The 41,354-nt window shown below is 72.1% G+C and carries 28 protein-coding genes and 1 pseudogene (1 of these 29 only partly in view); 14 read left to right on the top strand and 15 right to left on the bottom strand.

From position 1 onward, the window contains the following. Positions 1 to 2,211: MMPL family transporter (locus tag ABZ564_RS10905; protein ID WP_360853003.1), on the bottom strand; the 2,211-nt coding region annotated here is incomplete at its 3' end. A 240-nt stretch (positions 2,212 to 2,451) separates the two neighbouring features. On the opposite strand from ABZ564_RS10905, the gene ABZ564_RS10900 reads away from it, so the two are divergent. The 5 genes and pseudogenes from ABZ564_RS10900 (at position 2,452) to ABZ564_RS10880 (ending at position 7,414) form a co-directional block, all read left to right on the top strand. Continuing rightward, complete coding sequence (locus ABZ564_RS10900) at positions 2,452 to 3,720, top strand: sensor domain-containing protein (protein ID WP_360853000.1); 1,269 nt, start codon at positions 2,452 to 2,454, stop codon at positions 3,718 to 3,720. Next, positions 3,705 to 4,352, top strand: coding sequence for a response regulator transcription factor (locus ABZ564_RS10895; RefSeq protein WP_360852997.1), 648 nt, complete (start codon positions 3,705 to 3,707; stop codon positions 4,350 to 4,352). The genes ABZ564_RS10900 and ABZ564_RS10895 overlap by 16 nt, the downstream gene beginning before the upstream one ends. A 39-nt stretch (positions 4,353 to 4,391) precedes the next feature. After that, positions 4,392 to 4,645 (top strand): annotated as a pseudogene (locus ABZ564_RS10890) (hypothetical protein); the annotation flags it as partial. A gap of 24 nt (positions 4,646 to 4,669) precedes the next feature. After that, positions 4,670 to 6,595 carry a hypothetical protein gene (locus ABZ564_RS10885; RefSeq protein WP_360852993.1) on the top strand — a complete coding sequence of 642 codons (1,926 nt, stop codon included), beginning with the start codon at positions 4,670 to 4,672 and terminating at the stop codon, positions 6,593 to 6,595. Positions 6,596 to 6,691: 96 nt separating this feature from the next. Then, on the top strand, positions 6,692 to 7,414 hold the full coding sequence (locus tag ABZ564_RS10880) for a TetR/AcrR family transcriptional regulator (protein ID WP_360852990.1): 723 nt from the start codon (positions 6,692 to 6,694) through the stop codon (positions 7,412 to 7,414). Positions 7,415 to 7,461: 47 nt separating this feature from the next. On the opposite strand, the gene ABZ564_RS10875 is transcribed toward ABZ564_RS10880, so the two are convergent. From ABZ564_RS10875 to ABZ564_RS10855, 5 genes are all read right to left on the bottom strand, one after another. Continuing rightward, a complete protein-coding gene (locus ABZ564_RS10875) occupies positions 7,462 to 8,736 on the bottom strand; it encodes a hypothetical protein (RefSeq protein WP_360852987.1) in 1,275 nt (424 codons plus the stop codon). Positions 8,737 to 8,809: 73 nt separating this feature from the next. After that, positions 8,810 to 9,160 carry a 5-carboxymethyl-2-hydroxymuconate Delta-isomerase gene (locus ABZ564_RS10870; RefSeq protein WP_360853035.1) on the bottom strand — a complete coding sequence of 117 codons (351 nt, stop codon included), beginning with the start codon at positions 9,158 to 9,160 and terminating at the stop codon, positions 8,810 to 8,812. Between the two features lie 107 nt (positions 9,161 to 9,267). Next, complete coding sequence (locus tag ABZ564_RS10865) at positions 9,268 to 11,304, bottom strand: NB-ARC domain-containing protein (protein WP_360852984.1); 2,037 nt, start codon at positions 11,302 to 11,304, stop codon at positions 9,268 to 9,270. A gap of 181 nt (positions 11,305 to 11,485) precedes the next feature. Next, entirely contained in the window at positions 11,486 to 16,810 is a 5,325-nt protein-coding gene (gene pulA / locus ABZ564_RS10860) for a pullulanase-type alpha-1,6-glucosidase (protein ID WP_360852981.1), read from the bottom strand. A gap of 87 nt (positions 16,811 to 16,897) precedes the next feature. Then, positions 16,898 to 18,619 (bottom strand): carbohydrate-binding module family 20 domain-containing protein, encoded by a 1,722-nt coding sequence (locus ABZ564_RS10855; RefSeq protein WP_360852978.1) that lies wholly within the window; start codon positions 18,617 to 18,619, stop codon positions 16,898 to 16,900. A 517-nt stretch (positions 18,620 to 19,136) separates the two neighbouring features. On the opposite strand from ABZ564_RS10855, the gene ABZ564_RS10850 reads away from it, so the two are divergent. Beyond that, positions 19,137 to 19,625 (top strand): hypothetical protein, encoded by a 489-nt coding sequence (locus ABZ564_RS10850; RefSeq protein WP_360852975.1) that lies wholly within the window; start codon positions 19,137 to 19,139, stop codon positions 19,623 to 19,625. A gap of 42 nt (positions 19,626 to 19,667) precedes the next feature. Here the strand turns inward: ABZ564_RS10850 and ABZ564_RS10845 are convergent, their stop codons facing one another. The 5 genes from ABZ564_RS10845 to ABZ564_RS10825 all read right to left on the bottom strand — a co-directional run bounded on the left by ABZ564_RS10845 (position 19,668) and on the right by ABZ564_RS10825 (position 25,723). Beyond that, positions 19,668 to 20,738 (bottom strand): LacI family DNA-binding transcriptional regulator, encoded by a 1,071-nt coding sequence (locus ABZ564_RS10845; protein ID WP_360852970.1) that lies wholly within the window; start codon positions 20,736 to 20,738, stop codon positions 19,668 to 19,670. Beyond that, a complete protein-coding gene (locus ABZ564_RS10840; RefSeq protein WP_360852967.1) occupies positions 20,723 to 22,399 on the bottom strand; it encodes an alpha-amylase family glycosyl hydrolase in 1,677 nt (558 codons plus the stop codon). The genes ABZ564_RS10845 and ABZ564_RS10840 overlap by 16 nt, the downstream gene beginning before the upstream one ends. 106 nt (positions 22,400 to 22,505) lie before the next feature. Further along, positions 22,506 to 23,312 carry a carbohydrate ABC transporter permease gene (locus ABZ564_RS10835; RefSeq protein ID WP_360853032.1) on the bottom strand — a complete coding sequence of 269 codons (807 nt, stop codon included), beginning with the start codon at positions 23,310 to 23,312 and terminating at the stop codon, positions 22,506 to 22,508. Between the two features lie 98 nt (positions 23,313 to 23,410). Beyond that, positions 23,411 to 24,427 (bottom strand): sugar ABC transporter permease, encoded by a 1,017-nt coding sequence (locus ABZ564_RS10830; protein WP_360852963.1) that lies wholly within the window; start codon positions 24,425 to 24,427, stop codon positions 23,411 to 23,413. Positions 24,428 to 24,448: 21 nt separating this feature from the next. Beyond that, positions 24,449 to 25,723, bottom strand: coding sequence for an extracellular solute-binding protein (locus ABZ564_RS10825; protein ID WP_360852960.1), 1,275 nt, complete (start codon positions 25,721 to 25,723; stop codon positions 24,449 to 24,451). Positions 25,724 to 26,090: 367 nt separating this feature from the next. Between ABZ564_RS10825 and ABZ564_RS10820 the strand changes: the two genes are divergently transcribed. Both ABZ564_RS10820 and ABZ564_RS10815 read left to right on the top strand, forming a co-directional pair. Next, positions 26,091 to 27,161, top strand: coding sequence for a LacI family DNA-binding transcriptional regulator (locus ABZ564_RS10820; RefSeq protein WP_360852957.1), 1,071 nt, complete (start codon positions 26,091 to 26,093; stop codon positions 27,159 to 27,161). Between the two features lie 225 nt (positions 27,162 to 27,386). Continuing rightward, positions 27,387 to 28,304 (top strand): phosphatase PAP2 family protein, encoded by a 918-nt coding sequence (locus ABZ564_RS10815; RefSeq protein WP_360853029.1) that lies wholly within the window; start codon positions 27,387 to 27,389, stop codon positions 28,302 to 28,304. Between the two features lie 48 nt (positions 28,305 to 28,352). On the opposite strand, the gene ABZ564_RS10810 is transcribed toward ABZ564_RS10815, so the two are convergent. Next, on the bottom strand, positions 28,353 to 31,343 hold the full coding sequence (locus tag ABZ564_RS10810; RefSeq protein WP_360852953.1) for a bifunctional [glutamine synthetase] adenylyltransferase/[glutamine synthetase]-adenylyl-L-tyrosine phosphorylase: 2,991 nt from the start codon (positions 31,341 to 31,343) through the stop codon (positions 28,353 to 28,355). 207 nt (positions 31,344 to 31,550) lie between these two features. Between ABZ564_RS10810 and ABZ564_RS10805 the strand changes: the two genes are divergently transcribed. Genes ABZ564_RS10805 through ABZ564_RS10790 form a run of 4 tightly spaced genes read left to right on the top strand, consistent with a single transcriptional unit; the run spans position 31,551 to position 37,742 of the window. Continuing rightward, entirely contained in the window at positions 31,551 to 31,964 is a 414-nt protein-coding gene (locus ABZ564_RS10805) for an SseB family protein (protein ID WP_360852944.1), read from the top strand. Further along, positions 31,961 to 32,617 (top strand): hypothetical protein, encoded by a 657-nt coding sequence (locus ABZ564_RS10800; RefSeq protein WP_360852941.1) that lies wholly within the window; start codon positions 31,961 to 31,963, stop codon positions 32,615 to 32,617. The genes ABZ564_RS10805 and ABZ564_RS10800 overlap by 4 nt, the downstream gene beginning before the upstream one ends. A gap of 2 nt (positions 32,618 to 32,619) precedes the next feature. Beyond that, a complete protein-coding gene (locus ABZ564_RS10795) occupies positions 32,620 to 37,383 on the top strand; it encodes a putative T7SS-secreted protein (protein ID WP_360852938.1) in 4,764 nt (1,587 codons plus the stop codon). 23 nt (positions 37,384 to 37,406) lie between these two features. Then, positions 37,407 to 37,742: a hypothetical protein gene (locus ABZ564_RS10790; protein WP_360852934.1), complete on the top strand. Its 336-nt coding sequence runs from the start codon at positions 37,407 to 37,409 to the stop codon at positions 37,740 to 37,742. Positions 37,743 to 37,832: 90 nt separating this feature from the next. Here ABZ564_RS10790 and ABZ564_RS10785 read toward each other — a convergent pair whose 3' ends face one another. Continuing rightward, positions 37,833 to 38,588 carry a transposase family protein gene (locus ABZ564_RS10785; protein ID WP_360852931.1) on the bottom strand — a complete coding sequence of 252 codons (756 nt, stop codon included), beginning with the start codon at positions 38,586 to 38,588 and terminating at the stop codon, positions 37,833 to 37,835. A 147-nt stretch (positions 38,589 to 38,735) separates the two neighbouring features. Between ABZ564_RS10785 and ABZ564_RS10780 the strand changes: the two genes are divergently transcribed. Continuing rightward, a complete protein-coding gene (locus tag ABZ564_RS10780) occupies positions 38,736 to 39,284 on the top strand; it encodes a hypothetical protein (protein WP_360852928.1) in 549 nt (182 codons plus the stop codon). 40 nt (positions 39,285 to 39,324) lie between these two features. Here the strand turns inward: ABZ564_RS10780 and ABZ564_RS10775 are convergent, their stop codons facing one another. Further along, entirely contained in the window at positions 39,325 to 40,539 is a 1,215-nt protein-coding gene (locus ABZ564_RS10775; RefSeq protein WP_360852925.1) for a transposase, read from the bottom strand. 51 nt (positions 40,540 to 40,590) lie between these two features. On the opposite strand from ABZ564_RS10775, the gene tnpA reads away from it, so the two are divergent. Continuing rightward, positions 40,591 to 41,019, top strand: a complete 429-nt coding sequence (gene tnpA / locus ABZ564_RS10770) for an IS200/IS605 family transposase (RefSeq protein ID WP_360852921.1) — start codon at positions 40,591 to 40,593, stop codon at positions 41,017 to 41,019. Between the two features lie 225 nt (positions 41,020 to 41,244). Here tnpA and ABZ564_RS10765 read toward each other — a convergent pair whose 3' ends face one another. After that, positions 41,245 to 41,354 carry the 3' portion of a putative protein N(5)-glutamine methyltransferase gene (locus ABZ564_RS10765; protein WP_360852918.1) on the bottom strand. 688 nt of this gene lie beyond the right edge of the window, so 110 of the gene's 798 nt are visible here — the last part of the coding sequence; its start codon lies off the right edge, out of view; its stop codon occupies positions 41,245 to 41,247.

Genomic DNA, 41,354 nt, shown 5'->3' with positions numbered 1-41,354 from the left:
TGCGCCGTCTGCACCAGGCCGACCGCGTCGGCCAGAATGGTCGCCTCGGCCGTCGGGGCGGCCTGAGCGGAGAGAAGGGGGCGAGGGCGGCCCCGGCCCGGCCGGGGTCGCGACGGCGACCGGCGCCGGCTCATCGTGGTCCGGGCTCGGCAGCCGGCCGGGGCCGCGCGGGGTGCGCCAGTTGCGCTCGCCGAGCAGCGCCATCACGGAGGGCAGCAGCACCATCCGTACGACCGTGGCGTCCAGCAGGACCGCGACGGCCAGGCCGACGCCCATCTGCTGCATGTCCTGCATGGACAGGGTCGCGAAGACCGAGAACACCGCCACCATGATGACGGCCGCGCCGGTCACCGCGCCGGCCGTGCGGCGGATGCCCTCGTCGATCGCGGCCCGGGTGGAGAGCCCCCGGCCGCGGGCCTCGCGGATCCGGGAGACCACGAAGACGTGGTAGTCCATCGACAGCCCGAACAGGACGACGAGGACGAACAGCGGCATCCAGGACTCGACCGCCCCGACGCCCTCCGAGCCGATGAGGCCGGCGCCCCAGCCGTGCTGGAAGACCGCGGTCATCACCCCGTAGGCGGCGGCCACGGAGACCAGGTTGAGCAGGACGGACGTCACGGCGATGACGTACGACCGGAAGCAGAACAGCATCAGCAGGAACGTCACCGCGGTGACGAAGAGGAAGACGGGGGCCATGCCGCGCTTCAGCTGGTCGTTGAAGTCGACGGACCCGGCCACCTCACCGGTGACGTAGGCGCGGGCGCCGCTGCCGTCGAAGGCGGCGGGCAGGCGTTCCTCGCGCAGTTCGGTCAGGCCCTTCTCGCCGCCGGGCAACGGGACCTCGAACTCGGCGACGTTCTGCGTCCGGTGGACGGTGACGTCGTCGAAGGCGGCGAGGGCGTCGCGTACGGCGGGGGTGGTGATGTCGTCGGCCTCGACGACGACCCGGGCCGGGGCGGGGCCGCCGGGGAAGGTCTCGCTGATGTGGCGGTAGGCGACGGACAGCGCGGAGTCGGAGCCGAACTGCTTCTCCAGGCCCAGGGATTCGGTCTTCATGCCGAGGGCGGGCACGGCCAGCACCAGCAGGACGGCGGCGGAGGCGGCGGCGAAGAGACCGGGCCGGTTCAGGACGGGGCGGAGCACCCGGCCGGCGACGGCGCCGCTCTGCCTCCCGCCCCGCTTGCCGCGCCGGTTCAGCAGCGGCACCCGGCCCGCGTCGATGCGGTCGCCGAGCCAGGACAGCAGGGCGGGCAGCACGGTGACGGAGCCGAGCACGGCGATGAACACGACGGTGATCGTGGCGAGGGCGAAGCCCTCGAAGAGCATCAGCCCGGACAGGAACATGCCGGCCATGGCGACCATGACGGTGAGCCCGGAGACGAGGACGGCGCGGCCGCTGGTGGCGGCGGCGATGCGCAGGGCGGTCTCGGCGTCGTGTCCGGCGGCCCGTTCGTCGCGTTCGCGGCGCAGGTAGAACAGGCAGTAGTCGACGCCGACGGCGAAGCCCATCAGGAACATCACGGAGTACGTGGTCTGGAAGAGGTGGAGCTGGTGGCTGGCGAGCGAGAGCAGTCCGAAGGCGGCCATGCACGCGGTGAGCGCGAGACCGACGGGCAGCAGGGCCGCGACGACGGCGCCGAAGGCGACCAGCAGGATGCCGAGGGCCAGGGGTACGGCGGTGAACTCGGCCTTCTTGAAGTCGTCGGAGAGCAGGTCGCCGAGCCACTTGCCGGCGCTGGCGTCGCCGAACTGGCTGACGGTGACGTCCGGTCGCCTCTCCTCCACCCCGGCGACGGCGTCCAGCACGGGCTGGACCCGGTCGGCCGCGGTGTCCGGGTCGCCCTTCATCTCGAAGGTGATCAGCGCGTCCTGGCGGTCCTTCGACACGACCGGGTCCGTGAGGCCGGTGACCTCGCCGGTGCCCTCGAGGGCGGCGGTCAGTTCGCGGGCGGCGGTCCGCCAGCCGTCCGGCTCGGCCGCCGAGACCATGACGAGTTCGCCGGCCCGGTGGCCGAGTCCGGCGTCGGAGAGGATCTGTTCGGCGCGGGCCGAGTCGCCGGCGCCGTTCTCCGCCTCGGTCATCTCGACCATGCCCGAGGCGCCGCCGATGCCCGCGGCGAGTACGACGAAGAGCAGCCAGCCGAGGATGGCCGTCTTGCGGTGGTGTGCGCTCCACACACCGATACGTGCCGCGAGGTTACGCCTCATGGCGGGTTCGCCCCCTGTGGGTGGAAGTCCGACGATGCCCCTCGAATCTAGGAACGGCCGGGCGGCGGCCCCAGCCGGTGGACCCCCCGTTCGCACGGCACGTAGGGCGAGGTGGCGGGGGTGGTGCTGGGTACACCCCTATCGGGTGGGAAACCGGCTGACGTACGGGGGGCGCGGCGGGTCAGACTGTGGGCGACACGGGGCCGGCACGAGGGCCCGGCGAGGGGAAGAGGGACCGGGATGAAAGCGGAACGGGGACGGATCGGGCCGGCGCTGCTGGCCGCGTGGCGCGGGCTGGTGCTGTCGTTCGTCGCCCTCGCGGGGTCGTGCACGCTGTTCGTGCTGGCGCTGGTCTCCATGGCCATGATCCCGCTGGGCATCGGCCTGGTCACCACGCCGTACGTCCTGGAGGCGGTCCGCAAGCACGCCAATCAGCGCCGGCTGCTGGCCGCCACCTGGTCGGACGTCCGCATCCCGGTCCCGTACCGGCCGTTCCCGAAGGATCCGCGCGGCGGGTTCACCGGACGGGTGGAGCGGACCACGCTGATGCTGAAGGACCCGGCGACGTGGCGGGACCTGCGGTGGACGCTGGTCGACATGACGGCCGGGTCCGTGGTGTCCCTGCTGGCGGCGGCGCTGCTGCTCTACCCGGTGGAGGGGTTCGTCCTGGCGGCGGGGTTGTGGCGGGTCTTCACGGACGACCGGTACTGGTACGCGTTCGTCCCGGTGGACAGCCAGGCGACGGGGCTGATGGCCGCCGCGCTCGGCGTGGTGGTCTTCGCGGTGGGGATGGTGCTGAGCGAGCGGCTGCTGCGGGCGCACTTCGTGCTCGCCCGGTCGATGCTGGCCCCCACCCAGGGGCAGGAACTGGCCCTGCGTGTCCACCGGTTGACCGAGACCCGGCACGAGGCGGTCGACACGGCCGCGTCCGAGCTGCGGCGCATCGAGCGGGATCTGCACGACGGGGCGCAGGCCCGGCTGGTGGCCATGGGGATGAACCTCGGCACCGTCGAGGCGCTGATCGAGAAGGACCCGGCGCAGGCGAAGAAGCTGCTGGCGATGGCCCGGGAGTCCTCGGCCGAGGCGCTGACGGAGCTGCGCGACCTGGTCCGGGGCATCCACCCGCCGGTGCTGGCCGAGCGCGGGCTCGGGGACGCGGTGAAGGCGCTGGCGCTGCGGCTGCCGGTGCCGTGCGAGGTGGACGTGGAGCTGGGCGGCCGGGCCGAGGCGCCGGTCGAATCGGCGGCGTACTTCGCGATCAGCGAGGCCCTGACGAACGCGGCGAAGCACTCGGGGGCGGAACGGATCCGGGTGGACCTGCACCACGGCGAGGGGGCGCTCAGGTTCTCGGTCACGGACGACGGGAAGGGCGGCGCCTCGGTCGGGGCGGGCTCGGGCCTGAGCGGTATCGAACGCCGGCTCGGTACATTCGACGGCATCATGGCCGTCAGCAGCCCCGCGGGCGGTCCCACCATGGTGAGCATGGAGATCCCTTGCGAGTTGTCCTAGCCGAAGATCTCTTCCTGCTGCGCGACGGCCTGGTCCGGATGCTGGAGGCGTACGACTTCGAGATCGCGGCGGCCGTCGAGACCGGCCCCGAACTGACCAGAGCGCTCGCGGAGTTGGAGCCGGACGTCGCCGTCGTCGACGTCCGGCTCCCGCCGTCCCACACGGACGAGGGGCTGCAGTGCGCCCTGGCGGCCCGGCGGGCGCGGCCCGGCCTGCCCGTCCTCGTGCTCTCCCAGCACGTCGAGCAGTTGTACGCGCGCGAGCTGCTGGCGGACGGCAACGGCGGGATCGGCTATCTGCTCAAGGACCGGGTCTTCGACGCGGACCAGTTCATCGACGCGGTACGCCGGGTGGCGGCGGGCGGGACGGCGATGGACCCGCAGGTCATCTCGCAGTTGCTGACACGGCGTTCGCGGGACGAGCCGATGGGTGCTCTGACACCGCGCGAGCGGGAGGTCATGGAGCTGATGGCCCAGGGCCGGTCGAACGCGGCGATCGCCGCGCAGATGGTGATCACGGAGCGGGCGGTGTCCAAGCACACCTCGAACATCTTCGGGAAGCTGGATCTGCCGCCGTCCGACGACGACAACCGCCGCGTTCTGGCCGTACTGGCGTATCTGGACCGGGGCTAGGGCGTCCTGCCGGCCGCCGCCGCCCGGATGGCCGCCTTCCCGAACGAACGGCTGGAAGCGATGCGGCGGTTCACTCCGGCCGTCCTCGCGGTGAACGGGGCGTCGACGACGAAACGCTCCGGGCGTTCATGGCGCACGGCTACACCGCGCGCAACGCGCTGGAGGTGACCCTCGGCATCGGCACCTACACCCTGACCACGCTCGCCGACCGGATGACGGGCGCGCTCGTGGACGGCCCTGCGGCCCGGTTCGCCCGAAGCTCCGGGGCACCCGGCGGACGTGCCCCGGAGTGACCATCGCACCATTCGCTCGTTCAGATGAATGTGCGCCCACCGTCAGAGCTACCGCCAGCCGCCACCCCGGTCCATGCGGAACAGGCCGAGGCCGCGCTCGTCGAGCACTACCCGCGCCTGGTACGGATCGGCTACCTCCTGCTGCCGCCCTCGCCGAGCCGTGGCCGGCGCGTGTTCGCCGCCCACGCCCTGGCCCAGCGCTCCCTCCAGGCGGCACACCGGGCCGGAGCCACCGTCCCGCTCCCCCGCCGGCCGGGCCGCACCGAGACCACCGACCCCGGCTACGCCTACGTGCGACGCCAGGTGCTGCGCCGGGCACTGGCACCGGGCCGTTTCGGGCGGCTGCGGCTCCGGCCGCGCCGGCTGCCCCCCGTCCTCCCGTCGGTCTGGGGCCTGCGCCTGCTCCCGCACCCGGGCGGGGCCGGTGAACTCGCCCTGGAACGGGAGCTGGCGGCGGTCGGCGCGCCCGCCCGGGCCGCGTTCGTGCTGCGCGGCCTGGAGGGGCTGGCGGACGGGGAGGTCCGGCGGGAACTGGCCGCCGCCGGGGTGGCCGATCCGCACGCGGCCCTGACGGAGGCCGACGGGGTGAGAGCCGGCTACGCGCTCCTGGCGTCACCGGAGTTCGACCCCTGCTCGCTCCAGGCCCGGCCGCCCGACCTGCCGCGCCGCCGCCGGCGGGCCCGGACCGCGCTCGCGGCCGGCGCCGCGCTGCTGGTGTGCGGGGCGCTGCTCGGGCTGCCCGGCGGCTGGGGGCGCGGGGCGCTGTCCGCCCCGCTGTACGCGCGCAATCCGGCGTCCGAAGCGGCCCTGGACCCGGGGGCGTTGCGCCGGGTGCCGGCGACGTTCTGGCGGCACTCGACGCGTACGGACTTCACCGCCTGGCCCACGCGCGGCGACCGCACCCAGGACACCCGGCTGCTGCGGCGGGCCCTGGAGGTGTGGGCCCGGCCGGGCGCCGGGGTGCGGACGTCGACGACACCGGGCACACCGGTGGGCCCGCCGATGGGGGCGCCGCAGCTGCTGTACGCGGGCGAGGTGGGCGACTGGGCGGTGGTGCTGTTCCACGACGGGCTGCGCGTCGTGCGGTACGCCGAGCCGCGCAACGCCGACCCGTCCGGCGGCGCCGCGCTCGACTTCGCCCGGGTGGACGGGGCGGACGAGACGTCGGCGGGCGCCCTGGTGGTGGCCCGCACCCGGGACGGGGTGCGCTATCTGACGGCACCCTGGGTGCGGGACGTCCGGGTGCGGGACCTGCTCGCGCCGGACCGGGCGCCGCGCCCGCTGCCCCGCTCCCCCGACGGGGTGACCGGCCCGCTGGCCGACCCTGCGGCAGGTTCCGGCTGCCGGTCCTGGGAGGCCGTCGAGCTGACCGGCGGCGCGGCGGTGCGGCTGGTCACGGACCTGGGTGAGCTGGCCCCGGCCCGGCTGACCTCGGGCGCCCCCGGTTCACCGCACGACGTCACCGGGCGGGCCGAGCGGGAGAGCTGGGCGCGGACCGCGTGTCTGCTGCCGGCGGTCCGGTCGCACGGCGTGCGGTCGGTCAACTCCTGGGCGTACGCCCGGCAGCCGCTGCCCGAGGGCGACGGCTCGGCGCAGTGGCTGTGCACCCGGGCGGAGACCTGGCGGGGCACCGGGAGCCGGGTCATCGCCCAGTTCCAGGCCCCGGCCGCGCGCCCGCCGGCCCCCGGCGCGGTCGCGGCGCGCGCCGAGGACTCGCCGGAGTGCGGGGCGCGAGCGCCCCGGGTGCTGGCGGGCGTGCTGTGGAAGTCGCCGGGCGGCCGGTGGTACGTACTGGCCGCGGGCAGCGAGCAGTTCGCATCGCTGGCCACGTCGGGCGGGGTGACGGGCAGCGCCCGGGGGCGGCTGCTCGCGGTGCCCGCCGCCGCGGGCGACCGGCCGCGGCTCGACGGGCGGCTGAAGGACGGCAGCCGGGTGGCCGCGCTGCACTGAACCGCAGGTCCGGGCCGTGCCCGTACACACCCGCCGCGCGCCCGACGGTCGCGGACCGGCGGCGTGCGCCGGAGCACCGGTCGGTACGCTGGGGGCATGACGACCGGGGTTCGGCGCAGGATGGGCGTCGAGGAGCGCAGGCAGCAGCTGATCGGCGTCGCGCTGGAGTTGTTCAGCCACCGGGCGCCCGACGAGGTGTCGATCGACGAGATCGCCGCCGCGGCCGGCATCTCCAGACCGCTGGTCTACCACTACTTCCCGGGCAAGCAGAGCCTGTACGAGGCGGCGTTGCGACGGGCGGCCGACGAGCTGGCGGCCAGGTTCCTGGAACCGCGCGAAGGTCCCCTGGGCGCACGGCTGCTGCGGGTGATGGGCCGGTTCTTCGACTTCGTCGACGAGCACGGCCCCGGGTTCGCCGCGCTGATGCGGGGCGGCCCGGCCGTGGGCTCCTCCACGGCGAACGCCATGATCGACGGGGTGCGCCGGGCCGCCTGCGCGCAGATCCTGGCCCATCTGGACACCGGAAAGCCCCCGGCCCGGCTGGAGCTGGTCGTACGGTCGTGGGTCTCGCTCGCCGAATCGACGGCGCTGCTCTGGCTGGACGGGCGGCGGGTGCCCCGGGCGGAGCTGGAGTTGCAGCTCGTGCACGACTTCGCCGCGCTGGCCGCCGTGAGCGCGGCGTACGACGAGGAGATGGCGGGGATCGTGCTGCGGGTGCTGGCGCAGGAGCCGGCGGACGGGCCGTTCGGGGACCTGCTGGCGCGGCTCTCCTCGCTGGCGCCCGCCCTGCCGGCGGTGCCCGCCCAGCGGTTGCCGTAGGAGTCCCGGCCTGGCGGTGCACGGGAAGCCCGTGCACCGCCCGGACCTCAGTTCCCGCGGGGCCGTACGGAGACGAACGGCTGGGGAAGCGCGCCCTCGGCGGTCGACGTGCCGACCACCGTGAGTCCCGCCTGACCGCCGGCCACACCACTCGCCACGTTCTCCACGGGGACCGAGGCGTCCGTCACCGCGGGCTGCGGAAGGGCCAGGTCCTTCCAGCGGCCCCCGGCCGCGCCGGTGGCGTCCGGGTCCAGCGGGCTCCAGGCCCAGGCCAGCGCCTCCCGCCGGTCACCGAGCGTCTGGCCCACGACGGCGATGCCGCCTCCGGGCCGTGCGGTGAGGCCGAAGAGGCGCGCGGGCACGTCGGGTACCGCGACCTTGTGCCAGCCCTTGCCGTCGTGGCGGGCGACCAGGGCCCGGGTGGATCTGTCCTCGGGGGACCAGTCCTCGCCGACCACCCACGCCTCGCCGTCCTCGGTGACGGCCAGCCTCTGGGCCTGGCCGGGGATGTCCGTGACCCCGGGGGCGTCGACACGCTGCCAGGAGGAGCCGTCGTAGTGCATCAGGAGCGGGCTGCCGCTGTCGCCGTCGTAACCGGCCGCCCAGACGTCGTCGTCGGAGACCGCCTGCACCGTGTTCAGGTACCAGTAGTCGCCGGGCAGTTCGGGGAGCGGCACGTCGTGCCAGGCCGTACCGTCGAAGTGCCGGACGATCCCGGCGGTCCGGGACTCGACGAACCAGCCGCCCTTCTCCGGGTTCCAAGTGCGGGAGACCTCGATCTGCGCGTAGCCCGCGGCCCAGGCGCCTCCCGGACGCGCGTCGACGCCCAGCAGGGACGCGGCCTCCGTCTTCTCCGCCACGTCCACCGGCACGACCTGCCAGTGCGTGCCGTCGAAGTGCTGCGTGTAGACCCGCCCGTCGAGGGCGGAGGCGTCGTCGCCCACGAGCCACACGTCGCGGGCGCCGTTCGCGTCCACGGCGTTGACCCGGCTGGTGACCCCGCCCGCCGCCGCGGTGGCCGACGCCAGCGGTGTCCACGCCGCACCGGGCGCGGAGCGTTCGGCCACGACCGGCTGGAAGCGGATCACCTTCCCCTCCATGCGCACGGTGAACCCGGCCGCCCAGGTCCTCCCCCGGCCCATGTTCACGACGTCGACGAGGTTGGCGTCGGTGAACGGCGCCGCCTCGCTCGCCCAGGCGGGCGCGGCGCCGGCCGGCCCGTCCAGCGCGGACGCGGGCAAGGGGGTGGACAGGGTGACGGTCAGGGCGGCCGTGGCCACGGCGGCGCGGAGCAGTGAGCGACGGCGGCTGGACTTCAGCACGGGTGGTTCCTTCCGGAGAGGGTCTCACCCGGTAAGTGCCGTGGACCGCCCCGGGGGTTGCAGCAGTGCCGTCTCAGGCCTTGCGGTAGGAGGCGTCGAGGTCGCGTGCCTCGACCGAGAGGTGCAGGGCGGGCCCGCTGACCGTACGGAGGTGGCCGGTCAGCAGCTCCAGGACGGATTCGGTGAGCCGGGCCTTGGTCTCCGGGGTGCGGCCGGGCAGCAGCGAGATGTCCACGTGCACGAGCGCGTCCCCGTCCGGCGCGTCCGCCACCACCGTCTCCTCGGCCCGCCGGAAGCGGGTCTTGCAGGCGGCGATCTTGGTGTTGACGGTCTCGGCGACCAGCGGGTGCAGCGCGAGGGCGAAGGCGGGCCGGTCGAAGGCCTCGTCGAGCTCGGCGGAGTAGTCGACGGTGATCTGCGGCATGGCGGGCTCCAGGGTGGTCGGGCGGTGGGCGGACACCGCCCACCCTTCCCCGTACCGGCGAGGACGCACAACAGCGATTCACTATGTGGGCCGGGTCCGGGGCGCTGTCACTTCAGCAACTCCCCGTGCAGCGCCAGCGCGAGGCCCGCCTCCGCGCTGTCCGCCCGGCCCTGTTCGAAGGCGCGCCGGTACGCCGCGTCGCCGACGGCCTCCCGGGCGCGCCGTTCGCAGGCCTCGCGGACCGGGCCCAGTTCGGGGGTGCCGCGCTGGGGGTGGCCGACCATGCGCCAGTAGACCTGTCCGGTGCCGTAGACGCGGGCGGCCCTGGCCCCTTCGCCCTGGGCGGCGATGGCGGCGGCCAGGATGTCCAGGCCGAGTGCGATCCCGAAGCGGTCGCGGAGCCGGTGCTTGCCGGCGAGCATGGCCCGGGCGTGCGCGGCGGCGGGGGCGGCACGGCCCTGGAGCAGGGCGATCAGGGCGAGTTGGTAGTCGACGTAGGAGCGGGTCCAGCACTCGTCCTGGGCGTCGCAGGCCGCGCGCAGCACGACGGCGGCCGACGCGGCCTCCTCCAGCCGGCCGAGGCCGGTGAGGGCGAAGACGGTGATGAGGTGGCAGCGCAGCCGGTAGGCCGCTTCGAGCCGGGTGCCGGAGGCGGTGGTGCGCAGTACCCGCTGCGATTCGCGCAGCCCCTTCTCGGGTTCGCCGGTCATCAGGTGGGTGAGGCCGCGCAGATAGGCGGCGGCGAGGATGCCCTCGTCGGTGCCGTCGGCGGCGGCCGCCCGAACGCACTCCGCGCCGATCCGTTCGGCGGCCGGGTAGTCGCCCTGGAGGAGCACGCAGATGCCGAGCACCCACAGGACCCGGGTGCGGTGGGGGCCGCGGTCCGGCCCGATGTCCAGGGCGCGCTGGGCGTACCCCCGGGTCTGGGGCAGATGGCCGCAGCAGCACCAGAAGAAGCCGATGCGGCCGGCCATCTCCTGGGCGGCGGTCGGGTCGTGGGCGAGGAGGTGGTCGAGCGCGGCGCACAGGTCGGCGTGCGCCTCGGCGATGCGGTGGTACCAGAGGATCTGGTCGTCGCCGGTCCAGCCGGCGTGGGCGTTGCGGGCGAGGCCGAGGAAGCAGGCGGCGTGGCGGTCGGCGGCGGCCCGTTCCTCGCCGAGTTCCGCGAGCCACATCCGGCCGTACTCGCGCAGGGTGTCCAGCATGCGGTGGCGGGTGCCGTCGCGGGTGACGACGGACTTGGCGACCAGGCCGCGCAGGGCGGTGCGGACGCCGTCGCCGGCGAGGGGGCCGCCGGCGCAGACGGTGACGGCGGTCTCCTCGTCGAACTCGCCGCGCAGCACGGTCAGCCGGGCCCACAGGAGCCGTTCGAGCGGGGTGCACAGTTCGTGGGACCAGCCGATGGCGGTGCGCAGGGTGCGGTGGCGGACCGGGCGGAGCGTGGCGTCGGCGAACACGTCGAGCCGGGAGCCGAGGCGCTGGGCGATGTCCTGGACGCTCTGCCGCCCGACCGCTGCGGCCGCGAGCTCGATGGCGAGCGGGATGCCCTGGAGCCGGCGGCAGATCTCGGCGGCGGCCTCGGCGGTGCCGGGTTCCCGGAACGGGGTGGCGGGGGTGGCGGCCGCGGCCCGTTCCCGGAAGAGGGTGAGCGCGTCGGCGGCGCCGTCGACGGGCAGCGGGTCGACCTCGACGAGCTGTTCGCCCCGCAGGTCCAGGGGCTGGCGGCTGGTGGCGAGGACGGTGAGGCCGGGCGAGGTGGTGAGGATCTCGCCGAGGAGGTGGGCGCAGGCGGGGCGCAGGTGCTCGCAGGAGTCGAGGACGAGGAGGAGCTGTTTGTCGGCGAGCCATTCGCACAGCACGTCCATGGGCGGGCGCAGGGTGTGGTCGCTGAGCCCGACCGCGTCGGAGACGGTGGCGAGGAGGAGCTCGTCGTCGTACAGCGGGGCGAGATCGGCCCACCACACGCCGTCGCGGTAGCCGGGTTCGGCGCGGCGGGCGGCGCGCAGGGCGAGCCGGGTCTTGCCGACGCCTCCGGTGCCGGTGAGGGTGGTCAGCCGGCCGGTGGCGAGGGCGTGTTCGAGCCCGGCGAGCTCGGCCGTCCGTCCGACAAAGCTGGTCGTCTCCTCGGGGATGTTGCTGGCCATCGTCACCGTCGCTGCACAGGTGGAGCGGCCGGTCCCGGTCCCCGCGCCCGCACGGCCCGGCGAGGAGGACGCCGGTGCGTGCGGAGGGGGCCGGGACCGGCCGGGTGGAGTGGGAGGCGTGCCCGGGGGTGCGGTGGAGCGACGCCCCCGGGCGGCCGCCTCTACGGTAGTCCTGTGAGGGTCAGCGCAGGGTGAACACCGCCACCGTGCGGCCCGGAACGGTGAAGCTGCCCGAACTCCGCTCGTACGAGGACCGCTTGACGATAGGATCCGCGCCCTTCGCCTGGACGGGGTGCAGGACGTAGTCCTGGCCGGCCGGCGCGACGGCCTTCTGGGTGGTGGTGCCGGGGGTGGCGTTGAACACGACGACGAGGCCGCCGAGCCGCATGGTGATCACGCCGGGGGTCTCGTCCTTGCCGGAGAGCGGGAAGGAGAGGCGGGACTGCACCTGCGCGGCGGAGGCCGGACCGAAGTCCTTCTCCGTGGTGCGGATGGTGAGCAGGTCCCGGTACGCGGCCGAGGCGCCGTTGATCTGTGCGCAGCCGGGGGTGATCGTCGCGTTGGTCAGCAGGGGTTCGGCGTAGGGCCACTTGTCCTCGTTGTCCGCGGCCGGCGGCAGTCCGCGCCCGAAGCCGTTGCCGGCCCGGCAGTCCCAGTGCAGGGCGTTGAACCAGTCGCCGCTGTCGAAGGAGTTGCGGTCCAGCGACTTGGAGCGCAGCAGGTCGGTGCCGGCCTGGGAGAGCGCGGGGCCCTGCGAGAGGGTGGCCGTGGCCATGGCCAGGACCTGCATGCGGGCCCGGTCGGCGGCCGGGGTGCCCGCCGGGAGCTTGAAGGCGAGCGTGTCGTACAGGGTCTCGTTGTCGTGGGCGTCGGCGTAGGCGAGGGCGTCGCCGGGGGCGTCGGCGTAACCGGCGGGGGCCCCGTTGTAGTCGACGCCGGAGCCCTTGACGGTGTTCCCGGAGGTGTCGGTGAAGGTGTAGTCGGCGAGGTTGCCGGTGAGGCCGACCTTGATCAGGTCCTGGTAGTGCAGCAGGCGGGCCTTCTGCTCGGCCTTCGTACCGTTGGCGGTGGAGGTGTTGGGGTCGGTGTAGAGGCCGGTGGCGAAGCCCTGGACGCCGGGGTCCTCGTCGAACGGGGAGCCGCCGCGTACGGCGTCGCGGGCCCGGTCGGAGAAGGTGGCGATGCCGGTGCCGGCCATGTTCTTCTGGGTGGCCTGGACGAAGCGGGCGTCGTCGGCGATCTCGCCGAAGTTCCAGCCCTCCCCGTACAGGATGATCTTCTCGCCGTCCACGCCGTCCCTGGCGACGGTCAGCGCGTCGAGGGCCTTGCGGACGGCCAGGATGTTGGCCTTGGGGTGGTGGCCCATCAGGTCGAAGCGGAAGCCGTCGACCTTGTACTCCTTGGCCCAGGTGACCACCGAGTCCACGACGAGCTTGCCCATCATGGTGTTCTCGGGGGCGGTGTTGGCGCAGCAGGTGGAGGTGGCGACGGTGCCGTCCTCCAGGAGCCGCTGGTAGTAGCCGGGCACGATCCGGTCGAGGACGGACTTGTCGTCCTGGCCGGAGGCGACGGTGTGGTTGTAGACGACGTCCATGACGGTCCGCAGCCCGGCGCCGTTGAGGCCCTGCACCATCTGCCGGAACTCGACGGTGCGCTTCGTGCCGTCGGGGTCGGAGGCGTAGCCGCCCTCGGGGACGGTGTAGTGCAGCGGGTCGTAGCCCCAGTTGAAGGCGTCCTTCGCGGCGGTCTTCGCCACGCAGGCCTGTTGTTCCGCGGAGTCGGGGGCGTAAACGGACAGGTCGCAGGCCGGCTTGTGCTGGTCCTTCTTCTTCTCGGGGACGGTGCCGATGTCGAAGGCGGGCAGCAGGTGGACGTAACTGGTGCCGGAGGCGGCGAGCCGCCCCAGGTGCTTCATCCCGTCGGAGCGGGTGTCGGTGAACGCCAGGTACTCGCCGGGGTGCTCGGAGGTGGGGTCCGCGATGGAGAAGTCGCGGATGTGGAGCTCCTGGATCTGTGCGTCGCGCAGCGGCACGGCGGCGGGCTTGCGGAGCGTGTCCCAGCCCTCGGGGGCGAGCTCCGGGTTCTCCAGGTCGACGACGAGGCTGCGGGCGGAGTCGGCGGTCAGGGCGGTGGAGTAGGGGTCGGTGACCTTGTTGGTGACGAGCTTCTGGACGGTGGGCGCCCAGACGTTCACGACGTACCGGTACGGCTTGCCGTTCCAGCTCTTCCTCCCGGTGACGGACCAGACGCCGGTGCGGTCGTCGCGCCGCATGGGAACGGTCCTGCCGTCGAGTTCGAGGGCGACGGTACGGGCGGTGGGCGCCCACACCGAGAGGGTGGGGGTGCCGTGGCGGAAGACCGGGCCGAGGGCGGCGCCGCTCGCCTTCGCGCCGTAGAGGTCGTCGAGCACGCCGGCGCTCTGCACCCCGGTGGCGGCGAGCAGGGCGCCGTCGGCGGCGCGCTGGGTGGCGATGAGCTGGCCGCGCAGGGCCTCGCGGACGCGGTCGCGGTCCCGGGCGTCGACGGTGAAGGCGGGGTAGTCCTTGAGGTGCGGGTACTTCGCCTTCTGCGCGTCGGTGAGCGCGGACGGGGTGAGGCGCAGCCACTGGCCCTCGTCGCTCAGGGCGCCCTCGACGACGGAGATGCCGCCCTTCTCCGCGTAGACGAGCTGCTGGCTGGTGGCCTCGGTGGCCTTGACCTTCCAGACGACGGTGCCGGCGTCGATCCACTGCGCCTCGGCCTTGGTGAGGTCGGGCGCCGGGATGCCGCCGGCCTGCGGGAGCAGGTAGCCGGACCGGCCGCCGAGCAGCCAGACCTCGTGGCCGTACGTGGCGAGGTCGAGGGACTGGTCGCCGGGCAGGTCCTTCTCGTCGCCCCGGTGCAGGATGTAGCTGAGCGAGGTGGCCCCGTCGGTGAGCGGGACCTCGAAGGTGAGGCCGGAGGCGTCCTTCTTCACCGGCTGGAGCGGCTCGGCCCAGTCGGTGGGGTCCTCGGCGCCGGTCCAGGTGTGCAGCCCCCAGCCGTCGTAGTCGCCGTCGGCGCGGTGGTAGTGCAGGACGGCCTTGGTGGGGTCCTGGGCGGGGTAGGCGCCGTCGGGCGCGGTGTCGGCCTGGCCGTCCTCGCCCTGCGCGATCCACACCTCACCGGTCCTGGCGAGGTCGACGGCGCGTTCGGGCCCGTCGGCGGTGCCGGTCCTCTCGACGGTGTACGGGACGGTGGCGGCGCCCTCGGGCACCTTGATCCAGGCGAACGCGCCGTAGGCGTCGCGGCCGGCGAAGGCGGCGGTGGTCCCGCCGGACTTCGCCTGCCAGCCGTCGTAGTCGCCGTCGGCGCGCTTGTAGTGGATGACGGCGTACTCGCGCGCGACGGCGACGGGCTCGGCGGGGGCGGGCGCCTGTCCGGCGGTGGACGAGGCGGTGGCGCTCGCGGTGCGGCCGGCGCGGTCGACGACGACGGCCTTGTAGTACAGGGGCGTTCCGGCGGCCGTCCTGTCGCTCAGCGTCTGGGTGACCTTGTACGGGGCGTGGTCGGCGGTGCCGAGGGTGGTCCACTCGCCGTTGCCGGTCCGGGCGGCGAAGACGACCCGGTTGAGGGAGCCGCCGCCCACGTCGGCGGTCAGCTCGACGGTGCCGGTGGCACCGGCGGCCGGGGCCTTCAGGGTGACGGAGGGCCTGGTGGCGGGGGCGGCGAGGGGCTCCGCGGCGCGGAGCACGGTGCTCGACAGGGCCGGGACGGTGACGGTGATCCTCTTGTCGGCGCCGCTGCGGACCGTGCCGGAACCGCCGTACAGGGTGCGGAAGTCCATGCGGGCGGACCCGGTGGGCAGCTCGACGGTCTTCGCGGCGGTGCCGTTGTTGACGGCGACGACGTACTCGGTGCCGCGCGCCGCGTCCGTACGGGAGAAGGCGTAGACGGAGCCCTCGGCGTACCGCTCGGTCTGCACGCCGTCGCGCAGCGCCGGGTTGTCGCGGGTCAGCTTCGAGAGGGCGGCGATGGTGCGGTAGAGCGGGTGCTTCTCGTCGTACGCGTCGGAGGCGTGCGTGCGGTCGGTGCCCAGCTCGTCGTCGTCGAGGTAGTCGGCGGTCTTCGAGGCGAACATCGTCTGGCGGGCGTCCTTGTCGCCGCCCGCGCCCGTGAAGCCCTGCTCGTCGCCGTAGTAGACGACGGGGTTGCCGCGGCCGAGGAACATCAGCTCGTTGGCGAGTCCGGCGCGCTTGACCAGCTCCGCGTCACCGGCCTTCGGGTTGTCCTGCTTCAGGAAGGTCCCGATGCGGCCCATGTCGTGGTTGCCGAGGAAGGTCACCTGCTCGTAGGCGTTGGCCTTGTCGGTGGTGTAGCGGTAGTCGTCGGCGAAGACGGCGGCGAGCTTCGAGGCCGGGGCGCCCTGCGAGGCGTAACTCCGGGCCGCCTCCTGGAACGGGAAGTCGAGCGTGGCGTCCAGCCGGCCCCGGGTGACGTAGGGCGCGGTGACGGCGGTGTCCGAGGAGTAGACCTCGCCGAACATGAAGAAGTCCTCGCGCCCGTGCTTCGCCGCGTACGCGTCGAGCGCGGTCGCCCACTGGGTCCAGAAGTCCATGTCGACGTGTTTGACGGTGTCGATCCGGAACCCGTCGATGTCGAAGTCGCGGACCCACTTCTCGTAGATCCTCTCCATGCCGGAGACGACCTCGGGCCGCTCGGTCCACAGGTCGTCGAGCCCGGAGAAGTCGCCGTACGTGGTGGACTCGCCGGCGTAGGTGGAGTCGCCGCGGTTGTGGTACATCGTCGGGTCGTTGAGCCAGGACGGCGTCTTGCCGCCGCCGCTCACCGGCTTGTACGGGAAGGAGTCGGCGTCCACCTCCGCCATGCCCGCGCTGTCGTCGAAGGGGCGGCCGTCGCGGTCCAGGTAGGGGTAGGCGCCCTTGGGCTTGTAGCCGTAGGTCTTCTCGGCGTAGTCGACGGTGTCGGCGGTGTGGTTGGTGATGACGTCGAAGAAGACCTTCATGCCCTTGCGGTGGGCCTTGTCGATCAGCTTCGTGAGGTCGGCGTTGGTGCCGAAGTGCGGGTCGACCTGGGTGAAGTCGGTGATCCAGTAGCCGTGGTAGCCGGCCGAGGCGTCCTTGCCGGTGCCCTGGACGGGGCGGTTCTCGAAGATCGGCGCCAGCCAGAGGGCGGTGGTGCCGAGCCCCTTGATGTAGTCGAGGCGGCTGGTCAGCCCCTTGAGGTCGCCGCCCTGGTAGAACCCCTTGTCGGTGGGGTCGTAGCCGGTCTCCAGGCGCGAACCGGTCAGCCCGCCGCGGTCGTTGCCGGTGTCGCCGTTGGCGAACCGGTCGGGCATGACGAAGTAGAACTGCTCGCGGGTCAGGTCGTGCCGGGTGGCCTCGGCGGCCAGCTCGGTGTCCGAGGGCGCGGCGGGCGGCCGTGCCGCGGCGGCGGGCAGCGCGGGCACCAGGGCCGCGCACAGGGCGGCCGCGACGACGGCGGTCGCCGTTCTGGGCGCGGGCACGCGCGGGTACGGACGTTTCACTCGGACTCTCCTCGCGGGGGTACGGGGGTGTGCGGGGCCGGACGGGCCGCTGGGGGACGGCCCGTCCGGCGGGTGGGGGCGGGAAGGTCAGCCGCGCCAGACGTCGGCGGTCAGGGTGACCTTGCCGGAGGACGGCACCGTGGCCGTGCGGTTGGCACCGCTCTCCCAGGTGACGTTGCCGCTCGCGTCCTTGCGGACGTACTTGTACTCGAACGTGGTGCCCGCGGGCATGTTCACGTCGAGCTTCCAGACCGGGTACGTGGCCGGGTCCAGCTTCGGCGCGGAGGCCGGGTTCCAGTTGCCGAGGGCGGGCTGGTTGCCGGTGACGTAGATGTTCTGGCCGGGCTGGGTGGTGGCGTTGACGCCGAAGGAGGCGCCGGAGGGGCCCGTGCCGGGGTCGGTCGGGTCCGTCGGGTCGGTGGAGCCGCCGCCGCAGGTGCGGGCGCCGGTGTGCAGGGCCAGGGCGGTGTCGGCGCCGAGGGTCGCGGTGAACCGGCCGGAGCCGTCGACCGTGACGCCCCTGCCGGACTGGATGTCGCAGTAGTCGCCGGCGGGCAGCGAGGTCTGGAACGTCCGGGTCAGCGAGGAGCCCTCGTGGTTGATCGCGACGTACGCCTTGGAGCCGCGGCCGAAGGCGATCCGGTCGCCGCCGTCGTCCCACCAGTCGGTGACGGACTCGCCGCGCGCGGTGTTGCGGAAGCCGACCATGGAGGAGATCTCGCGCCAGGCGTGCTGGCACTTCCAGCCGTCGCTGTAGCAGGCGTTCACCTGACCGCCGTTCGGCGGACCCGCGTCCTTGTCGGACCACTCGTAGCCGGAGTGGACGTCGGGCGAGCCGTAGGGCCAAGCCAGCATGAACACGCTGGCCAGCGTGTAGTTCGCGCCGTTCTTGTAGTTCAGCGTCTCACCGTTGCGCTCGGTGTCGTGGTTGTCGACGAAGACCGCGGCCTTCGAGGAGGACATGAAGCCCCAGCCCTCGCCGAAGTTCCTCAGGTTGGCGAGGTTCTCGTTGTTGAAGACCTGCTTGAGGCTGCGGGCGTAGCGGAACTCCTGGACGTCGCCGGAGCCGGCGTACTCGTCGGGCGAGACGGCCTCGCCACCGCCGTAGATCGCCTCGTGCTTCCAGTAGACACCGGAGTTGCTCAGCCGGGACTTGATGTTGGCGAGGTCACCGGCGGGCATGTGCTTGGCCGCGTCGATGCGGAAGCCGTCGACGCCCAGCGACAGCAGGTCGTTGAGGTAGCCGGCGATCTTGCCGCGGACGTAGTCCTCGCCGGTGTCGAGGTCGGCGAGGCCCACGAGTTCGCAGTTCTGGACGTTGCCGCGGTCGCCGTAGTTGCTGATCGTCGACTGGCAGTCGTTCATGTCGTTCACCGAGTAGAGACCCGGGTAGTCGTACTTGCCGTACGAGGACCCGCCGGTGCCCGTGCCGGAACCGGCCGACATGTGGTTGATGACCGAGTCGGCGATGACCTTGACGCCCGCGCCGTGACAGGCGCTGACCATGCGGGCGAAGGAGGTACGGTCGCCGAGCCGCCCGGCGATCTTGTAGCTGACCGGCTGGTACGAGGTCCACCACTGGCCGCCCTGGATGTGCTCCTGCGGCGGCGAGACCTGGACGAAGCCGTAACCGGCCGGGCCGAGGGTGTCCGTACACGCCTTGGCGACGGAGTCGAACTTCCACTCGAACAGGACGGCGGTGACGTCCTTGGAGCCGGGGGCGGATGCCGAGGCCGTCGTGGCGGGGACCACGAGGGCGGCGGCTCCCGCGACGAGGGCGAGCGCGGCAGACAGCAGTCTGCTGGCCATGTCTTCCTCCTGCGGTGGGGGAAATGCGGGTGACGGTTCAGAGGCCGGCGGGTCGCCTCGGACCGGGCGGCCACGGTCCGGCACCCGATCCGGGACAACCCGGCAACCTCAGCCTCGTACGGCAACGCGCCCTGCCCTCAAGGCTCCTGAAGGTTCTTGCTGCAAGAATGCAAACCTTGCCGCAGCGAGACCGTACGAGCCCGGCAGGTCCCGGTCAACCCTTTGGATATCCCCCGCTCACATCAACGAAATACCGCAGATTTCTTCCTGCAAGCTCTTACGCAAGACATTGCAGCCCTGTTACGTTTCTCCCGACTCCGGTCCGGTCGGCCGGGGGTCCCGGCACGCCGGGCCCCACGCGCCCGGCCGGCCGGGCCGGTCGGAGAACAAGAGGGGCACCGGGAGTCACACTCCCCGCCGGCCCGCCCGGGCCGACTTCCGGTGCCTCTCCTGTACGCGTGTCCGCGCCCCGGCCCGCCGTGCCCCGCCCGCCGGACCCCGCCTAGGATCGGCTCCCATGCGCACCGGCCGGCCCCTGACCAAGCGCGGACGCGTCTTCGTCCGCATCGCCGTCGTCTTCGTGCTGCTCGTCTCGCTCGGCGGCGGGCTCGGGCTGGCTGTCGAGGGCATCGAGGGCCGGGGCGCTCTGCGCGACGGACCCGTCGGCTCCCTGGTGCCCACGGACCGCACGTGCGGCAAGGAGTCCTGTACCTGGATCGGCACCTTCACCAGCACCGACGGCTCCGTCACCGCGCGGAACGTCGAGCTGAGGGACGCCGTCGACGTGCGCCGCGGTGACCCCGCGCCCGCCCGGATCGACGACGTGCGGCTCGCCGAGGACTCCGAGGCGGCGTACACCGCCGACTACGGCTGGCACGGGCCCGTCCTGAAAGGCGCCGTCCTCGCCCTCGTGGGCCTCGCGGTCGCGGTCGGGCTCGTCCTGATGCCGCGCCGGCAGCGCGCCGCCGCCGTGCCGGCCCGGCCACGGCCCGCCGGGAACGCATGAGGGCCGGGTCCCCCCTCCGGACCCGGCCCCGCACGCACCGCCTCACGCGCTCCGCAGCGCCGCCGTCGAGCCCCGTACCACCAGCTCCGGCTGGAACACGTACTCCGTGCGCTGCACGGGGCTGCCGCCGATCTCCTCCAGGAGCGCGCCCACCGCGGCCGCCGCCATCGCCTGCACCGGCTGGCGGACCGTGGTCAGCGGCGGGTCGGTGAAGGCGATGAGCTGCGAGTCGTCGAAGCCCACCACGGACACCTCGCGCGGCACGTCGAGCCCGCGGTCCCGGGCGGCCCGCACCACGCCCAGGGCCATCAGGTCGCTGCCGCAGACGATGCCGGTGCACCCCCGGTCGAGCAGCGCGCCGGCCGCGACCTGGCCGCCCTCCACGCTGAACAGCGTCGAGCACACGAGGAGTTCGGCGTCCGCGCGGTCCAGGCCCAGGAGCGAGCCCGCGGCGTCCACGAACCCGTCCCGCTTGCGCCGGGAGGGCACATAGCGCTGCGGTCCGATGGCGAGACCGACCCGGCGGTGGCCGAGTTCGGCGAGGTGGCTCACGGCCATCCGCACGGCGGCGTGGTCATCGGGCGAGACGAACGGGGCGCTGATGCGCTCGTTGTAGCCGTTGATCAGGACGAACGGCACGCCGCGCTCGGTCAGCGCGGCGTAGCGCGCCGGGTCGGCCGAGGTGTCGGCGTGCAGCCCGGACAGGAACACGATGCCGCCGACGCCGCGCTCGACGAGCTGCTCGACGAGTTCGTCCTCGGTGGCCCCGCCGGGCAGCTGGGTGCAGAGCACCGGCGTGTAGCCGTGTCCGGCGAGGACCTGCTCCACGGACTGGGCGAACGCCGGGAAGATCGGGTTGGTGAGCTCGGGGGTCACCAGCCCGATCAGGCCGGCGCTGCGCTGCCGCAGCCGCACGGGCCGTTCGTAGCCCAGGATGTCGAGCGCCGCGAGCACCCGCTGCCGCGTGGTGTCCGCGACGCCCGGCTTGCCGTTGAGGACCCGGCTGACGGTCGCCTCGCTGACGGACGCCTGGCCGGCGATGTCCGACAGCCTCAGCGCACCGCCCGCGCCGGGGCCCCGCGGCAGGGGGACGGTCGTCACACCGTCCACCACACCGTGGTGTCCGCGGGCAGCTCGACCGTGTCGCCGTCGGTCTCGACCGGGGCGCTGGACAGCAGGACCGTGCCCGGTACGGGGATGCGGACCGGGGCGCCCGTGGTGTTGACGGTGCAGACGAAGCCGGGGCGGGCGAAGGCCAGCAGCCCCGCCGGGACGTCCAGCCACCGCACGTCGGCACCCGCGCCGAGCCCGGGGTGCGCCCGGCGCGCGGCGATGGCGGCCCGGTACAGCTCCAGGGTGGAGCCGGCCGCGCCGGTCTGCGCCTCGACGCTCAGCTCGCCCCAGCCGGTGGGCTGCGGGAGCCAGCTGCCGCCCGCGCCGAAGCCGTACGAAGCGCCCTCGCGGGTCCACGGGATGGGGACGCGGCAGCCGTCGCGGAAGCCGTCCTGGCCGTCGGCCCGGAAGAACGACGGGTCCTGGCGGGCCTCGTCGGGCAGGTCGGTGACATCGGGCAGGCCGAGCTCCTCGCCCTGGTAGACGTAGGCGGAGCCGGGCAGCGCGAGCATCAGCAGGCTGGCCGCGCGGGCCCGGCGCAGGCCGAGCTCGCGGTCGCCGGGGGTGCGGATCTGGGTGCCGAGGCCGGGCGGGTTGGCGAACCGGGTGGCGTGCCGGGTGACGTCGTGGTTGGAGAGCACCCAGGTGGTGGGGGCGCCGACGGGCCGCATCGCGTCGAGCGAGCTGTCGATGACCTCGCGGAGCGCGGCGGCGTCCCAGGCGGTGGCCAGGTACTGGAAGTTGAACGCCTGGTGCATCTCGTCGGGGCGCACGTAGTTGGCGGTGCGCTCGACGGTCGGGGTCCAGGCCTCCGCGACCGCGATCCTCTCCCCGGGGTACTCGTCCAGGATGGTGCGCCAGCTGCGGTAGATCTCGTGCACCCCGTCCTGGTCGAAGAACGGCATGACGTCGTTTCCGAGGAGCTTCAGCTGGTCGTGGGTGCCGAGGTCGGGCAGCCCCTCGGCCTTGACGAGGCCGTGCGCGACGTCGACGCGGAAGCCGTCGACGCCCATGTCGAGCCAGAAGCGCAGGATCGAGCGGAACTCGTCGGCGACGGCCGGGTGCTCCCAGTTGAAGTCGGGCTGCTCGGGTGCGAAGAGGTGGAGGTACCACTCGCCGGGGGTGCCGTCCGGGTTCACCGTACGGGTCCAGGCGGGGCCGCCGAAGATGGACTCCCAGTCGTTGGGCGGGAGTTCGCCGTCGGCGCCCTTGCCGGGGCGGAAGTGGTAGCGGTCGCGCAGGGCGGAGCCGGGCCCCTCGGCGAGCGCGCGCTTGAACCACTCGTGCTGGTCGGAGGAGTGGTTGGGCACCAGGTCGACGATGATCCGCAGACCGAGGCCGTGGGCGTCGCGGATCAGCGCGTCGGCGTCCAGCAGGCTGCCGAACATCGGGTCGATGGCCCGGTAGTCGGCGACGTCGTAGCCGGCGTCGGCCTGCGGGGACGCGTAGAACGGGCTGAGCCAGACCGCGTCGACGCCGAGCTCCCTGAGGTACGGGAGTCTGGCGCGTACGCCTGCGAGGTCGCCCATGCCGTCGCCGTCGCCGTCGGCGAAGCTGCGCGGATAGACCTGGTAGATCACCGCGTCCTGCCACCAGCCGGTGCGGTGGCCCACGGCGTCGTCGGACGTGCCGGTGGAGGGGGCAGCGAGGTGCTGGGTCATGTCGTCCCTGGGGTGTCTGGGTGGGGGGTGGCGCCGGGACCGGGTCGGGATGCCGGCGCCACCGTGACTGGTGCGTGCGGGTCGGGGCGTACGGGCGTGCTGCCGCTCAGCCCTTGACGGCTCCGGCGGACATGCCGGTGACGAGGTGCTTCTGCGCGAACAGGAACACCAGGGCCGCGGGTATCGCGATCAGTACGGACGCGGCGGTCATCGGACCCCACTGGGCGCCGTACTGGTTGACGAACAGCTGGAGTCCGCCCGCGAGGGTGAGGTTGTCCTCCCCGACCATGAAGGCGGAGGCGTACGCCACCTCGCCCCAGGCGGTGATGAAGGAGTAGAACGCGGTGACCGCGAGGCCCGGCTTGGCCAGCGGCAGGATGAGCCGCCAGAACGTGCCGAACGGGGTGAGGCCGTCGACCTGCCCCGACTCGTCGATCTCGCGCGGGATGGTGTCGAAGAAGCCCTTCATCATCCAGGCGCAGAACGGCACCGAGATGGTCAGGTACGTGATGACGAGACCGGCGGGCTTGTTGAGCAGCCCCATGCCCGCCATGATGTTGTAGATCGGCACGATGAGGACGGCGACCGGGAACATCTGGGTGATCAGCAGCGTCCACATCAGCCCGCGCTTGCCGGGGAAGCGGAAGCGGCTGACGGCGTAGCCGGTGGAGGCGGAGACGATGACGCCGATGAGCGTGGTGAGGCCCGCGACGAGCAGCGAGTTGCCGAACCAGGTCAGGAACTTCGTGTCCTGGATGAGGTTCGTGTAGTTCTCGAACGTCGTTTCCTTGAAGAAGTCCGTGGTGGTGGCGAGCTCGGCGGGCTTCAGCGAGGTGAGCAGGACCCACAGCACGGGGAAGACGGCGATCACGGACGCGACGATCAGCGTCAGGTGCAGTGCGGTGGAGGCCAGCGGCGAACGCTCGCCGCGCGGGCGGACCCTGGCCGGGCGCGTCGCGGAGCGCCGCGCGGCGGGGGCGGGTGCGGGTGCGGTGGGGGCGGGTGCGGTGGTCACCAGTCGTCTCCCTGGGTGCGCAGGACTCGCCGGTAGACCGCGGCGAAGATCAGCAGGAGTACGAGGATCAGCACGCCCCAGGTGGAGGACTGCGCGAAGTCGCGCGGGCTGATCTCGAAGGAGAACTTGTACGCCTGGGTGACCAGGATCTGGGTGGCCTCGCCGGGTCCGCCGCGGGTGAGCAGGAAGATCACCGGGAACATGTTGAAGGTCCAGATGGTGGAGAGCAGGATCACGGTCGTGGAGACCGGCCGCAGTCCGGGCAGCGTGACATGGCGGAAGCGCTGCCAGGCGGTGGCGCCGTCCATCTCCGCGGCCTCGTACTGCTCGCTGGGGATGGACTGGAGGCCGCCGAGCAGGGCGACCATCATGAACGGCACGCCGAGCCACACGTTGACGACGATGACGGAGACCTTGGCGATGGTGGGGTCGCCCAGCCAGTCGATCCCGTCGATGCCGCCGCCGGCGAGGATCTTGTTGAGCAGCCCGCGGTCCTGGTTGTAGAGGAAGCGCCAGGCGAAGACGGAGACGAAGCCGGGGATGGCCCAGGGCAGGATGAGCGCCATCCGGTAGGCGGAGCGGCCGGCGATCCTCCGGTTGAGGATGTTCGCCAGCGCCATGCCGAGGCCGAAGGTGATGGCCACGCAGGAGATCGTCCACACCAGCGTCCACCCGAGCGTGCCGAGGAACTGGTCGCCGGTGAGGGCGTCGGCGTAGTTGTCCAGGCCGACGAACTCGTACGTGGCGGGCAGGTGGTTGACACCGATGGACCGTGCGACGTTGCGCTCGTTGGCGTCGGTCAGCGACAGGTAGATGCCGCGGACCAGCGGGTAACCGATGATCACGCCGATCACGACGACGACCGGGGCCACCATCGTCCAGGCGTACCAGTGCGTCGACAGGGCCCGCCGTATCCGTCCCGGCGGCGGGGGGTTACCAGTACCGCGGCTCCGGCCGCGGGCGACGTCGTCGCCCGCGGCCTTCGCCACCGACTGGCTGGTGTGGACAGCCATCAGCCGGCCTGCCTTCCTGAGTTACTTCCAGCCCTTGAGGAGCTTGCGGTAGGAGTCGCCGGTCGCCTTGACCGCCTTCTCCGGGGTCGTCTGTCCGGTGAGGACCTTGGTGTACTCGGTGACGAGCGGCGCGAAGAGGCTGCCGGTCTCCGGGATCCAGGGGCGCTCGACGGCGCTCTCGACGACCGGCTTGAAGAAGCCGACGATCTCGTTGTCGACGACGGCCTCCTTGGCGTAGGCGGAGGTGCGGGTCGGCAGGAGGTTCAGTTCCTTGGTGACCTGGGCCTGCGTGTCGGCGGAGGTCATGTAGTCGACGAAGGCGTAGGAGGCGTCCAGGTTCTTGGAACCGGCGTAGACGGCCAGGTTGTGGCCGCCCTGCGGGGCGCCCTGGGCGGCGGAGCCGGCCGGGACCGGGGCGACGCCCAGGTTGGCCTTGTCCTTGAACTCCTTGCCGGTGTACGTGTCGGCCACGGCCCACGGGCCGTTGATCATCATCGCGACGTCGCCGTTCTTGAACGACGCCTGCATGTTCTCCCAGCCGTCGGTGGCGTCCGTCTTGGCGGTGCCCGAGTCGACCAGGTCCTTGACGACCTTCATGGCCTTGACGCCGGCCGCGTCGTCGATGGTGACGGCCTTGTCGGTGGCGCTGACCATGTCGCCGCCCTCGCCGTACAGGAAGGACAGGAACCAGTAGGCGTCGTCGCCGCGCAGGTAGAAGCCGGTCTTGCCGGTCTTCGACTTGATCTTCTTGGAGACGGACTTCAGCTCGTCGATGGTGGTGGGAACCTCGACGCCGGCCTCCTTGAAGATCTTCTTGTTGTAGAAGACGCCCATGGAGTCGATCACCTGCGGCACCGCGTACGTCTTGCCGTTGTACTGGGTGGACGCGGCGGCCTGCTTCAGGAAGTCGTCCTGCTTCTGCAGGGCGGGGGTGCCGTCGAGCGGGGCGAGGTAACCGAGGTCCGCGAACTCCGGCGTCCAGGCGACCTCGGAGCGGATCACGTCGGGGGCGCCGGAGCCCGCCTGCGCCGCGTTCTTGAACTTGTTCTGCGCGTCACCGAAGGGCACGTTGACGTACGTGACGTCGACCTTCGGGTGCAGCTTCTCGAACCCCTCGGCGATCTTCTTGAAGACCTTGTCCTCACTGCCCGCGGTGGAGGTGTCCCACCACGTCACGGTGCCGGAGAGCTCGCCGGAGCTCTTGGAGGTGCTGTCGGACTTGTCGTCGCTGCCGCAGGCGGTCGCCGCGAGCGCCAGGGCCGCGACCAGGGCGGTGGCCGTTATGCCACGTCGCATCTGAACTCCTTCAACTGCCGTACCGCTCCGTCGCGGCGCCGGGTCGACGTGAACGTAACAAGGATGAAAGACGACCGAAAGACCTTGCGGAATATTTCTGCAAGCTCCGGTGATCGTTACATTGGCGTGTCCGCAAGGTTGCCGTCAAGCCACTTGACGAAACTCCCCGACCCCTGCCACAGAGGGCCCACCAGCCCCGATTCAGCAGTGCGACGATCTGACCGCAGCAGACGAAGCGGGCCCGCAAGACCTTGCAAGACGTTGCCATCGGAGGCCACGGGCCGCCGCTCCGGGCACCTCGGGGCGGTCCCTCCCGATTCCTGCGCATGGTGGGCAATCCGACCCGCTCCCGGTACAGTCCATTGCCATGACCGCACGGCTTGCCGATATCGCAACTCAGGCGGGGGTCAGCGAAGCGACGGTCAGCCGCGTACTGAACGGCAAGCCCGGGGTAGCCGCTGCCACCCGCGAATCCGTCCTCGCCGCGCTCGACGTCCTCGGCTACGAACGGCCCGTACGTCTGCGCAGGCGCAGCGCGGGGCTCGTCGGCCTGATCACGCCCGAGCTGGAGAACCCGATCTTCCCGGCGCTCGCCCAGGTCATCGGGCAGGCGCTGACCCGGCAGGGCTACACCCCCGTCCTGGCGACCCAGACCCCGGGCGGCTCCACCGAGGACGAGCTGACCGAGATGCTGGTCGACCGGGGCGTCTCCGGGATCATCTTCGTCTCCGGGCTGCACGCCGACACCTCCGCCGACATGGGCCGCTACGAGCAACTGCGCGCCCAGGGCGTCCCCTTCGTCCTGGTCAACGGCTTCTCGCCCAAGGTGCAGGCACCTTTCATCTCCCCGGACGACCGGGCCGCGATGCGGCTGGCGGTGACGCACCTGGTGTCGCTGGGCCACACCCGGATCGGACTCGCGGTCGGCCCGAAGCGTTTCGTGCCCGTGCTCCGGAAGATCGAGGGCTTCCACGCCACGATGCGGGAGCAGTTGAACCTCACGGCGGACGAGGTCGAGGAGCTGATCCAGCACTCCCTGTACGCGCTGGAGGGCGGTCAGGCCGCCGCGTCCGCGCTGATGGAGCGGGGCTGCACGGCGGTGGTGTGCGCGAGCGACATGATGGCGCTCGGCGCGATCAGGGCCGCCCGCCGGCTCTCCCGCGAGGTCCCGCGCGACCTGTCGGTCGTGGGTTACGACGACTCGCCGCTCATAGCGTTCACCGACCCGCCGCTGACCACGATCCGCCAGCCGGTCACGGCGATGGGCCAGGCCGCGGTGCGCACGCTCCTGGAGGAGATCGGCGGCACCCCCGCCCCGCACAGCGAGTTCGTCTTCATGCCGGAGCTGGTCGTACGCGGCTCCACGGCCGCGGGCCCCGGGCCGGACACGGCCACCACGACCCCGCCCGCTCTTCCAGGATCGCACGCCGGCGCGTAGGCGTCCTGTCGCACGCGGGCGGGCGCCGCGGAGGCTTCCGCCCGCCCGTTTCCGCCTGCCCAGGGAGCCCTTCCGCCCGCCTTCAGGCGCCCCGCCGGACGTGCAACTCGCGCCCCGCCGGAGGATCATCGGGCAGAGAGGGCGAATCTGGCAGACTCTGTCCCTATGGGTGAATTGAGCGTGAAACGACAGGAAGGCCGCACGGAGGCCACCCCCTCACCCATCGTGAACGAGGCGGCCCCCGAGGCGAACACCAAGCAGACCGGTCACGCACCCGGGCTCGGCAGGGCGCTCGACAGGCCACTCCATCACGTCATCTCCCGGCTGCGCTCCCCCCGGTCGCCCCGGCGGCCCCGTCTCTGGTTCGAAATCCTGCTCGTGGCGGTGAGTTACTGGCTGTACTCGCTGGTGCGCAACGCGGTTCCCGAGCAGAAGGCCGCCGCGCTGGCCAACGCGGACTGGCTGTGGTCGGTCGAGCGCTTCCTCGGCATCGCGGTCGAGGGGTCGGTCAACCAGGCGGTGAACTCGGTGACATGGCTCATCGTCTCGATGAACTACTACTACGCGACCCTGCACTTCATCGTCACGATAAGTGTGCTCGTATGGTTGTTCCGTCGGCATCCGGGCCGGTACGCGGCAGCCCGCCTGGCCCTGTTCGCGACCACGGGTGTCGCTCTCCTCGGCTACTACCTGTACCCGTTGGCGCCGCCCCGCCTGATGAACGGCGGCCACTTCATCGACACGGTCCTGGTCCACCAGACCTGGGGTTCGATGGCCTCGGGCAACTTCAAGAACATGTCCAACCAGTACGCGGCGATGCCCTCGATGCACATCGGCTGGTCCCTGTGGTGCGGCCTCACCGTCTTCGCCCTGGCCTCGGCCCCCTGGGCCCGCATCCTGGGACTGCTGTACCCCATGGTCACCCTGGTCGTCATCGTGGCGACGGCTAACCACTTCTGGCTGGACGCGGTGGGCGGCATGGCCTGCCTGGCCTTCGGCTACGCGGTGTCCTACGCGTGGTACGGAGCGCTGCCGCACCACCTCCCGAAACGCATCCCGCCGAAGGCGGGACGGCGACCGCGCCTCAGCGCGCTCGGGCCCCAGCGACGCGAGACGGCACTTTCGAGCCCCTCCGGCGATTGAGGAGCGGGGTCCGGGGCAGCGCCCCGAAAACCCCCGGCGGCCACGCGGTCACCCCCCGTAGAACCGCTCCTCCACGACCCCCCGCGCCCGCCGCGTGACCCGGCGGTAGTCGTCCAGCATGTCCCCCACGTGCCCCTCCTCGTACCCCAGGTACCGCCCCACCGCGGTCAGCTCGCGCGGCACCGAGGGGAACGTGTCGCCCGGCCGCCCCCGTACGAGCATCACCGCGTTGCGGACCCGTGTGGCCAGGACCCACGCCTCGTCCAGGGTCCGGGCGTCCTCCTCGGGGATGAGGCCCGCCGCACAGGCCGCGGCCAGGGCGGCGCGGGTACGGGTGGTGCGCAGGCCCGGCACGGAGCGGCCGTGCTGCATCTGCATCAGCTGGACCGTCCACTCGACGTCGCTCAGCCCGCCGCGCCCCAGCTTCGTGTGGAGTGCCGGGTCCGCGCCGCGCGGCAGCCGCTCGGACTCCATCCGGGCCTTGAGCCGCCGGATCTCGCGGACCGCGTCCTCCCCGAGGCCGCCCTCCGGATACCGCAGCGGGTCGATCAGCGCGACGAAGTCCGCCCCCAGCTCCCGGTCCCCGGCCATCGGCTCGGCCCGCAGCAGGGCCTGGCTCTCCCAGCCCAGCGACCAGCGCCGGTAGTACGCGTCGTACGACTTCAGGGTGCGTACGAGGGGCCCGTTCCTGCCCTCCGGGCGCAGGTCCGGGTCGATGACGAGCGGCGGGTCCGCGGTGGGCAGCTGGAGGAGCCGGCGCATCTCGGAGACCACCCGGCTCGCGGCCCGGCTCGCCTCCTGCTCGTCGACGCCCTCGCGCGGCTCGTGGACGAAGAGGACGTCCGCGTCGGAGCCGTAGCCCAGCTCATGCCCGCCGAAACGGCCCATGCCGATGACCGCGAACCGGGTGGGCAGGGTGTCGCCCCACTCCGCGCGGACGGCGGCCCGCAGCGCGCCGGCGATGGTGACGGCGTTGATGTCGGTGACGGCGCCGCCGACCCGGTCGACGAGGGCGCCGGGGTCGGACTCGGCGGGGCTGTCCTCCGTACCGTACGAGCCGATGAGGTCGGCGGCCGTCGTGCGGAACAGCTCGCGCCTGCGCACCCCGCGCACCACCGCGACGGCCGTCTCCGCGTCGTCCGCACGCCCGACGGCGGCCAGCACCTCCTGCTCCAGGTGCTCCCGGCTGCGGGGAGCGAGGCCCTGCGGGTCACCGAGGATGGAGACGGCCTCGGGGGCGCGCAGCAGCAGGTCGGGGGCGAGCCGGCCGGCCGACAGCACCCGGGCGAGGTTCTCCGCCGCAGCGCCCTCGTCGCGCAGCAGCCGCAGGTACCAGGGGGTCTTGCCGAGCGCGTCGGACACCTTGCGGAAGCCGAGGAGCCCGGCGTCCGGGTCGGCGGAGTCCGCGAACCAGCCGAGCAGCACGGGCAGCAGGGTGCGCTGGATGGCGGCCTTGCGGGAGACCCCGGAGGAGAGGGCCTCCAGGTGGCGCAGCGCGGCCGCCGGGTCCTCGTAACCGAGGGCCACGAGACGGGCGGTGGCGGCCTCGGTGCTGAGCCGGGACTCGCCGGGCGCGAGCTGGGCGACGGCGTCGAGCAGCGGCCGGTAGAACAGCTTCTCGTGCAGCCGGCGCACCACGGAGGCGTGCCGCCGCCACGCCTGGTTGAGCTCGGCGATGGGGTCGGTGCGCAGCCCGAGGGAGCGGCCGAGACGGCGCAGGTCGGACGCCTCGTCGGGGACGAGGTGGGTGCGGCGCAGCCGGTAGAGCTGGATGCGGTGCTCCATGGCACGCAGGAAGCGGTAGGCGTCGTCCATCTGGACGGCGTCGACGCGCCCCACGTAACCGCCCCCGGCGAGCGCCCCCAGCGCCTCCAGGGTCGATCCGCGGCGCAGGTCGGGGTCGCTGCGGCCGTGGACGAGCTGGAGGAGCTGGACGGCGAACTCGACGTCCCGCAGCCCGCCGGGACCCAGCTTCAGCTCCCGGTCGACGCGGTCGGCGGGGATGGTGTCGACGACGCGGCGGCGCATCTTCTGCACGTCGGGGACGAAGTTCTCCCGGTCGGCGGCCTGCCAGACGAGCGGCGACACGGCCTCGAGGTACTCGGCGCCGAGCGCGGCGTCACCGGCCACCGGCCGGGCCTTCAGGAGCGCCTGGAACTCCCACGTCTTGGCCCAGCGCTGGTAGTACGCGAGGTGCGAGGAGAGCGTGCGCACGAGGGGCCCGTTGCGGCCCTCGGGGCGGAGGTTGGCGTCGACGGGCCAGATGGTGCCCTCGACGGTCGTGTCGGAGCAGATCCGCATGAGGTGGGAGGCGAGCCGGGTGGCGGCCTGCATGGCCTTGCTCTCCTCGGCGCCGTCGGCCGGTTCCGCGACGAAGATGACGTCGACGTCGGACACGTAGTTCAGCTCGTGGCCGCCGCACTTGCCCATCGCGATGACGGCGAGCCGGCACCGCGCGGCGTCGTCGGGGGCGGCGGCGGAAGCGATGCGGAGGGCGGCCCGCAGGGTCGCGGTGGCGAGGTCGGCGAGTTCGGCGGCGGTCTCGGCGAGGTCGGTGGTACCGCAGACGTCCCGGGCCGCGATGGACAGCAGGCACCGCCGGTAGCCGACGCGCAGGGCGTCCCGGTCGTCCGCCCCGGCCAGCTCCCGCTCGAATTCGGCGACCCCGGGGTGCAGATCGGCGGCCTCGTACGTGACGAGCGCCTGCCAGTCCCGGGGATGGCGGGCCAGATGGTCGCCGAGCGCCTCGGAGGCCCCGAGCACCCCGAGCAGCCGGTCCCGCAGGGGCTTGGCGGTGACGAGGGTGTCCAGCAGGATCTGCCGCTCCCCCGCCTCCTCCGCCTCGACGAGCCGGACCAGGCCGCGCAGCGCGAGATCGGGGTCGGCGGTGGCCCCGAGCGCGTCGAGGAGCACGGAATCGGTGCGTACGGAGGAGAGGTCGGGCAGGTCGAGGAGGCGTTCGGCGGCGGACGGGTCGGTGAAACCGTGCCGCAGCAGTCGGGTGAACGTGCTGCTCCTGCGCCCCGGCACCATGGTCATCCCGCGCTCTCCCGCTCGCCGTCCGATCAGCTTCCAACTTCGAAGCCTATGGCCTTTCGTTCGGATCAGCCCGCGAGCCCGGCCCGGTCCGTCCGGGGACGGCCGGACCCGCCGCCCGCCGGAACAACGGCTCGGTGAGAACCGTCTCGGTCCTGTCGGGCGTCCTGATCTACGGTGTCGTGAGTTGCCGCCGAAGGGGGAGGGACCGTGGAGCGATCAGGGGCAGCGCTCGCCGAGCGCGTGGCCGAGCGGAGGAACGGGGCAGGGGACCCGCGGGCGCTGGTCGGGGAGATGCGGCGTGCGGTCCTCCTGGTCCCGATGGCCGGGGACCGTCTGTGGTCGGCGCGGCTGGGCGGGGTGCGGTGGATCCACGGGTTCACGGACGAGGCGGCCCTGGCCCGGTTCGCCCGGCACCACGCCCCGGGCGACCGGCCCATGGACTACGCGGCGCTGCTGGGCGCGCGGATCGTGGACGAGATCCTGCCGGCGCTGGGTGAGCCCGCCGGTCTGGCCGTGGACGTCGCGACGGAGGACGGGGCGATGTTCTTCCCGCCGGTCGTCGGGATCGTCCCCGAGGCGGTCGCCGTCGACGCCGGTGAGGCGCGGGAGGTGCGGGCGTGAGCGGCGACGGGGCGGATCTGCATCTGGACAAGTCGTCGGTCGCGAAGTTCACCAAGGGGCTGAACTCGACGATCGACGAGCTGGGGGACCTGGGCGGTGCCACGGGTTCGGTGATGGGCAAGGGGTTCTCGGAGCTGGCGATGACCGGGATGGAGGCCGGGCACCACGGTCTGTCGGTGGACTTCGAGGACTTCTGCGAGCGCTGGGAGTGGGGCGTACGGGCGTTGGTGCGGGACGCCAGTGGGCTCGCGGACCGCCTCGGTCTGGCGGCGGGCACGCAGTGGGAGAACGACCAGTACCTCGCGGGCACGATGAAGGTGGGCGCCAACGCCCTGTTCGGCGGGAACCCGCACGCGAGCGAGGAGGAGATCGCGCAGCAGGGCTGGGGCGACATCCTCACGCCGGACTACCTGAACCCGGACTACAGCCCGGAGTCGTTCGAGAAGGCCGGCCAGGACATGGGGCAGACCTGGAAGGACACCGGCCGCACGGTCCTCACCGAGGGCTACGGGGGCCGGCAGTCCGACCTGCTCAACAGCGCGCTCGGTATCTCCGACGACCGGTTCGACCAGGCGCTGGACCAGACCTTCGGCCCGTCGCCGGAGGAACGCGCGCAGCAGGCGCAGCAGCAGAGTGAGCCGGGGGGCAACTGACCGTGGGTATCGGCGACATCATCAGCGACCTCACGCCGGACTCGGTCGAGGACGCGGTCGAGGACGGCCTGGAGTGGGCCGGTGACCGCGTCGAGGACGCGGGGAACTGGACGGCCGACCGGCTGGACGACGTCGGCTGGGAGTCCGGTGCGGACTGGGTGCGCGAGCAGTCCCGCTCGGTCGCCAACCGGATGGGCGCCGAGGTCGACGAGATGGACCTCGGCCAGACCGAGGACAAGACGAAGCTGATCTATGGCAGCCCCAGCAAGATCAACGCCACGGTCGCGAAGCTGCGCGCGTTCCAGTCGGCCTTCGACGGCACCGGGGACGGGCTCAAGGGCCTGAACTCCGGTGAGCTCAAGGGGGAGACGGCCGACGCCCTGCGCACCGCGGTGAGCACCCAGCCGCCCAAGTGGTACGCCGCCGCCGATGCCAGTACGAAGGCGCTGGACGCGCTCGACGCGTTCGCGGACACCGTCACCTGGGCGCAGGGTCAGGCGCAGACGGCGATCGACAAGTGGAAGGAGGGGGTGAAGGCCTCCGAGGACGCTGCGGACGCCCACCGCGAGAAGGTGGACGCCTACAACAGCGCGGTCGAGCGCTACAACGCCCAGCCGGCCGACAAGCGCGATCCGTCCACCCTGCCCCCGAGGCCCGCGTCGACGTTCACCGACCCGGGCAGGAAGCTGATGCAGGACGCGCAGGATCTCCTGGCCGAGGCCCGCAAGCAGCGCAACACGGCGGCGGAGACCGCGCGCACGGCGGTGCGGGCGGCGCGCGACATGGCGCCGGAGAAGCCGTCGTACGCGGAGCAGGTGCGGGACGGGTTCGAGGAGTCCCAGGTCATGGGGATGCACCTGGACGGCGGGATCATCAAGGCGTCGGCGGGCATCGTCAACTTCGTGCGCGGCATCAACCCGATGGACCCGTACAACCTCACGCACCCGGCCGAGTACGTGACCTCGCTCAACAGTCTGGCCGCCGGTCTGGTGGTCGCCGTCAACGACCCGGTCGGCACCGGCAGCCAGATGGTCAAGGACTTCATGAAGGACCCGGCCGAGGGCGTCGGCCGGCTGATCCCCGACCTCGCGCTGACCGTCGCCACGGGAGGCGGCGGCGCCGCGGTGAAGGGCCTGCGCGTCGTCGACGAGGCGTCCGACATCGCCCGGCTGCGGCGGCTGGCGGACGACGCCCCGGAGGGCACCCACACCCGGCCCGACGGCCGCCGCGTCACCGACGGCACCGACCCGGTCGACCTCGCGTCGGGCCGGATGTTCCTGCCGCAGACCGACGTCGTGATCCCCGGCATCCTGCCGCTGCTGTTCACCCGCCGCACCGAGTCCGGCCTGACCGCCGGCCGCTTCCTGGGACCGTCCTGGACCTCCACCGTCGACGAACGCCTGCTGATCGACTCCGTCGGCGTCGTCCACGTCACCGCCGACGGGCTCCTGATCCGCTACCCGCACCCGGCCCCCGGCGCGCCCGTCCGGCCGGAGTCGGGGCGGGCCCGCACGCTGCTGGCCCGCGACGGGAACGGCGACTACACGGTCACCGACCCCGACAGCGGCCTGGTCCTCGACTTCGACGGCCCGTCCGGCGCGGAGCCCGGGGGCGACGGCGTGGCCTGGCTCGGCGAGATCACCGACCGCAACGGCCACCGGATCAGCGTCGACCGCGCCGAGGACGGGCTGCCGCTGGCCCTGGTCCACTCCGCGGGCCGGCGGCTGAACCTGACGACCGCCGACGGCCGGATCACCGCCCTGTCCCTGGCCGGCGCGGGCGAGGACGGCGCGGACCTGCCCCTGATGAGCTACGGCTACACGGACGGCGCCCTCACCACCGTCACCAAGCCGTCCGGCACCACGACCACCTTCGTCTACGACGACCGCCGCCGCGTCATCGCCTGGATCGACTCCAACGACAGCCGCTACGACTACGTCTACGACGACCAGGACCGCGTCGTCGCGGAGGGCGGCGAGGCCGGGCACGTACAGATCACCCTGGCGTACACCGAACCCGACCCCGAGACCGGCCACCGCACCACGACGCTCACCACCGCCGACGGCCACAGCACCCGCCACCTCTTCGGCCCCGGCTGCCTCCCGCTCGCCGTCACCGACCCGCTCGGCCACACCACCCGGTTCACCCACACCCCCCACGGCAACCTGCACTCCCGGACCGACCCGCTGGGCCTGCGCACCGCCTTCTCCTACGACGAGGACGACCGACTCGTCGCCACCACCGGCCCCGACGGCGGCGAACTGCGCACCGTGCGCGACCCGTCCGGCCTGCCGGTGGAGATCATCGGCCCGGACGGCAGCCGGGTGCTCCAGGAGTTCGACGAACGCGGCAACCGCACCTCGGTCACCGCCCCGGCCGGCGCCACCACCCGCTACACCTACGACACCGCCGGCCGGCTCACCTCGGTCACCGACGCCCTCGGCGCCACGACCCGGGTGGAGTGCGACGCGGCCGGCCTGACCGTGCGGGTGACCGGCCCCACCGGCGCCGTCACCCGCACCGACCGGGACGGCCTCGGCCGGCCGGTCCGCGTCACCGACCCGGCCGGCGGCGTCACCCGCCTGGAGTGGCACCCCGACGGGCAGCTCGCCCGGCGCACCGCACCCGACGGCGCCACCGAATCATGGACGTACGACGGCGAGGGCAACGCGCTCACCCACACCGACGCGTCGGGCGGCGTCTCCCGCTTCGAGTACACCCACTTCGACCTCCTCGCCGCCCGCACCGGACCGGACGGCGCCCGCCACGAGTTCGAGCACGACCACGAACTGCGCCTCACCCGCGTCATCAACCCGCAGGGACTGGCCTGGACCTACGAGTACGACGCGGCGGGCCGCCTCGTCTCCGAGACCGACTTCGACGGCCGCACCCTCACCTACGACATGGACGCGGCGGGCAGGCTCACCGCCCGCACCGACGCCCTCGGCGGGACCATCGCGTACGAACGCGACCCGCTCGGCCAGGTGATCCGCAAGGACGTCGACGGCCGGGTCACGACGTACGCCTACGACCGGGCCGGACGCCTGCTCGAAGCCGTGGACCCGGACAGCGAGCTCCGCTACCAGTACGACCGCCGAGGACTCATCAAGACGGAACTGGTCGACGGCCGCCCGACCACGTACACCTATGACGTCCTGGGCCGCCGCACCCGGCGCACCACCCCCACGGGCCACGTCACCTCCTACACGTACGGCCCCGACGGCCTCGCCCGCAGCCTCACCAGCGGCGGCCACCGCATCGACTTCACCCACGACGACGCAGGGCGCGAACTCACCCGCGCCTACGACGACGCGCTGACCATGACCTCCGCCTGGGACGAGGCCGGACGCCTCACCGCCCAGCACATCGACGCCGGAACCCGGGCCGTCAACAGCCGCGCCTACACCTACCGCGCCGACGGCCACCTCGTATCCGTCGCCGACCGGAAGTCCGGCACCCGCACCTTCGACCTCGACGCGGCGGGCCGCGTCACCGCCGTCCACGCTCAGAACTGGACCGAGCGCTACACCTACGACGACGCCGGCAACCAGACCTCCGCCACCTGGCCCCCCGCCCACCCCGGCACCGAGGCCACCGGCTCCCGCGCCTACACCGGCACCACCCTCACCCGCGCCGGAGACGTCCGCTTCGAGTACGACGCCCTCGGCCGGATCACCCTGCGCCGGAAGACCCGGCTCTCCCGCAAGCCCGACACCTGGCACTACACCTGGGACACAGAGAGCCGCCTGACCTCCGTCACCACCCCCGACGGCACCCGCTGGCGCTACCGCTACGACCCGCTCGGCCGCCGTACCGCGAAGCAACGCCTCACCACCGACGGACAGGTGGCCGAGGAGACCCGCTTCACCTGGGACGGCTCCACCCTCTGCGAACAGACCACCCACCACACCGACGACCCGAACACGGTCGCCCTCACCTGGGACCATCGCGGCCTGGCCCCGCTGTCCCAGACCGAACGCATCCTCACGGCCGACGACCGCCGGACGGAGATCGACCGCCGCTTCTTCGCCATCGCCACCGATCTCGTCGGCACCCCCACCGAACTCATCGACGAGACCGGCCGCACCGCCTGGCGCTCCCGCGCCACCCTCTGGGGCACCACCGCCTGGCCCCGCACCAGCACCACGTACACCCCCCTCCGCTTCCCCGGCCAGTACTACGACCCGGAAACCGGCCTCCACTACAACGTCTTCCGCCACTACGACCCGGCCACGGGCCGCTATCTCACTCCGGATCCGCTCGGTCTCGATCCCGCGCCCAACCCGGCCCTCTACGTCCACAACCCGCACACCTGGACGGACCCGCTCGGCCTTTCTCCGTACAAGGGGGAAGGGAGCGCGGGAAAGGCAGAGGTCGACCCCCGAAAGCTCGATTACCTGTTCAACAAGGACATCAAGCCGAACACGCACAACTCGCCGAGGGCGCTCCAGAACGAACTGCAACTCAACCGGATCGGAATACCGGACACTCCGGCGATGCGGGAGTACGTCACCGGTCACCTGAGCGATGCCGCCCAGCAGCCGTTCGGGCGCACGTTCAGCAAGGAGTGGCCCGGCGGAAGCGGTGAGTTCGGTGTGACCGAATCAGTCCTCTACGGTCCCCACGGAGCCCTTGGTGTCGAGAGCACCTGGGAGATCCTGCCGGACGGTGGACAGAGGCTGTCCACCGTCATCTTCCGTGGCAGCGGACCGAATGTCAGCATTCACGGCGAGCTGAGTCACTGGCCGAAGTACGTTGAAAAGTGAAGGCAAACATGTACCGAGAGTTCTTGACCCCGGACGATGAAGAGGTCTACGAGGCCACCGGTGAATGGCCGGACGCGGACGAGAGCGGCGCGCGGGTTCTCACCCTGCACGATGACGCAGGGCAGTCGATTCTCTTTTCCTACGATGCGGTGGGGAGGTCGGTGAGGATCCGCTGGGTGAACGATCAGGGGGTCGAGATGCTGGACGTCTTCCGTGAAGGCGCGACGCGTCTCTCCTTCGCCTCAGGGAATTCGGCCAAGGGGATTTCAATCGAATTCCACACGGGCGAGTGCGCGGGCTCCCTGGAGATTCAGGTGACGCCCCGAATTTCGGTGAGCGACCGCCTCTTGTTCCAATAGGAAGCCGTGGAAGACACATGGGAACACGTGAAGCTCCGGCATCCGGTCGGCAGCAGGGCTCACGGCGTGGTCCGTGAGCCCTTTCCAACCTCACGCTGACGCGTGGTGAAGGACAAGTACGGCCTGGACGATCGCGGTGATGCGGTTGGTGCTGCAGCGGAGCTTCCGCAGAAGGCGCCAGCCCTTCAGAGTGGCCGTGGCCTGCTCGCCGAGGCAGCGGATCTTGGCGTGGGTGCTGTTGTGCCGACGCTGCCATCGCTTGAGGCGACGGCCTCGGAACGGGACGCGTACGGGGTGGCCGGCTCCCTGGTACGCCTTGTCCGCCCAGCACTTCAGCTCGGCCGCGGCGAGCGCGTCGATGATCCCGTGGGTCCGTGCGGCGGTCAGGTCGTGGACGGACCCGGGCAGGGCGGGTGACGCCCACAGCAGCCGTCCGAAGGGATCGGTGAGGACCTGGACGTTCATGCCGTGGCGCTTGTGTTTCCCGGAGCAGTACGGGGTGTCGGCGGCGATCCGGTCGATCGGCAGGAGGGTGCCGTCCAGGATCACGAACGCCTTGCTCCGGATGGTCTTCATCGCCTCGGTCAGGGTCGGGGCGAGGGCGGCCAGGACGTCGATGACCTCGCGTACGTAGCGGTAGACCGTCCCGATGCCGATGCGGAACCCGGCGGCGAGCTGGGCGTAGGTATCGCCGCATCGCAGGTGGGCCAGGGCGAGCAGGGCCTGTCGGCCTGCGGGCAGACGCCGCCGGCGCGTTCCGACCTCCCGCCGCCGGGCATGCAGTTGAGCGCTCAGATAGCGCAGGGTGCGGGTGGACAGATCAATCGACGACGGGTAGACAAGCACGCGAAGCTCCTGGTGGGGCACGGTGGATCTTGGTCGTGACACCTCCTACCAGGAGCTTCATCGCGCTGCAGAACCGCCCAAGTGACGGACATCGCCGTCAGGTTGGAAACAGCTCCGTAGCTGGATCTCGATCTTCGGAGGACCCGAATGACGTTTGACGACGATCAGGAACTGGATGTCACGGTGACCGGGGTCGCTCCGGTGGGCTCACGCGTCGAAGCCGACGGCGTGACCGGGTTCATCGACCAAGTGAAGCACCCCTCCTGGTGGGATGAGGACGCCGCACCGCCCCGGGTCGGGGACCGGCTGCACGTCGTCGTGCTCGACGCGAGCCGGAAACCGCCGCGTTTCAGCGCGCTGCAACGTGACATCGACAGGGCGCGCGGCTCCCGGCGCGCCGTTGACGACTCCGCCGGGGAGCTCCAGATCTATTCCGTGGAGAAACGGGGTGCCGGGACCGCCGTGTGCGTGGCCCGCTGTGTCGGTGGCGTGGTGCGCGCCGGGGCAGATTTCGGGGTTCGTCTCACCGACGGCGCGGCCGGCGGAGCCCCGGTGGTGCTGAGACTCGACCGGATCGAGCGCGACGGGCAGACGGCGGAGTCTCTGCATCCGCCCTACGGCGCCATCGTCCGGCTCTCGGGCGACGGCGTCGGCCTCCTGAAGAAAGGCGTCGTCCTCACCGCCGCCGACGGATGAACAGGTGACTCCTCCCCGCCATAAATGACGGGGCTTCTCGCTATGCCGGGTTGGCGTTGCGACGGACCGGCCCGGCCCGTAGAACGTTGGTTGCTCCTACGACGTCGGCGTGTGCCCGGTGGCCGCACGAGACGCAGTGGAACTTTTCCTGTGTGGGCCGGTTCTCCTTCGCGGTGTGCCCGCATTCGGGGCACTGGCGGGAGGTGTTGCGGGGGTCCACGGCGATCACTTCCCGACCGGCGCTTTCAGCCTTGCTGGTGAGGATCGTGAGGAACACCCCCCAACCGGCGTCAGCTATCGAGCGGTTGAGTCCGGTCTTCGCCGCTGCCCCGTTGGGCAGGAAGGCGCCCGGCTTGTCGGGGTCCGGCTTGGATGCAACGGTCTTGCTCATGTTGCGGATCTTGAGGTCTTCGTGCGCGATGAGGTCGTGCTCACGAACCAGGCCGAGCACGGTCTTGTGCGCGTGGTCGAGGCGCCGGCGGCGGACCTTGCCGTGCAGGTTGGCGACGCGCTCCACGGCCCGCTGGTGCTTCCTGGTGCGGTTCTTCGCCTTGCGGCGCGGATACCGCGACAGGGCCCGTTGTGCTGCTTCGAGCTTCGCGGCGGCCTTGCGGGCATGACGCGGGTTTTCGACGTGCACGCCGTTGGAGTCGGTCAGGAACGAGGCGATGCCCATGTCGATGCCGACCACGCTTCCGGTCGCCGGAAGCGGTTCGGGCCGGTCCTGCTCTGCGGTCAGCACGACGAACCACTTGCGGCCCTCGCGCTTGACGCCAACGGTCTTGACCTTGCCGAGAACGGCACGGTGCTGGTTGACCTTGACGTGCCCGACGCCTTGGAGTCGGACGCGGGTGACCGGGTCGTGCGGGGTGGCATCCCACCGGCAGCCGTCGCCGTCCTTGGGGAAGTCGACCGTGTCGAACCAGTTCACCCCGCGAAAGCGCGGACAGCCCGGCGTCTCACCGGCCTTGACCCGCCGGAAGAACGCGGCGAACGCCTTGTCCAACCGGCGCAAGGTGGCCTGCTGCGAACTGAACGACCACCGGCCGTGCCGCTCCGGGTCGAAGGCGCGGATCTCCTTGAGCTGCGCGGACTGCTGCCCGTACTTGACGCTCGTCCTGGAGACATGCCGGTAGGCGTCGCGGCGCTCTTGGAGCGCACCGTTGTAGAGGCCGCAGTGATCCCGCAGCATCTCACCCAAAGCGATCTGCCGGCCCACGGTGGGCCGCATGAGGAATTTGTACGCACGGATCATCCGGCCCACCCCCTTTCCACGTCGGTTCGGTGATCATAATCCGCTTGGCGGATGTCACCACGCTGGGAACCAGACCCTGATATCCGCCGAGGAAACCACGTCATCCACCACCTGCACGCCCACTTGGTGTTCGTCACCAAGTACCGGCGGGACATCTTCGACGACGACATGCTGACCCGCTGCGAGGCGGTCATGCGGGACGTGTGCCAGAAGTTCGAGGCCGACCTACGCGAGTTCAACGGCGAGGGCGACCACGTCCACCTGCTCATCCACTACCCGCCGAAGATCGCCCTGTCCAAGCTGGTCAACAGCTTGAAGGGCGTCAGTTCCCGGTACCTGCGGGCCGAGTACACCGGCCGGATCAACCGGATCGGCATGGGGTCCGTCTTCTGGGCGCCCTCGTACTTCGTGGGTTCCTGCGGCGGGGCGCCGCTGAGCATCGTCAAGGAGTACATCGAGAACCAGAAGCGGCCCACCTGACCGTCAAGACGGAGGCGCAGAGCACTCCGGCGCTTCGCGCCTCCGGTCTTAGGATGCGTTTCCCGCCCGGCCCGAAGGCCGGGATTCCCACGCAAGATCAGGGATGGACTTCATCGATCCACCCCACAGCGCAACGGTTCACTTGTCGGGCGACGGCGTGGATCACCTGAAGAGAGGCACCGTCCTCACCTCCGACGAGGAATAGTCCTCAGCACTCGATGATGTTCACCTCGGACCCGCAGTCCGTGTCCCGGTGACGACGGTCGCGTACCGCTCCTCGCAGGAGTCCACCCGCGCCACGAGCCCGCTGCCGGCGACGACCCGGGCGGCGCGCT

Source organism: Streptomyces sp. NPDC019224 (genome assembly GCF_040632605.1).
In the GTDB taxonomy this organism is placed as follows: domain Bacteria; phylum Actinomycetota; class Actinomycetes; order Streptomycetales; family Streptomycetaceae; genus Streptomyces.
This window is presented reverse-complemented; position numbering and strand designations above follow the sequence as displayed.

Bases quoted from the DNA above. Each gene is read 5' to 3' on its own strand.
- ABZ564_RS10900 (WP_360853000.1), top strand. From the start codon at position 2,452: ATGAAAGCGGAACGGGGACGGATCGGGCCGGCGCTGCTGGCCGCGTGG.
- ABZ564_RS10885 (WP_360852993.1), top strand. From the start codon at position 4,670: ATGAATGTGCGCCCACCGTCAGAGCTACCGCCAGCCGCCACCCCGGTC.
- ABZ564_RS10880 (WP_360852990.1), top strand. From the start codon at position 6,692: ATGACGACCGGGGTTCGGCGCAGGATGGGCGTCGAGGAGCGCAGGCAG.
- ABZ564_RS10870 (WP_360853035.1), bottom strand. From the start codon at position 9,160: ATGCCGCAGATCACCGTCGACTACTCCGCCGAGCTCGACGAGGCCTTC.
- ABZ564_RS10865 (WP_360852984.1), bottom strand. From the start codon at position 11,304: ATGGCCAGCAACATCCCCGAGGAGACGACCAGCTTTGTCGGACGGACG.
- ABZ564_RS10855 (WP_360852978.1), bottom strand. From the start codon at position 18,619: ATGGCCAGCAGACTGCTGTCTGCCGCGCTCGCCCTCGTCGCGGGAGCC.
- ABZ564_RS10850 (WP_360852975.1), top strand. From the start codon at position 19,137: ATGCGCACCGGCCGGCCCCTGACCAAGCGCGGACGCGTCTTCGTCCGC.
- ABZ564_RS10840 (WP_360852967.1), bottom strand. From the start codon at position 22,399: ATGACCCAGCACCTCGCTGCCCCCTCCACCGGCACGTCCGACGACGCC.
- ABZ564_RS10830 (WP_360852963.1), bottom strand. From the start codon at position 24,427: ATGGCTGTCCACACCAGCCAGTCGGTGGCGAAGGCCGCGGGCGACGAC.
- ABZ564_RS10825 (WP_360852960.1), bottom strand. From the start codon at position 25,723: ATGCGACGTGGCATAACGGCCACCGCCCTGGTCGCGGCCCTGGCGCTC.
- ABZ564_RS10820 (WP_360852957.1), top strand. From the start codon at position 26,091: ATGACCGCACGGCTTGCCGATATCGCAACTCAGGCGGGGGTCAGCGAA.
- ABZ564_RS10810 (WP_360852953.1), bottom strand. From the start codon at position 31,343: ATGACCATGGTGCCGGGGCGCAGGAGCAGCACGTTCACCCGACTGCTG.
- ABZ564_RS10780 (WP_360852928.1), top strand. From the start codon at position 38,736: ATGACGTTTGACGACGATCAGGAACTGGATGTCACGGTGACCGGGGTC.
- ABZ564_RS10775 (WP_360852925.1), bottom strand. From the start codon at position 40,539: ATGATCCGTGCGTACAAATTCCTCATGCGGCCCACCGTGGGCCGGCAG.
- tnpA (WP_360852921.1), top strand. From the start codon at position 40,591: ATGTCACCACGCTGGGAACCAGACCCTGATATCCGCCGAGGAAACCAC.